Origin of the sequence: Krasilnikovia cinnamomea (assembly GCF_004217545.1) — a bacterium.
GTDB classification, from domain to species: Bacteria; Actinomycetota; Actinomycetes; order Mycobacteriales; family Micromonosporaceae; genus Actinoplanes; species Actinoplanes cinnamomeus.
Genome location: NZ_SHKY01000001.1, coordinates 3,733,561 through 3,790,414, shown reverse-complemented (window position 1 = coordinate 3,790,414; position 56,854 = coordinate 3,733,561). Strand labels below are relative to the sequence as shown.

Below are 56,854 nucleotides of genomic sequence, written 5' to 3'. Positions count from 1 at the left end.
GCCGGATACCCCGCCGCGTCGAACCGGGTCACCGGGCCGATGCCGCTGCGGCCGGCCACCGTGGCGGCCCAGTACTCGGCCGTACCGAGGCCGTTGGGCGCCGTCACGCCCATGCCCGTCACCACCACCGGCGTCGTCATGCGGTCTTCCTCTCGGGGGTCGTGAGAACCATCGCGGACTGGAACCCGCCGAATCCGCTGCCGACGGTCAGGACCGTGTCGGTGCGCCGCTCGCGTGCCACCAGGGGCACGTAGTCCAGGTCGCATTCGGGATCGGGGGTGGTCAGGTTCGCCGTCGGGGGGACGACGTCGTGCTCCATGGCCAGCGCGGACGCGGCGATCTCGAGCGACCCGATGGCGCCGAGCGAGTGCCCGATCATGGACTTGATCGAGCTGACCGGGGTGCGGTAGGCGTGCTCCCCGAGGCTCCGCTTGAAGGCGGCGGTCTCGTGCCGGTCGTTCTGCTTGGTGCCCGAGCCGTGCGCGTTGACGTAGTCGATCTGCTCGGGGTTCACCCGCGCCTCGGCGAGCGCGGAGCGGATCGCCTCGGCCATCTCGCGCCCGTCGGGACGCAGGCCGGTCATGTGGAACGCGTTGCTCCGGGTGGCGTACCCGGCGATCTCGGCGTAGATGTGCGCGCCGCGTCGCCGGGCCCGCTCGTACTCCTCCAGGACGAAGACCGCCGCGCCCTCCGCGAGGACGAAGCCGCTGCGCGTGCCGTCGAAGGGCCGCGATGCGTGCGCCGGGTCGTCGTTGGCCGGGGTGGTCGCCTTGATGGCGTCGAAGCAGGCCACGGTGATCGGCGAGATCGGGGCGTCGGTGGCTCCCGTGATCATGACGTCGGCGGATCCCTCGCGGATCAGCTCGGCGGCGTGCCCGACCGAGTCCAGCCCGGACGTGCACCCGGTGGAGACCAGCGCCACCGGCCCCTCCGCGCCCACCGCCCAGGCCACCTCTGCCGCGAACGAGCTGGGTACGAAGTAGTCGTAGAGGTGGCGCACCGCGTACTCGTGGTCGACCAGCCAGCGGCGGCCGCCGTCGCTCACGACCCGGTACTCCTCGTCGAGCTTCATGGTCGCGCCGACCGCGCTGCCGATGGTCACGCCCAGCCGGCCCGGGTCCAGATCGTCGGGCTCCACGCCGCTGTCCGCCACCGCCTCGCGCGCGGCTACCACCGCGAACTGTGCGGCACGGTCCATCCGCCGGACCTCCTGAGGGCCGAGGCCGTGGCTCTGCGGATCGAAGTCGATCTCGGCGGCGACCTGCGAGCGGAACGGTGCGGGGTCGAAGAAGCTGAGCCGCCTGGTCGCTGTCCGGCCCTCGCTGATCAGGTTCCAGAAGGCCTTCGTGCCGATGCCCTCCGGCGCCAGCACCCCCATCCCCGTGATGACCACACGACGACGCAATGTCTGCCTCCGATTCGAGAACATGTCCGGTACCGCCGCCATCTGCCGCCGGCGGTGACGGCCGGCCGGTGGCCCGCCTCCGGTACCGCCACCGAGGCTGGCAGCACGGCCTTGAGCCGGAGCGGGACGACATCTGGAGGACCGCTCTACGTTCGGTGGAGTTCGTGGCCCGGGGCGGCGGCGTTGCTCGCCGCTCCAGCGCCGCTCGACGGGACGTGGTGGCGCCCGGGGCACGATCGGGCCCGGTGTCAGGGGCCTGCGGCCGACGTCCCGGGCCGGGGAAGAGGGGAGCCGGCGGATGACGGCAGTGGACCGGACGGTGGGGTCGGCCGAGCTGATCGAGGTGGCGCCGGGGATCCACGCCTACGTCCAGCCGGACGGCGGCTGGTGCCTGAGCAACGCCGGTCTGATCACCGACGGCGGCGAGGCGGTCCTCATCGACACCGCGGCGACGGAACGCCGGGCCCGGCATCTGTACGCCGCGGTCACGGCCGCCGCCGGCACCGCGCCGCGGACGGTGGTGAACACCCACTTCCACGGCGATCACACGTTCGGCAACTTCCTGTTCCGGCCCGAGGCGACGGTCATCGCCCACGAGGCGGGCCGGACCGAGGCGGCCACCGCCGCGCTCGGCCTGTGCGGGCTCTGGCCGGAGGTCGACTGGGGATCGATCCGGCTGTCTCTGCCCACGCTCACCTACCGCCGGAGCCTCACCCTGCACGTCGGCCGGCTCCGGATCGAGTTGTTCCATCCCGGGCCGGCGCACACGACGGGGGACACGGTGGTCTGGGTCCCGGAGCACCGGGTCCTGTTCACCGGCGACATCGCGATGCACGGCGCGACGCCGTTCTGCCTCATGGGGTCGGTGGCGGGGTCGCTGCGCACGATCGAGCGCCTCCGCCGGCTCGACCCGCGGACGGTGGTGACCGGCCACGGCCGGGTGTCCGGCCCCGAGGTCCTGGACGAGACGGCGGCCTATCTGCGGTGGGTCCGGCGGCTGGCCGTCGACGGCGTCCGCCGGGGCCGAGCGCCGCTGGCCGTGGCGCGGGAGGCGGACCTCGGTGGCTTCGCCGCCCTGCTCGACCCGGAGCGGCTGGTCGGCAACCTGCACCGCGCGTACGCGGAGGTGCGCGGCGAGCCCCTCGGCGCGGCGCTGGACGTACTGTCGATCTTCCAGGAGATGGTGAGTCTGCACGGCGGCCCGTTGCCCTGTCACGCCTGAGCCGTCGCCGCCGGCAGCCCTGCCCGTCGCTCAGGAGCGGCTCGCCGCACCGCGGATGGCCATCCACCACGCCCGGTTCTCCCGGTACCACCGCACGGTCTGCGCCAGCCCCTCCTCGAGGGATACCTTCGGCGCGTAACCCAGCTCGGTGGCGATGCGGGTGATGTCGACGGCGTACCGCAGGTCGTGGCCCTTGCGGTCGGGCACGTGCTCGACCATCGACCAGTCCGCCCCGACGGCCGCCAGCAGGCGCTCGGTCAGTTCCCGGTTGGTGAGCTCCGCGCCGCCACCGATGTTGTAGACCGCACCCGGGCGCCCGTGCTCGGCGACGAGCTGCACGCCCGCGCAGTGGTCGTCGACGTGCAGCCAGTCCCGCCGGTTCAGCCCGTCGCCGTACAGCGGCACCTTGCGGCCCTCGAGCAGGTTCGTGACGAACAGCGGAATGATCTTCTCGGGGTACTGGTAGGGGCCGTAGTTGTTGGAGCACCGCGTGACGCACACCGGAAGGCCGTGGGTGCGGTGGTAGGCGCGGGCCAGCAGGTCCGACGAGGCCTTGGAGGCGGCGTACGGGGAGTTCGGCTCCAGCGGGTGGGTCTCCGGCCAGGAGCCCTCGTCGATGCTGCCGTAGACCTCGTCCGTGGAGACGTGCACCACCTTGCGCACCTGCGCGTGAAGCGCCGCGCTCAGCAGCGCCCCGGTGCCCATCACATTGGTACGGACGAACTCGGCCGAGCCGTCGATCGACCGGTCGACGTGGGACTCCGCCGCGAAGTGCACGACGATGTCGTCCGCCCGCAACAGGCGCCGGAGCGCGTCGTCGTCGCAGACGTCGCCCACCACCAGGCGGAAGGCCGGGTGTTCCGCCACCGGGTCCAGGTTCTGCCGGTTGCCGGCGTAGGTGAACTTGTCGAACACCACGACCTCGGCCGCCGCGAACGCCGGATACGCCCCGCTCAGCAGCCGGCGGACGTAGTTGGACCCGATGAAACCCGCACCGCCGGTCACCACCACACGCATGTAAACCCCTCAGGTCACCAGTTCGGAAAGGCCGGCCATGCTGGCGACGTCCAGCACGTACCGCCCGTAGGCCGATTGCTCCAGTTCACGACCGAGCCGATAGCACTGCTCGGCGTCGATGAAACCCATGCGCAGCGCGACCTCCTCGATGCAGGCGATGCGGATGCCCTGCCGCTTCTGGAGGATCTCGATGTACTTGCCGGCTTCCATCAGCGACTCGTAGGTGCCGGTGTCCAGCCAGGCGACGCCCCGGTCGAGGTCCACCAGCGAGGCCCTGCCGCGCTCCAGGTACGCCCGGTTGATGTCGGTGATCTCCAGCTCGCCCCGCGGCGACGGGCGCAGCGTCCGGGCGATGGAGACGACCTCTCTGTCGTAGAAGTACAGCCCGGTCACCGCCCGGTTCGAGCGCGGAAGCTGCGGCTTCTCCTCCAGACCGATCAGCCGGCCCGCCTCATCGACCTCCGCGATGCCGTAGCGTTCCGGGTCCTGCACCACGTACCCGAACAGCACGCATCCGTCGAGCCGTGCCACGGCGTCCTGCAGGACCCGGGAGAAGCCGGCTCCGTGGAAGATGTTGTCGCCGAGGACGAGCGCGACGTCGTCGTCGCCGACGTGGTCGGCGCCGATGATGAAGGCGTCGGCGAGCCCCCGGGGCTCCGGCTGCTCCGCGTACGAGAGGGTGAGGCCCAGCCGCGAGCCGTCGCCCAGCAGGCGCCGGAACAACGGCACGTCGTCGGGCTGCGAGATGATGAGGATCTCGCGGATACCGGCGAGCATGAGGATGGAGAGCGGGTAGTAGATCATCGGCTTGTCGTAGACCGGCAACAGCTGCTTCGACACGCTCCGGGTGATCGGGCGCAGCCGCGTCCCCCTACCTCCGGCCAGGATGATTCCCTTCACGCCGATATCCCTTCTGGCGCCGTCCCGGCAACGGACGGAACCCGTTCGGATCGGATGAGTGCAGTCTCGGCAGCGCCGGTCGTAGCCGCCTCAAGACGCGATACAGGTTCCCTGCAGCCGCCCCGGCTCGAGCACGCGTCGACCTGCCGTCGAGAGTGTCGCGCCACGATTCCGTCGTCACGATCACCGCCGTACGGATGCATCCCGAGGGAGCCGTCGTTGATCAACCTCTTCGAGCCACAGCTGGGTGACGCGGAACTGGCGGCCATGCAGGAGGTGGTGCACAGCCGGTGGATCGGCCACGGGCCGCGCACCGCGGCCTTCGAGGCCGAGTTCGCCGCGCACCTGGGCGTCGACCCGGCCGGGGTGCTGTTCCTCGCGTCCGGCACCGCCAGCCTGTTCCTCGCCGTCGAGCTGCTGGACCTGCAGCCGGGCGACGAGGTCGTCATGCCGTCGGTGAGCTTCATCGCCGCGGCCAACGCCGTGCTCGCCGAGGGCGCCCGGCCGGTCTTCTGCGACGTAGACCCCCGGACGCTCAACCCGAGCCTCGAGGACGTCGCCGCCGTCGTCGGCGAGCGTACGAAGGCCGTGGTGATCCTGCACTACGGCGGCTACCCGGGCGACGTGCGGCGGATCGCGGACTTCTGCCGGGAGCGCGGCATCACCCTCATCGAGGACGCGGCGTGCTCGGCCGCCTCCAGCGTCGACGGCCGGGCCTGCGGCACCTTCGGCGACCTGGCGATCTGGAGCTTCGACGCGATGAAGGTCCTCACCACCGGCGACGGCGGCATGCTTTACGTGCGCGACCCCGAGTTGGCCCGCCGCGCCCGGCGGCTCTCCTATCACGGGCTGGCCCGGCTCAGCGGGTTCTCCGGGGCGAAGGTCGCCGGCCGCTGGTGGAAGATCGACGCCCAGGAGCCCGGCCGGCGGGTGATCGGCAACGACCTCACGGCCGCCATCGGCTCCGTGCAGCTGCGCCGCCTCGGCGAGCTGGTGGGCCGGCGCAAGGAGATCGTCGACCGGTACGGCCGGGAGCTGGCCGGCGTCGACGGCGTGCGGCGGCCGCCGGAGCTGCCCGCCGGGCACCGCACCTCCTACTACTTCTACTGGATCCAGGTGCCGGGCGCCGCCCGCGACGACATCGCCTCGGACCTACTCGCGGCCGGCATCTACACGACGTTCCGCTACGAGCCACTGCACCGGGTGCCGCTCTACGGCTTCACGGGCTCCCTGCCCCACGCCGAGCAGCTCGCCGCCGAGACGTTGTGCCTGCCGCTGCACCCGGGGCTGTCGGACGCCGACGTGCACACCGTCGTCACCGAACTGCGCAGCGCCGTCAAACGACGCGCGTGACATCCGCGCCACCTGAGGCCGAGGAGGACTTCCACTGTGACGCTCGAGGGAGCGACCGGAACGGATCTCTCGCCGCCGGACGCCGCGGGTCCCGACCGCGCGACGTTCCTCGACGTGATGGCGAGCGTCCCGACCGGCGTCACGATCCTGACGACGACGGACGAGCACGGCACGCCGTACGGGATGACGGCCAGTTCCTTCTGCTCGGTCTCGCTCGATCCGCCGCTGGTGCTCGTCTGCGTGGCGACCTCCGCGAGCTGCTTCCCCGCGTTCATCCGGTGCGGCCGCTTCGCCGTGAGCGTCCTGCGCCCCGAGCACGCGGCGTTGGCGCGGCGGTTCGCCAGCAGGTCGGCCGAGAAGTTCGCCGCCGGTGGCCTGCGGCCGGCGACGTCCGGGCTCCCGGTGGTCGACGGCGCCCTGGCGACCCTCGAGTGCCGCGTGTACGACCGGCACCTCGCCGGGGACCACGTGATCCTCGTGGGTGAGGTGCGCCGGGCGCGGTGGGCGGGCGGCACGCCCCTGGTCTACGCCGGCCGGGTCTTCACCGAGCTGGCGTCGTGACCGCCGCGCCCTCGCCGGGCGCACCCGAAGGACCGCCGGCCGCCGGCCGCGCGGTCCGCGAAGCCGAGTAGCAAATTCAGGGAAGGTGGCAGCATGGCCCGTCGCTTGTTCACGTCCGAGTCGGTCACGGAGGGCCATCCGGACAAGATCGCTGATCAGGTCAGCGATGGCATTCTCGATACGCTTCTGGCGCAGGACCCGCGTAGCCGGGTGGCGGTGGAAACGTTGATCACCACCGGTCAGGTGCACGTGGCCGGGGAGGTGACCACCACCGCGTACGCGGACATCCCGGAGATCGTGCGGCGCACGATCCTGGACATCGGGTACGACTCGTCGAGGAAGGGTTTCGACGGGGCGTCGTGCGGCGTGAGTGTGTCGATCGGCTCGCAGTCGCCGGACATCGCGCAGGGTGTGGACACGGCAATCGAGCAGCGGTCCGGGCAGGCCGGTGACGATCTGGACTCGCAGGGCGCCGGTGACCAGGGCATGATGTTCGGCTTCGCCTGCTCGGAGACCCCGGAGCTGATGCCGCTGCCGATCGCGCTGGCGCACCGCCTCGCCCGCCGGCTGTCCGCGGCCCGTAAGGACGGCACGATTCCGTACCTGCGGCCGGACGGCAAGACCCAGGTCACCATCGAGTACGACGGCCTGCGCCCGGTGCGCCTCGACACGGTGGTGGTGTCCAGCCAGCACGCCGCCGACATCTCGCTGGAGTCGCTGCTGACGCCGGACGTGCGCGAGCACGTGCTGGCGCCGGAGCTGGAGGGGCTGGGGCTGGAAGCCGAGGGTTACCGGCTGCTGGTGAACCCGACGGGCCGCTTCGAGATCGGTGGGCCGATGGGGGATGCTGGTCTGACCGGCCGCAAGATCATCGTGGACACCTACGGCGGGTATGCCCGTCACGGTGGTGGCGCGTTCTCGGGTAAGGATCCGTCCAAGGTGGACCGTTCCGCGGCGTACGCGATGCGGTGGGTGGCCAAGAACGTGGTCGCTGCGGGTCTGGCCGAGCGGTGTGAGACGCAGGTGGCGTACGCGATCGGCAAGGCGCATCCGGTGAGCCTGTTCGTGGAGACCTTCGGCACGGAGAACGTGCCGACCGAGCGGATCGAGAAGGCGATCAACGAGGTGTTCGACCTGCGTCCGGCCGCGATCATCCGTGATCTGGACCTGATGCGCCCGATCTATCAGCAGACCGCGGCCTACGGTCACTTCGGCCGGGAGCTGCCCGACCTGACCTGGGAATCCACCGAACGCGCCGTGGCTCTCAAGGCCGCCGCCGGCGTGTGAACCGACCCCGCCCGGCCGCCCGCCGCCCCCAAGGCGGCGGCCGGGCTTCCGCGCACCGGTTACGGACGGTGGTCGAGGGCCTCTGCGATGAACGTCACTTCACTTTGCAGTGCGGCCGGGCGACCGGTCGGCCCGGCCCCACTCGTCCCGGATCAGGCTCGGGGAAAACCCCCCTATCCCCACCGGATTCGGCCTCTTCGGCGCATTGTGGAGAGCCATGGGCGGCCGTAAGGTTGCCTGGCTACGTTGCGAAAGTTAACGACCTCGCAGGCCTGTGGCCTGCATCGATCTGCGACGTTACGAAAAGTTTGCAGCCCTCCGCCTTGTCCGGTCGATACCGTGGCGGGCGTTCGCCGGGCCAACGTCAAGTCCTATGTAAAGAGACCAATCCGCACTCAGCGTCACGGGGTTGACCGGTGGCATGCGCCGGAACTTTACTGAAGACAAGTAAGAAGCGTTTGACCAGGCACCACAACCTCGTCCGAAGCCCGGCATCAGCGCCGAGGCGGGGCGCTTTCCCGGGCCGCACAGCGCATCGGAGGCATGCCTTTACCGGATGACAGCACGAGCCGACGGAACTGTCCAGCAGCACAACAACACACGGGGGTTATTTTGTTGTACGCCGAGCCGGATTCCTTGAAGAGTCACTTTCCAGTGCACGACTTCGCATCCCGGCAGCACGGCCACCGCGCCGCAATGGAGAACCAGGACGTCACGTTCGTCACGCTCGGTTCGCTGCGGGTCTGGAACGGCGGACGGGATTGCACGCCGAAGACGCCCAAGGTCTTGCAGGTGCTGGCGCTGTTACTCATGAGGGCCAACCGCGCGGTGCAGACCGAGTCGCTGATCAACGAACTGTGGGGTGACGAGCCGCCTCGCAGCGCGCTCACCACGATCCAGACGTACGTCTACCAGCTGCGCCGGCTCATCGAACGGGAAGGCCTCGGCGACGGCGCCGACGGCAACATGCTGATCACGCAGTCGCCCGGGTACATCCTCCGGCTCCGGCCGGGCCAGGTGGACCTGGACAGCTTCGCGGAGCTGCGCCGTACCGGCCGGGCGCACTTCATGCAGGGGAACTTCGCCGAGGCGTCCGCGAACCTGCGCGCCGCCCTGGCCCTGTGGACGGAGAACGCGCTCGCCAACGTCAAGCTCGGTCCCCAGCTCACGGCCCACGTCGTCGACCTGCAGGAGCAGCGCCGTACCGCGCTGCAGATGGCGATCGAGGCGGAGCTCGAGCTGGGCATGCACCGGGAGCTGGTCGGTGAGCTGCGCTCCACCGTGGCGCAGTACCCCCTGGACGAGTGGTTCCACCAGCGGCTGATGCAGGTGCTGGACCGCTGCGGACGACGCAGTGACGCGCTCGGCGTCTACCACCATCTGCGCCGGACCCTCGGCGACGAGCTGGGCATCGACCCGTCACCGGAGATCCAGGAGCTGCACCGGCAGCTGCTGGAGTAGGTACGGACGGGCAAGCCCGCCGGCCCCGGGGCCGGCGGGCTTCTTCGTGCCGGGACGCCGGTCTAGCGCTTGAGCACGAAGTCCCGGATCGTCTCGCCGATGTAGTCCACCATCTCGACGGTGAGACTCGGGTACACGCCCACCCAGAAGGTGTGCTCGGTGACGACATCGCTGTTGTCCAACGGGCCGGCCACGCGGTACTGCACGTCGGCGTAGGCCGGGTGCCGGGTGAGGTTGCCGCCGAAGAACCGGCGCGTGCTGATCCGCCGCGACTCGAGATGATCCACCAGCGCCTGCCGGGTGTACGAGGCCTCCGGGTCGACGGTGAGCACGAAGCCGAACCAGCTGGGGTCGCTGCCCGGGGTCGGCTCGGGCAGGATGAGTCCCGGCAGCCCGTCGACGATCTCCCGCAGGCGCGCCCAGTTGCGGCGCCGTACCGTGCCGAAGTCCGTCACCCGCTGGAGCTGGCTGAGTCCCAGCGCCGCCTGCAGGTCGGTCGACTTCAGGTTGTATCCCACGTGGGAGAAGATGTACTTGTGGTCGTAGCCACGCGGCAACGTGCCCAGCTGGTGGTCGAAGCGCTTGAGGCACTTGTTGTCCTGCCCGGGCTCACACCAGCAGTCCCGTCCCCAGTCGCGGATGGACTCGACGATCCGGGCCAGCGCGAGGTTGTCCGTGAGCACGCAACCCCCCTCGCCCATGGTGATGTGGTGCGCGGGGTAGAAGCTCGTGGTCGCCAGGTCGCCGAAGGTGCCGGTCAGCCGGCCCCGGTAGGTCGTGCCGACCGCGTCGCAGTTGTCCTCGATGAGGAACAGGTTCCTGTCCTCGGCGAGCTGCGCCATCTCCTCGACGGCGTACGGGTTGCCCAGCGAGTGCGCGATCATGATGGCCCTGGTGCGGGGCCCGATCGCGGCGGCGACCCGCTCGGGCGTCGTGTTGTAGGTGCCCAGCTCGATGTCGACGAAGACCGGCACCAGGCCGTTGTTGATGATCGGATTGACGGTCGTGGGAAAGCCGGCCGCCACGGTGACGACCTCGTCGCCCGGCCGCAGCCGATGCTCCTCCAGCTGCGGTGAGGTCAACGCGCTGAGCGCGAGCAGGTTCGCCGACGAGCCCGAGTTGGTCAGGTGTGCCTTGCGCAGCCCGAAGTAGCGGGCGAACTCGCGCTCGAAGCGCTGCGAGCTGACGCCCGCCGCGATGCGCATTTCCAGGGCGGCCTCGACCAGGGCGACCCGGTCGTCGGCGTCGAGCGTCGCGCCGGAGGCCAGCAGCTGCGTCTCGCCGGGCGTGAACTCACCCCCGGCACGGCTCTCGTGGTAGTCGCGCACGAGCGAAAGGATCTCGCGCTTCTGGTTGTCCATTCTTCCCCTATCCGATCCGCGACGTTTCCCCGCTCACCGGAGCGCCTGTGCCCGGTCGTGCGCGGCTTGCCGGCCGGCCTCGACGAGCCCGGCCTGGGTGACGATGCTGTCGTCGACGAGTGGCCCCCGCCGTACGGCCCGCGCGAAGGCGGCCAGGGTGTTGCTGCACTGGTCGTCCGCCGGCAGGACCACTTCGCGCACCGTCCCCTGCCGCTCCACGTGCACCGTCGGCCGGTGGGTGGCGGCGGGGGTGAAGGCGTGGTCGAGCCGGATCCGGCCGAGGTCCCCGTCAACCTCGTACCGGGAGGTGTAGTCGTGTGCCATGCCGAAGGTGAGATGCGCGGACATGTCGTCCGGGCCCTGGACGAGCACGCGGCCGCCGAGGTCGACGCCGAGCCGCTCGTCGACGTCGAGTTCGGCGGTCCGCACGGTCAGCTCCGGCCCGAGGAGCAGCTGGGCGGCCCGCAGCGGATAGACCCCGACGTCGTTGAGCGCACCGCCGCCGAGGTGCCGCTGGAGGCGGATGTCACCCGGCGGTCGCGGCGGCACGGCGAACCTGGCCGTGACGGCACGTACCCGCCCGACGGCCCCGTCGGCGATCAGGGCGCGGACGTGCCGGTGCTGGCTGTGGTGGACGAACATGAAGTTCTCCCGCAGCACCAGCCCGGCGTCCCGGGCCAGCGCGACCGCCTCCTCGGTCTCCGCGAGGGTGGTGGTGAGCGGCTTCTCGGCCAGCACGTGCTTGCCCGCCCGGATCGCCCGGCACACCCACTCGTGGTGCAGCGCGGCGGGCAGCGGAACGTAGACAGCATCGACGTCGGAGCGTTCGAGGACGGCGTCGTACCCCTCGACCGCTTCGCCGCCGAATCGGCCGGTGACCGCCCGGCCCCGGTCCGGGTCGCGGCTGCCCACGGCCACCAGTGCCAGCGAAGGCGACGCAGCGACAGCGGGAAGCACCCGCCGCACGGCGATGTCGGCGCACCCGAGCACGCCAAGGCGGAGCGGGCGCCCGGTCACCGCCGCTCACCCACCAGGCCGGCGTCGCGCTCCTCGTGCCGGCCGGCGCCCGCCGCGAGGCAGCTCAGGATCGAACGGGCGGAGACGTTCACATGGTTGCCGTACTGGACGAACGCGGTGAGCTGGTCGATGGTCATCCAGACGAAGTCCTCCGGCACGTCGACCGGGAAGTCGTCGTCGGCGAGGACGACCAGGTAGCGGTTCTCCGCGTGGTAGAACCGCCCGCCCTCCTCCGAGTGGATCACGTCGACCATGCGGCGCTCCCGCGGCACGGACAGCACGTAGTCGAGGAACCTCGGTCGCCGGTCGCCGCCCAGCAGCCGGTAGTTCGCGGGCGCGCAGTTGACCGTGGGCGACATCTCGACCAGATCGCCGGTGCCCGCCTCGGTCTGCGCGTGCACGAGCAGGTGCAGTGCGCCGCGGATCCACCGGGCGACGAAGGCGCTGACGCCGCGGGAGGCCGGCGCGAGCATGGGCTGGGACCACCGCGCCACCTCCCGGAAGCCGGCCTGCACGTCGACCCCGATGATCCTGAAGAACTCGCCGGAGTCGTGGCGGATCTCCTCCGGCGACCGGGTCCAGTCGCGCACCCGGGCCAGCGGGATGACCCGGCGCTCCAGCCGGTAGCGGGTCTTGGCCTCGGTGAACCAGCTCAGCAGCTGGGCCCGGGTGTGCAGGGCGGCAGCGTCCTCCGCCGCCCCGGCCGGCCCCGGCGGTGCCAGGCCGGCGAGCACGCTACGGGAGTCCATGTTGACCACGTTGTCGCGGCGCAGGAGCTCGCGGAGCTGGTCGAGGCTCAGCCAGCAGAAGTTGTCCCGCAGCGGCGGCGCCTCGTCCACCTCGACGACCATGTTGCGGTTGCGCTTGCCCAGGAACCACGAGCCCTGTTCGGACTGCAGCGCGTCGAACACGACCCGCCCGCGCCGCGGGGCCAGGAAGTATTCCAGGTAGGGAACGGCGTGCCCGCGGTGCACCCGGCGGTAGTTGCTCCGCGTGGCCTGCACGGTGGGCGAGAGCTGCAGGCCGTTCACATTGCCGGGCTCCATCTTGGCCTGCAGCAGGCAGTGCAGGACACCGCCGACCCGCCGTACGGCCAGGCCAAGGATGCCGACCTCCCGCTGCACGATGATGGGCTGCGTCCAGGAGGCCACCTCCCGGTGGTCCGTCTCCACCTGGATGCCGGTCACCGTGAAGAAGCCGCCGGTGCGATGGACCAGGTCGCCGGTCTCCGGCTCGGTACGCCACCCGTCGAGTCCGTCGAGCCCCGCGACGGTGACGTCGTAGGCCGTCGCGGCGCGCCGGTCCGCGAGCCAGGCGTCGAACTCCGATAGATCGGAAAACACGGATCCCCCTCCCGGGACGTGGGCGGGCGGCGCCCGCACGAGGTCAGCTGGTCTCCGCGTCCCGCAGCGCTTCCAGCACGGTCCTCTGTAGCCGGTCCCGGCGGGCGACGAGCTCGTCGTACCGGTGCGCGCCGAAGGCGTCGTCCGCCTGGGCGAGCAACAGTTCGATGGTGTCCTCGTCGAGCACCGGGCGGCCCAGGCCCTCCCAGCCCTTCTGCAGGCCGGCGCCCAGCGTCGTCAGCCACTTGCGCAGCCCGCCCAGCCCGCCGCCGAGGTGGAACGACTGGAACGGTCCCATGGTGGCCCACCGCAGGCCGATGGAGTTGGTCACGACCGCGTCCAGCTCCTCGACGGTCACCACGCCCTCCCGGACGAGGTGGATGCTCTCCTGCAGCAACGCGGACTGCAGGCGGTTGGCGACGAACGCGGCGATGGGCTTGCGCAGCACGATCGGCACCTTGCCCGACCCGCGGTAGAAGTCGACGGTGCTCTGCAACGCCGCCGGGTCGGTGTGCGCGGCGGCGACCACCTCGACCAGGGGTACGACGTGGGGCGGGTTGAAGGGATGGCCGACGAGCACCCGGGACGGATCCGCCATCCGGGCGCCGAGCGCCTCGGGCAGCAGCGTCGACGTCGACGACAGCAGCAGCGTGTGCGGGGCGGCGGCCTTGCCGAGCCGGGCGAACAGCTCCTGCTTGAGCTCCAGGTTCTCCGGGGTGTTCTCCTGCACCACGTCGGCGCCGTCCACCGCCCGCTCGAGGTCGGGCACCACCTCCAGGCGCTCGAGCAGCTCCGCCGGGTCCGGGTGCGCTCCCGGCAGGCCGGGGGCGAGCAGGCGCACCGCCTCCCGCACCGACGGTTCGACGTCGGGCCGGGTGCTGTTCACCCGGACCCGGTGCCCGTGGGCCAGGAACAGCGTGACCCATCCGAGGCCGATCGTGCCGGCTCCGATGACCGTGACCACCCGGGGCGTGGTGGTGCTCATCGCCGCTCCTCCGCTGCGAACGGGTCGTTGTCGAGCTTGGGCAGCACCTGCTCGGCGAGCAACCGCAGGGTGGTGGCGGCGTCCTCGACGTCGAGGTGGCCCGAGTGGATGCCGAGGCTCAGCGTCAGGTCGTCGCCGTAGCGCTGCGCGATGTCCCCGAGCTGCCCGCGTACCTCGTCCGGCGAACCGACCAGGAGCTTGTTGTCGGCCAGCTTCTCCTCGAAGGTGGCCCGCTTGCCGATGTCCGCGAGCTTCTCGTAGCCGGGGTACGCCGTACTGCTCGTCGTGCGCCACGCGCTCACCGCGGCGCTGATCGCGGCGGTGTTGCGCTCCTCGTCGTACTTCGCCTTGCGGCGCGCCTCCGCGGGATCCGCCGCCACCACGCAGGGGTACGTCAGGTGGATCTGCCCGGTGCCGGGATGTCCGCTGGCCCGCCACGAGGATCGGAACAGCTCGACCCGCTCGGACAGCTCCTCGACCGTCATGGCGTTCGGCACGGTCTGCAGGTGGTGGCCCACCTCGGCCGCCTCGCGCACGGAGTCGAGGCTGCGCGCGGACGTCACGAAGATCGGCGGGTGGGGCTGCTGCACCGGCCTCGGCAGCAGGGTGACCGGGCCGAACTTGTGGAAGGTGCCCTCGAAGACCGCATCCTCGGTGGTCCAGAGCAGCTGCACCGCCCGGACGCTCTCGGTGAACCGGGCCCGGCTCTCGTCCATCGGGATCCCGAACGCCTTGAACTCGTCGGGCAGGAAGGCCCGGCCGAAGGCGGCGTCCACCCGGCCGTTCGAGATGTTGTCGAGCATGGCCAGCTTGCCGGCCAGCTTCACCGGGTGCACGAACGCCGGGATCGTGGCGCTGGTGCCCAGCCGTACCCGTCGGGTGCGGCCCGCCGCCGCGGCCAGGAAGGTGACCGGGTCCGGGCTGTACCCGCCGTACGGGAAGAAGTAGTGCTCGACCATCTTGACGTGATGGAAGCCGAGCTCCTCCGCCAGGTCGACGAGCTGGAGTGCCTCGGAGAAATACTGCTGCGCCGGCCTGTCCTGCGGTCCGACGGTGGGGAAGAAGACGATGCCCAGCCTCACGGCGTCAGTGCTCCTCTCGGTCCGGCGCTCGGCCGCGCCGGGACGGTTCCTGCGATCACTTGCCGGCGGAGTCGTGCGTCAGGTCGCGGTGCGCGACCAGCCAGCCGCCGTCGGCGGGTACGAGGTGGTCGCGGCACACCACGCTGACGAAGACGTCCAACTCGCCGCCGGTCGGCGTGCGCATCGCCAGCGCGTAGCAGCGGGTCCTCAGCGAGCCGTCGGGCTCCTGCCGCACCTGCAACATGCCCAGCCAGTGCCGCAGCTGGACGCCGCTGTGCAGGAAGCGATCGGCGTTGGCCCGCGCGGACGTCCGGATGGCTCCGCGGCCGTGCAGCGGGTCCATCCGGCTCGCCTCCTGGAAGACCGCGTCCTCCGTGAAGGTGTCCGCCCAGCGCTCGGCGTCGCGCTCGTCGATGAGGTTCATCTGAAAGGCGTAGAACTGCTGTACCTGGGCGTACAGCTCGGCGGACACGAAGGTCCCGTCCTGCTCGGTAGGCAATGTCATCTTTCCCTCTCCTGCACTGTTCCGGGCGGCACGGCGACACCGAGCAGGTGGTCGCCGTAGGCGGCCCCCGCGGTCTCGGCCTGCAGCGCGACGTGGGTGGACAGGCAATGGATGTCGCGCCACAACCGCTGCAGCGGTCCGGCCGTGGACTGGCCCCTCGACCCGGCGGCGCGGAAGACCCGCTCCACCGCGCCGACGAGGAGATCCACCGCGAGGGCACAGTCGTAGGGCATGCGGACGGCCTCAGCCGGGGACAGCCCGCCGCGGTCGCAGGCGCGGGCGACGCGGCGCAGCAGCAGTTCGGCGGCGTCGATCTCGCCGGCCGACCGGGCGGCGACCTGCTGCGCCTGGGAGCGCAGGGCCGGCGCAGCGCCGGGCGCGACCAACCGGTCGGTCATCGAGGCCGACCACGCCGCGAAGGCTCCTCGGGCGGCGCCGAGCGCCGGCGCGGCGAACAGCACGCCGCTCACCGCCCGCAGCGGCACCCGGTGGCACGGCGCGGTGCTGTCCACCGCCTGCCCGCGGAGCATGGCCTCCCGGTCGAACACCCGGTGGGCGGGCACGAACACCTCGTGCATGGTCAGCGTGTTGCTGCCGGTGCCCCGCATCCCCACCGTGAACCAGCTGTCCGTGACGCCGTAGTCCTTGCGCGGGACGGCGAAGAAGAAGATCCGGGCCTGGGCATCGGTCCGTACCGGCACCGCCACCAGCGCCCAGTCCGAGTGGTCCACCGCGCTCGTGGAGGGCCACGTGCCGCTCAGCACCCACCCACCCGGCACGGGACGGCACTCTCCTGAGGGCACGAGCGCGCCCACCACCACACTGTCCGGGCCCTGCGCCCACAGCTCGGCCTGCCCGTCGCGAGGCAGGAACACGCCCATCCGCGCCGCGCCCGCGGCCACCGCGGCGCACCACGCCGCGGACGGGCAGGCGCGTCCCACCGTCGCCGCCGCCTCGAGCAGGTCGGCGACGGCGCCGTCCGAGCCGCCCCACCGGCCGGGCACGAAGTGGCGCGCGAATCCGGCGGCGGCGAGCGCCTCGGCCACCTCCGCCGGAAGCACCCGCGCCGCGTCCGCCGCCTCGGCGTACTGCCCGGCGATCAGGGCGGCCTTCTCCGCGGAGGCGCCGAGGCCCACGGTGCTCTCTGCGACCATCCAGCCACCTCCTCGTCCGGCGGGCGTCCCGCTCGCACCACTGTGGTCACGGCGGCTCGGCGGGCGCTTGAGCCGGGCTCGACGATCGAGGGCGGCTCGAGTCCAGCTCGACGCGGTACTCGAGCCCCGGCGCGTACCCGCACAGGTGGCGCCGGTCGTCGAGTCCGGCTTGAGCGGGGAGCAAGGCGCCCGGTGGCAGTATCACGTCGATCGCGAAGGACGCCATCGATCGGCGTCGAGCACTACGGAAGGCGTGGTGACATGACCCGCAACGCTCTCGACACGCCCGCACCAGACCAGCTGTACGCCCAGATCCAGCAGTTCTACGCGCTGCATATGGGGCTGCTCGATGACGGCGCGGTGGATGCGTGGGCCTCCTTCTTCACCCCCGACGCCGTGTTCGAGGACAACACCACGCCGGAGCCGCTGCGCGGGCGCGAGGCCATCCGGGCCACGGTCCGGACGCGGGTGGAGCACCTGCGGGCGGAACGCCGGCAGTTCCGCCACTGGTTCGGCATGGTCGACGTGGCGGTGCAGCCCGACGGCGAACTGCACACCCGGATGTACGCACTCGCGATGTCCACCGTGGTCGACGGTCCGCTACGCATCCACGGTCACGTGGTGTGCCGCGACCGCCTGATCCCGCGAGGCGGCTCCTGGACGGTGCACAACCGGCGGGTCGAGGTCGACGGCGTCTGAGTCAGAACCGGCCGGCCGCCGGGCACCGCGTGCCGAAGCCCCGGCCGGACCATCCGCATCCATCGAGCCGAAGGACTTACCGTGCGTGTTCTGTTTGCCGTGTCACCGGGACTCGACCACCTGTTCCCGACCGTCGGACTGGCGTGGGCCTTCCGGACGGCCGGCCATGAGGTCGCCATCGCCACTTCCGGAACGTCCGTCGACGCGGCGGTCCGCACCGGGCTGCCCGTGTGGGACGTGTCGCCCGGCGCCGACTTCGACGCCATCTTCCCCCTGGTGGGCACAGTGGAGGAGCGCGCGAAGCGCATGCGGGAGCGCGGCCGGACGGTCGCCCAGGCCGGCGTCACCCCCGACATCATCCTGGAGAAGTTCGGCCGGGTCAGCGACCTCATGGCGGACGGCACGCTCGCGTTCGCCCGGGCCTGGCAGCCCGAGCTGATCGTCTACTCCCGGCTGCAGGGTGCCGCGCTGCTGGTCGCGCGCGCCCTCGGAGTGCCCGCCGTCGAGCACGGCTTCAGCTTCCTGCGGGAAGGGTCCATGCCGCAACGGTTCCTGCCGCACCTGGCGCCGGTGTACGAGCGCCTGGGTGTGCCGGTCGAGCTGCCGGACGTCACCAGCCTGTACTTCGCGCCCGAGCACCTGATGTACGGCGAGGGCACCGGCTGGACCATGCGGTCGGTGCCGTACCACGGCGGTGGTGCGATCCCCGGCTGGCTGGTGGAGCCGAGGCAGCGGCCGCGGATCTGCGTCACCCTGGGCACCACCGTGCCGCACGTCGCCGGGGTGGGGAGCCTGGGCCGGGTGCTGCAGGCCGCCGGAGACCTCGACGCGGAGTTCGTGCTGGCCCTGGGCGACGATCCCCACCTGGCTCCCCTCGGCCGGCTCCCCGACAACTGCCGCGTGGTCGACTGGACACCGCTGAGCCTGCTGCTGGCGAACTGCGACGCGATCGTGCACCACGGCGGCGCCGGCACGACGCTGGCCTCGGCCCACGCGGGGGTGCCGCAGCTCGCCATGCCGCACGGCGCGGACAACTGGATCAACGCGGACATCGTGACGCGATGCGGCGTCGGCCTGAACCGCGAACCCGAGGAGATGACCGTCGACGACCTGCACGCCCTTCTCGGAGACCCGACCATTCGCAAGGCGGCCGGCGCGCTCGCCGCCGAACTGGCCGCGGAGCCGGGTCCGGACCAGCTGGTGCCCCGCCTCGTCGGGTTGGCCGAGACGGCGACGCGGGTCCGCGGTTGACCCGTCGCGGGGTCGGGTCGCTCGGCGGCCGCCCGCCGGGAAGCCTCGGCCGGATTGTCCCGCGTACCGGCCGGGCCCGGCCCGGGAACCCAGCGCGGCTGCGGCACTAGGGTGACGCCATGCGTATCGAGCGGATCACGGATGCCGCCGTGGTGCGCCGGGCCGCCGACCTCTTCGACGGCCCGCCACTCCCCGAGGCCACCGAGAAGTTCCTCGCCGCCCCGGCCATCACCTCCTGCTGGCCCTACGCCTGCGACCGGGCGGTCGGCATGATCTCCGGGGTCGAGATGACCCATCCCGACAAGGGTACGGAGATGTTCGTCTACGAACTCGGCGTCGCCCCGCACGCCCGGCTGCGGGGCGTCGGAACGGCCCTCGTGCGGGCGCTCGCGGACATCGCCCGGGAGCGCGGCTGCTACGGCATGTGGGTGGGGACCGAGCACGACAACGAGGCGGTGCAGCGGACGTACCGCAGGGCGGGCGCGAACGGTTACTAGGGTCACGATATGCGTGGTGAGCCAGCGATCCTTGTGCCGGTGCGGTGCCCACTGGCCGGTCCACCCGGGTCGGTCCTCGCTCCGGTCAACGATCACCCCAGCAGGCACCCCGCACGAGCGAGGGCCCCGCGTCCACGAGAGCACCGTCGCCCAGAGAGTGCTGCCATCGTCGACAGCCCCACCGTCCGGCCGCGCCGTCACCCCAAGCGTCGCCCCACACAGACCCCCGACCCCGCGCGATGCGGACATGTCCAACCCGGTCGCGCGCCGGCGTTTCTGGGGGAGGTTTGGGGGGGCGATTCAAATTCGCAGGGCAGAAAGTGAGGCCCTGACCAGGGTCTCCGCTGGTCAGGGCCTCACCCTGGAGCTGTCCTGTGCCAGCGGATCGTCCTCGGTGAGGCGTCTCTGAGCTGCGGTGAGAAATGTTGAGTGGCGGACTCTCCGTGGTCAGGTTTGCGAGGCATCCTCGTATCTGCCTGTTTCTGCCATTGGATCTTGCTGTGTGGGTCGCGTCCTGCTGGGGAGTATGTAGTGGCGTAGCCTAACGGGCCTGCCGTCCGGGCTGGCCCACTCGGCGTCTGTCGTGTGGGTGTGCCGCCAGCCGGTGGCTTCGTAGAAGGCGACGGCTGGCGAGCGGTGTTCGTCCGTGACGTTCAGCGTGAGGCCATATTCCTGTTCGGCGGCCCAGATTCGGATGTGGTCGACGAGTGCGCTGGCGAGAGCGCGGCGGCGGGCAGCGGGAGCGATGAAGAGCCGGGAAAGTTCGACGTGACGGCCAGCCTTTTCGCTGGTTATGCGTTGGACCGCGACGTGGCCGTCGACGGCGCCCCCGACCTCTTCGGCGATCCATGCCTGCAACAACCGCGGTGGGTTGAGCCACCTGCGCGGGTCCGCCGGCCAGTTCAGTGGGTATGCGTCGGTTTCGTGCACCGCGCGCAGAGTCTGAACGCACTGGTCCAAGTCGGTGAGTCGGCGGGCTCGGATGGTTGGACGTGACATCAGGACGTTATTTGCCGACCCGGGCAGAGCGCCCATTGCTGCTGGTCGAGACGGTCGCGACTCGCAAGGTAGCCGAACGGCGCAGGTTGGATCCGAAAGTCGCAACCGTCATGTGAAGGCGGCAGCAACACCAGGGCGGTGGGGATTGAGGATCATCGCAGCGAGGCTGACGGCGTCGGGATAGATCGCTGCATGGGGTAGGAGTCGTGGTCATCTAGTATTCCGCGGTGATGGTTGGTGGTCTGCAGGATGAGCAGGCGATGCCTCCAGTGGAACGGGATGGCGGCGGGTGAGGCCGGCCAGGCGGGGATGGCGCTGCTCACTGTCAACGGACAGGAGCCGCCGGTCGGAATCGGACCGACGACCTACGCATTACGAGATCAAATTGGCCACCCTGTATCACCCGACCGCACACAGGTTCACCAGCAGAGACGGCTTTCGTCGTTTCGCATCCCTCCGCCACTGTTCGCCAGCCTCATGCGGACCAGATGCGGACCTCGACGCCCGCTGTGGCCAACCCCGGCCTTGCAAGGACCACGCGGGCTGTTGACCGACGTCAGCGATGGTCGCTGCGTTAGACCCGGGTCGCCTGCGCGATCCGCGTGAACGCGGCTCAGATCGGCGGTGACGCTGGATATCGTGATCTTGTGTCCGAGAGCATGCCGACCTTCGCAAGACCTCGTGGCTGGTGGCTAGCCACCCTCGCCGGGATGGGACCCCACCTGCTCTTACTGGCGTACGTGTGGCGGCCGCGAGAACTGGACTTCGGCTGGGTCGAGGGGGCAGAAGACGCGATCCCTTTCGCTCTCTACGGCAAATCGGAGCTGATCATCGTCCCCGCCACGCTGCTTCTGACCATCGCCGCCGCAGTCACCCCACGAAGTCGGCCGTTCGCGATGTGGTTGCTGCTGGGCACGCTGGCCGGCGCCACACTCGTTCTGCTCACACTGTCGGGCGCCGCTGTCTCGTGGGAAGTGGTGACGGCGCCGCCTTGGCGCTAGAAACCAGCAGCGTCAGTTTGGAAGATCGCCCGGCGCGTCCCGGCGTGCCCGAATCGCCCTGCTCAAGCAACGTGTCGGCAGCGCCGTTCGTGCCCGTTCGCGCCCCTTCGTTGATCCGGCTAGTGGCCCGTGAATGGCCCGGCCAGCGCCCTGCGCGTTCCGTCTCTCAAGCCCATCTCCGCCGTGAGTCCGCACACCGTGGGACGGGCCAGCTCCCCGCCGGAGGCACGAGGCAATCAAACAGGTGGTGGACCGGCGTGTAGGTCGGTAGCGTCCTGGCCCGCAACGGCGACGGAGGAAGTAGGCGGAAGTGAGCACCACCGAGACCGACAAGACCCAGCTCTGGCGGCCTACCGGACCGCAGGAGTTGGAGCTGGTGCGACAGTCGGGATGGCGTGCCTGGCCGCCGCGTCTGCCGGACCAACCGATCTTCTATCCGGTGCTGAATGAGGACTACGCGATCAAGATTGCCCGCGACTGGAACGTCCCCAGCTCGGGCGTCGGCTACGTCACCCGCTTCCATGTTGAGACGCAGTTCCTGGCTCGGTATCCGGTACGGCAGGTCGGCGGCCAGACGATCCTGGAGCTGTGGGTTCCGGCCGAGGAACTGGACGAGTTCAACGCCCACATCGTCGGTCTAATCGAAGTCGTCCACGAGTTCCGGTAGCCGGCGCGGCGGGCGCGGTGCGCCGCGCTCGCGCGGCGCCTTGATCCAAGTACAGGGAAATTCGGCAATACTCGAAGGCACAAGGCGAAGGGGAGGATCCGAGCGAGACAACAACCGAGCCGCAACGCGCACCGTCAGCGGCATTTCGTTGCCAGCACCACCTGCTGACCGCCGCAGGGTACGAGCCGGTTCGCGTCCGGTAGCCTGCGCGCTAGCTTCGTAGCCAGATAATTGAGCCCGGCACGAGCAGGATTAAGGCTGGATCACGAAACGCGCAGTGCGTTGTCCTGCTTCTGCTGTTGCCGTGGATACCAGCAAGCCAGCTATACATCGGTTGACGATATATCCCGCTTGACGTACGGTCTGCGGCCATGCAGGAACCCACGCTCTTGATCCTCACCGCCTTGGCGAAGGAGCCCCTGCACGGGTACGGGGTGATCCGTACCGTCCAGGAACTGTCGCAGGGTGAGGTCGTGTTGCGGCCCGGCACTCTCTACGGCGCCCTGGACCGGCTAGCCGAGCAGGGGCTCGCCACGGTCGACCGAGAGGAAGCGGTGGACGGCCGCCTGCGGCGCTACTACAAACTCACCGACAGCGGCGCCGCCGCGCTTGCCACTCTGATCGGGCGCCTTCGCCGGAACGCCGACTCGGCCGAGGCGCGGCTGCGCAGCCGTCCGACCGTGGGCGTCCGGCGGCTGGGGGTGGCCTAATGACCGCGATCGGTGGACGGGACGAGCGCCGTTACCGTCGGCTGCTATGGGCATACCCCAGTGGTTATCGTCGCCGGCACGGCGCTGAGATCGTCACGACCCTGCTTGACATGGCCGAGGCCGGCCACGGCCGCCCGGCCGTCGGCCAGACCTTGCACCTGGTCGCCTGCGGCATCCGGCAGCGGTTCCGCGTGCCGCGCCGCGTGCTCGCGGTGATCGCGGCCGTGCTGTCCGCAGCCACCCTCGGCGGGCTCGGCGCGGTCACCGGCAACTGGCTCGCCTGGCAGGCAGCCGCGCCGGTGCCGACATCGGCGGAGATGACCGCGCTGACCTCAGCCATGGCGGGTCTACCTTGGCCGAGCTTGTCTCCTTGGCACACGGCGATGAACGGCCCAGGCTTCACCAGCACCATCTCCGGTACGGGCACCTACGACCCCGGACGGGTTCGGACCGCTCTGACCGCGACCGGATGGCAGATCACTACATTCGAGGAAAGTACCCGGGTAATCCCCGTGGGCATCGGCAGCCCCGATGAGGCGATCTCGAGGCGCGTTCTGGAGTTCGCCGCGACCAAGGACGGGCTCAGCCTCCACGGTGACACCGACACCGTGGTCAGCAGCAAGGCCTACGGACTCACGACGCTGCTGGTGGATGTCACTACAGACGTGACCGGCGCGATCCGGCCATCGACAGTAGCTGGCCTGCTGCTCGGCGCGCTCGGGGGATGGTTGCTGGCTGCGGCCCTCGCCTACCGGATCCGGATGGCCGGTGACCGCAACCGATGGACCGCCAGCGGCCTTACCGCGCTGGCGCTCACCGGCGCAGCCGTTCCGGCGTTCGTCGCCTACTGCGAGGCCTACCAGATCATGGGGTACGACGAACACGCCTCGAACCAATACTTCGAGTACAGCATCAGCGAAACCATCCCGATGCCCGTCGTGCTGATCAGCACCGGCGTCGCGGCGCTGGCCCTGGTCGCGGCGACACTCATCGCTAACCGTCGTGACGAACCGGAGCTCACCCCGGTCAGTTCCTAGCCCGGGCGGGCCACTCAGCGAGGTCGGCCGACCACATGCCACGACGGTGACAACGCCCCGCGCAGAGCGCACGAAGCGGAATGGCACGAAACGCGGGCCCCTAATGACATCAGAGAAGAGGTACGACCCGGCCGACGTGCGGGCCTGGCTGGCCGCGAGAGCGGAGCGGTCGTGAGCGTGAAGAAGCGACCGGATGGCAAGTGGCGCGCCCGAGTCCGCAACGCTTCCGGCAAGGAAGTCGCCCGCCATTTCAGCCGCGAGGTCGACGCCGAGCGATGGGAGGCGTCTGCCAAGGCGGCAATGGCCCGCGGCGACTGGATCGATCCGGCCCGAGCCCGGATCACGGTAGGTGTGTGGGCTGCGCCGTGGATGGCGGCGCAGGTGCAGCTCAAGCCCACCACCCGTGCCCGCTACGAGCTGGCCTTGCGCAGGCAGGTCCTGCCGACGTGGGAAACCACACCGCTTTCGGCAGTCTCCTAAGCCGAGGTGGCGGCGTGGGTGCAGCGTCTGACCGCCTCGGGCCCCGCTCCTGCCGCGGTGCGCTACGCCCACCGGGTGCTGTCGCTGGTGCTGGCCCAGGCGGTGCGGGATGGCCGGATGCCGCGCAACCCGGCCGACGGTGTCCGGCGGCCCCGCTTGGTGCGTGAGGAACCGGTGTTCCTCGACCACGACCAGGTCGCCGCGCTGGCCGAGGCTTGTGGCCGCTATGCCGTCCTGGTGCGGTTCCTCGCCTACACCGGGCTGCGCTGGGGGGGAAAGCCACCGCACTGCGGGTGTCCCGGCTGGATCTGCTGCGTCGGCGGGTGAGGGTCGCGGTGGCGTTCACCGAGGTGCGCGGCGAGCTGGTCGAGGGGACACCGAAGAAACCGTCAGCGGCGCTCGGTGCCGATCCCGCGCTTCCTCGTCGACGAGCTGGCCGCCCACGTGTCCGGCATGCACCGGGAGGATCTCGTGTTCACCGCCCCGACCGGCGGCCCTCTGCGCAACACGAACTTCCGGTCGCGGGTCTTCCAGCCTGCGGCCGAGTCGGCGGGTCTTCCCGGGGTCACGCCGCATGATCTACGGCATACCGCGGCGAGCCTCGCCGTGGCGGCCGGGGCGAACGTCAAGGCGGTGCAGCGGATGCTGGGGGACGCGTCGGCGTCGATGACCTTGGACGTGTACGCGGGCCTGTTCGGTGACGACCTGGACGCCGTGGCCCACCGGCTGGACGAGGCGGTCGCGGCCCGCAGTGCGGACTATTTGCGGACCGGGACGGAGAACGCCACGGTCACGGACCTGTGGAAACGGAAGAGCCCATGCCGGTAACCTGGGCCTTCTCGTGGAGCCGCCTGACGGAATCGAACCGTCGACCTACGCATTACGAGTCGCTACCGGTTCCACGGTCCGGCAACCGTTGGCCCGCTCTGCCCTGGTGCGGACGTACGTTGCCATCCGTGCCCGTTCGCCGCCTTGGCTGCTTCCTACCGGCGTCACCTTCACTCGGCCCCAACGTCGTGCTGGTCGTGGCCTCTCAGCAACGAGCTGTGCCACCGGGCGGCGTTCACCTTGCTGGATTAGGCCAATCAGCCGCTGGCTGAAGCCGATCGTAGATCATCCTGGGCGCGATCCAGGACACTTCGGCCGGTCACCCGGTGTCAACACCTGACCGCAGCGGGCACGCTTCCCTGGTCACTCTGATCCCAGTGGCACCGGCCGCCCAGCGCGGCCACTGTCATGTTCACCTCGAGTTCCTGGAGAACCCGTGCGCAGAATCGCCGCCGGCCTCGCGGCCGCCGCCGTAGCCCTGACCGCCGCCGTGACTGGAGCCAGCCCCGCATCGGCTGCGCCCACCCTGCGCTTCCACGGCGCCCAGTACGACTCCCCCGGCACCGACAATCGCAGCAACGCCAGCCTCAACGCCGAATGGATCTCTCTCGTCAACACCGGCAGACGCGCCGTCAACCTGCGCGGCTACACCATCCGCGATCGGACCGGCCACACCTACAGGTTCGGCGCTGTCAGCATTGCCGCCAACGGTGGCCGCCTGTGGGTCCGCACCGGATCCGGCACCAACGCGGGCCGCACCTTGTACTGGGGTAGCCGCGCCTACATCTGGAACAACACGGGTGACACCGCCTATCTGCGCACCGCCGCGGGCACCAACGTGGACAGCTGCAGCTGGGGATACCGCAGCGGCCGCACCTGGGTGGCCTGCTGACAGACTCCGTCAGTACCCACACCGGCGCGCGGATGCTCATTCCGGACCGGGGTAGCCGGTCCGCCTCACGGACGCGGTTGCCACGGGTCAGGCGACCGCGTCCGCGTCCGCGTCAATGTATGATCTTGAATGGTTGACCAGGGCTCAACCCATCGCTGACCTGCGTAAAAGTCCGCCGGAGTCCGTGGTCGTCCGGCGTTGTGCGCCTCGATTGTCACCCAGTTTGTCACCCACCATGGGGCTCACCTCAATGGACACGTCTGGCAGGTTGCCGTTACTCATTGGGCTCCGAGAGCGGCGTCCGGTGGGCGCTGATCCACAGCTCCACGTCTTCGGCACGCAAGACCTTGCCCTGGCCCAGCTCGGCGGCGGGCAGCGGGAAGTCGCCTCGACTGGTGATCTGTACGTCCGCTGTCGACTGACACCACCGAGGCGGAACCCGGATCTCATGTGCACCCAGGAGGTGCAACCGTTCACTCGCCATACGCGCGACAATGGGCGCCAGACTACCCCTCTGGGAAGCGGCGCCCCCGAAGCCTCTTCGTCCCGAACGTATGATCATGGCGCCATGGCCAGCAGGGGAACCGTCACTGAGCTGCGAAAATGTTCCACAGAAGTCCACGGACGTCCGGAGCCGTTGTTCTGCGTTGTCACTCAGTTGGTCACCCAACCGGCTTACCCCCTCGCATGCAAGTTATTGGCGGGCTGTCCGGCGCAGTGTGTCCGTGCCGCACCCTCGGGAAGCCGTCCGATGCGCGTCGGCCTGGTGGGTCCCGTCCGGGCCGGTTGCTGTCACCGTTGCTGTCAGATCAGTCATTGAGCCAGTCGCTGACCGAAAGGCCGGCGGGGGTGTAGGACACCACTATGACCAACACCATGAGGGCTGAGCTACCGATCAGGGCGAAGGTTAGTTTCCGGCTTCCGGAGGCGCCTCTGATCAGGAATACCGCCAACGACACAAACAGTGACACCCAGGCGATCAGCGGCGCCATTACGATCGTGATTGTGACCGGGCCTTTCCAGGCCCAGTCCGCAGAGGCGTCGGCGTCGGTGGTGTAGGGGTCGTGGAATGACGGTATGTACCAGTGCCCGGCGAGTTGTGCGGCGTATGCCAGCGCGAGATAGCCGCAGACGGCATACCAGGCCGCAAAGACGTACTGCGCCGCCATCAGCAGCTTCACGCCTGGGCGGCTGTCAACATGAGCCGTGTTCCGAGCAGCCATCGTCATCGCCGCATCGTAGCGGGGTTGATCATCTCCTAGGACACCGTGGCGGACGGTTCCCTATCGGCTACTGAATGCACGACTGATTGCCTTTCGCCAAAAAATGAACCTGTCGCCGCCCGGGTTGCCACACGGAGCGCTCTACATGTTGCCGTCGAGCCGCGCCATCACGACCTGGCGAGGGTGACGCTCGACGAGTCGGAGATGGGTGCGGCGGCGCGCGACCTGATGAGGGCAGGCCACCGGCCTGCCCTCTGACCACCTGCCCGTGGGTCGCAGAGGCTCCGAGGCCAAGGGCGGCCGAAGGCCGTCGCTTGCGACGCGAAGCGCCCTTGAGCTCGGAGGGGCAGCCCGGACACAATGCGCGCCGCCGCGCACGGCACCGACGAGCGCAACCCGCCGCCCGACGGCCAGGCGCAGCAGCTCGGCCGCGGCCCGAACCTGCTTCCCACGCCAGTCGACGGGCGCCTGCGTGGACGGCCCGACCGACCAAGGGAGGGCGGCCACGCGCCCTGGCGACGGCGTTGGCGGCCCGTTTCGGGCCGCATTTAGGACGTACAGAAAGTCTGCGCAAGGTCTCTATGTAGGCGCTGTCCCGTCACGGGACATGCTTGACACTCGCGTCCCACCTGATGCTTGACATGATCACCATTCGGCTTCTTGATCCCAGTTGTTTGCGGGCAGCACGGGATCTGGGGGCCGGGATTGGCACTGGTGGGAATGTCGATCGTGGAACAGCGGTATCAGGCCGTCCTCGCGGTCCTGGCCGGGGATCCGGTTACGGAGGTAGCCGCCAAGGTGGGGGTGTCGCGGCAGAGTCTGCATACCTGGCTGCGCCGCTATGCCGACGAGGGGCTGGCTGGTTTGCAGGACCGGTCCCGGCGCCCGGACGGGTGTGCCCATCAGGCAGCGCCGGAGGTGGAAGCGCTGGTGTGTGAGCTGCGCCGGCATCACCCGAAGTGGGGATCCCGGCGGATCGCGTTCGAGTTGGGCCGCCACGGCTGTCCGGGCGATGTGGTGCCGTCGCGGATGACGGTGTATCGGATCCTGATCCGGCACGGCCTCATGACCCCGGCGAAGCGCCGTCGGGGCCGCAAGGATTTACATCCGGTGGGAACGGGACCGGCCGATGGAACTGTGGCAGATGGACATCGTCGGCGGGATCTTCCTATCGGACGGGTCGGAGGCGAAGGTCGTCACCGGCGTCGACGACCACTCCCGGTATTGCGTGATCGCGTCGGTGGTGCGGCGGGCCACCGGCCGGGCGGTCTGCCTGGCCTTTGCTGCGGCGTTGCGGGAGTTTGGGGTGCCCGAGGAGGTGCTCACGGACAACGGCAAGCAGTTCACCGCCCGGTTCGGCAACGGCGGAGAGGTGATGTTCGACCGGATCTGCCGGGAGAACGGCATCATCCACCGGCTCACCCAACCGGCCACCCCGACCACCACCGGGAAGGTGGAACGGTTCCACCAGACGCTGCGCCGGGAACTGCTCGACGACATCCCCGTGTGGCCCGACCTGGCCACTGCCCAAGCGGCGATCGACGGGTTCCGGCACGACTACAACACCGACCGCCCGCACCAGTCCCTGGACATGGGCTTCCCCACCGACCGGTTCACCCCGGCCCCGCCGTCGGTGGTGCCGGTCAAGCTGCCTGCCTCGCTGACGGTGACAGCTGAGCCGCCACCGGTCGCGGCCACGGCGGTGCTGGCCTCATATCCGGTGACCGAGTCGTCCGGGTCGGCGGTGGAGTTCGACCGGGTGGTGCCGCCATCGGGGATCGTGCAGGTCGCAGGCAAGCAGTTCTGGGCTGGCACCAACCGGGCCGGGGTGACGGTGACGTTCTGGGCCGACCCCGACGTGATCCACCTGCTGAGCGCCGGTTCCCGCGTCAAGACGGTCCGATCGCACCTGTCGGTCGCTGATCTGGCAAGCCTGCTGCGCAAGGGCGGCCGCCCGGCCGGGCCGCCACCGCTGCCCGCCCCACAGCCCGGAGACGCGGTGGAGGTGGACCGGACCGTGAACCGCTTCGGCAGCGTCTCACTGGGGCAGCGCATGGTCGTGGCCGCGGACATCCTCGGCGGCCGCCGGGTCAGCATCCGCATCGACGCCACCACGCTCACCTTCTTCGACCCGGAAACCCGGCAGCTGCTGCGCACCCGACCCAACCCATTCACCCGGGACGAAGTCGCCCGGCTGCGCGGACTCCGCCCGGCCGGACCACCCCCGCAAGCGTCGTCGGAGCCGGTGCGGGTGCAGCGCCGGGTGTCAGCCACCGGCACGGTCATGGTCGCCCGCCAGGTCCTCGCGCTGGGCAGGGTCCACGCCGGCAAGACCATCACCATCGACGTCACCGACTCCGACCTGCACGTCGCCTGCGACGACGGCCCCCGCACCTTCCGACGCACCAGCCAACTGCCAATCCGGAACCTCAAAGCTAACCGGCCTCACGATGACCGCCCTGAGGGGTGAATCAGCCGCCTGGGGAACCTCAGTCATCTCCAGGCCGAGCAACCGAATCGTCTTGCGGGTCGTAAACCGTCAGCTCGTATTGCTGCGCGAGATCGAAGATGAGATAGATGACATCGTCACTGGAACTGAAGCTCATACTCATGCATACGTGATCGACTCCCACGTCCAGCGGCATCGACATCCACGGCGAGTCATCAGGATAGGGCGGGAAGTCGGGATAGCGCCTTCGCAGGCTCTCATAGAAGTCCACGATGCGCTGGTCCAGCTCGCCCTCCGCATGCGCGTCGCCTTGGCACCGGTCCACCATCGCCCGGACCGCGTCGTCAGAGGCATCCGGATCGATCGCCAGCACGTGAAGATCAAAGCTCACGGTCATAGGCTGCCGCAGCTGCCGTCAGCGGTGTGGCAGAACCTCTACATGGTCCCCCGCAAGACCACGCAACCTAACCAAACCGTCAAGCATCAGCTGGGACGGATTCGTCAAGCATCAGGTGGGACTAGACACTCTATGTAGGCGCTATAAAGGCGCGTCATGGAGACATGTCACTACCGTCCGCCGCTGGTCGACGAATCGGACCCGAATACCCCCAGCGGCTGCGCGCTGCTGAGTTCGGATCGTCGGTCGGGGTTCCGGAAATAGTGGTCGAGGGCCTGGTAGGCGCGGACGGTGTTGCCGCGAAGCCAGTAGGCGCGCACGACCAGGAACGGTAGGTATTCGGCCTCGACCGCGCCGCCGAGACGACCGGCGGGGCGATGCAGCCGGGTGCCGTCGGAAGGGTGCGCCTTTACCACGATCATCGGATGGTCGGTATCGGCGGCGACGACCTCGTACACCGCGAACCACGGCACGTAGTACTCGAACGTCAGCGCCCGGTGATACACGCCGTCCGGGGTCAGGACCAGCCGGCCCGGCATCAGCCGCAGGGCCACGACGATGAACCAGCCGACGAAGACCGCACCCGCGGCCAGGAGCCCGCCCACGATCCACCCGGCCATGCCGCCACCAACGGCGAGAACGACGGCGATGCCCAGCGCGGCGACCGCGCCCACCGTCAGCATGCCCAAGAACCAGTAGCAGGGCGCGCCGGCATAGCGGAAGGCCAGGCCGGGCACGCCCTGCTCGGTGACACCCAGATACGGGACCGGGCCACCACGCCGGGGATGGCGCGACACGCTCAGCCCGAAACCCGCGGCGTGGCCGAGCACCAGCGCGCCCGCCGCGAGCAGCCCCGCGGTCAGCAGGTCACCGGAGGCCACCGCCTGCCCGGCACCCAGCACCAGGCCGACCGTGACGACCGCCATGACGGCGGTCCCACTCACGATCAACAGGTTGCGCTTGACCCGCGGCCAGCCCTCGGGCACAACACTCTGATGGGGTTGCATTGGTCGCCTCGTTCAGAAGATGGAGTCCCAGACCTTCTTGGCGCCGTCGCCGATCGCGGCTCCGGCGTCCCCGATCGCCGCGAAGCCGTCCTCGATCGCCGCCTTCGTGCCCTCGGGTAGCTCGTCGTAGGCGTAGTCCAGGGCACCGCTGGTGACGATCCCGACACCGGCGCCGATGACCGCACCGGCAACCGTACCGACGGGTCCGCCGAACGCGGTACCGATCAAGGCTCCGGTGCCGGCTGCCGCCAGCGCCCCGCCCACGCCGCTGATCACCGCCTTGCCGACGGGCTTGCCCTGGTGGACGTCGTAGCCGATGCCAGCCGCGGTGATCCCGAGACCGACGATGGGGATCTTGCTGCCCACCCGGCGGGCCACCGAATCGGCGCGACGGGTGTACTTGTCCGCGTCCAGGTACCGCTGGTAGGCGTCCTGGTTGTAGCGCAACGCCTCAGGTGAGCCGCCCCGCGCGTTGAGATACCGCTGGGTGGCCGTCTTCGACTCTTCCATGAACGCGTCCGCCTGCTTCCGCAGAATGCTCACGTGTTTCTGGGCCAGCCCGCCGACCACCGCGCCGTTGACCACGTCGGCCGCGACCAGCAACGGCTTGGTGCGTACGTCATCGGCCATGTTCTTGTAGATGCCCTTGGCGGCGTCCCAGGCGGCGCTGGAACGCTTCGCCTCGTCCTGGGCCTGAGCGTAGGCGGCGACCTTGTCTTGGTGGGCGTTGTACGCCGTGACCGAACTGTTGTGCGCCTGCACCATCTCCGGCGTCGGAGCCCGATCGGTCGGCAGCGCCGTCAGCGCCGGCGCCGGTCCCGGGTCCATGATGACGTCCCCTGCCAGTTGCAGACCCGCGTCGCGGGCGATGCCGCGAGCCCGTTCCATGCCCGCCTGCGCGGTGGCCAGATCGTCGGCGTACCGGTTGAAGCCCTGCGCTACGCGCTCGACATCGCCGCGCAGCGCGTCGCTCTTGCGCCCCGCGCTGTCCATCCGGGCGGTGAACGCGGGACCGGCGTCGCCCCGCCACGCTCCGTCGCCCTGGTCGCGGGCGGCGAACAGGTCATCGACGGACTGGTCCAGGCTCGCCGCGAGTCTGCCGCGCAGCCAGGTAGCCGTGGCGCGGATGCTGGCCGGGTCGCCGTCGATGCGGGTGTCGATCGGCATCAGAAGTATCCCGCGAAAGTCTGGGCCACGCCTGCGTCCCGCTCGGCGTAGCCTCGCCGGCTCAGCTCGACCCGGTCGGCCGCCTCCTTCAACCCCACGACCAGGTTCCCCGCGCCCTCCGAGAGGTGCGCGATGAGTTCGCCCATCGCTCCGGACAGTTCCCCGGCGTCCGGGATGCCGGGGGCGCCGTTGCCGACCGTGTCCAGGTTGTCACCGGAGGTTCGCAGCCGGGCCGCCAGCGCGTCCAGTGCCGCGAGATCGACGTCTGTTCCGTCCGCCATCAGAGGTCACTCTCCGTCCGTCGGAACTCGTCCGGTACTTCCAGATCCAGCAACACCAGGTTGAAGCCGGAGGTCAGCCGGATGTCCTCCAGACTCGTCGAGGGCATTTCCGTCCACGGCTGATACGGCCCGCAGCAGTCCACCAACCGTTCGAGTGATGAGTAGACCAGCAGTGCTATGCGCCCATCCCGAGTCGGACGCACCTCCACCGTCAGGTCTTGGTCACCCTCACGCAGCGGTTCGCAGGGCACGTAGACGACCGGTGGGAACGGCGCGTGCGGCGAATGCGGGGCAGCCGTGCCGTTGGCTGGGGTGCTCGTGTCACCGGAGCCCACTGTCATGGGCCGCAGTCTACGGAGTCGGGTCACCCATGTCCGCCCTGCTTCTGGCGGACTTCAACCCTGCAGTGGCCGATCCATGGCGGTAGGCACGGTTCATGGCGTGAGAGATCCGGCTGCAGCTTTCCGCCGGGTTGCGGCCACTCCGAGCACGATCATGAAGCTGCCACCGATGGCGTGGGTGGTCAGCCGTTCGTGCAGGCCCACGACGCCCAGGACAACGGCGACCACGGGCAGCAGGTAGATGACGAAGGACGCAGATACCGGTCCATCGTCGGCAATGATCCGGTAGTTAAGGACGTAGGCCAGCCCTGTGCCCAGAACGCCCAGCACAACGACCGCGACGAGGGCATCCAGCCGCGGCCGCGGCGGTTGCAGGCCATCGAGCATCGGCAGAGTCGTTGATGCCAGCATGGTCGCCGCCAGCAGCTGGCCCGCCGACAGCCCACCGTGGAACGACTCCTGTACGACCCAAGAGAGGCCGCTCGCCTGCTCAGCATGAGCCGCACCAAGGTCTACGAGCTGATGGCGAGCGGGCAGCTGCTGTCCGTCCGCATTGGCCACAGTCGGCGTATCCCGGCCGATGCTCTGCGCCGCTTCATCGAACAGCACGAGGAGGTGACCCTGTGACTGGGAAGCGACGCGGGCACGGTGAGGGGTCCATCTACCAGTTGCCCGACGGACGATGGCGTGGCGCGGTCGACCTCGGCTGGCTCAACGGCAAGCGTCGACGCAAGTACGTCACCCGCAAGACCCGCGCCGACGTGGCCAAGGCTCTCCTCGAGCTGACGGCCCTGGCAGAGGCGGGGAAGCTGTCCACCGAGCGGGTGCCCACCTTGGCGCAGTGGATGGAGATCTACCTGGCCGAGGTGGCGTCGGCCAAGGTCCGGCCCTCGACGCTGCACCGCTACCGGGAGGAGGTCGAGCACCACATCGGTCCGCTGCTGGGCAGGATCCGGCTGGACAAGCCGACCCCGGCCCACATCACCGCCTTCTACCGGGACCGGCTGACGGTGCTGTCGGCCGGTAGCGTCCGGAGGCTGCACGCGAACCTGCGGCGGGCACTCAACATCGCGGTGCGCTGGCAGGTCATTCACACCAACCCCGTCTCCCTCGTGGACCCGCCACCGGTGCCGCACACTGAGGTCAAGCCGTACAGCTTGGCCGAGGCGCGTGCGTTCCTGAAGGCGGTCCAGGGACTGCGGTTGGAGGCGCGCTGGGTGCTGGCGATCGCGCTCGGCCTGCGCCAGGGCGAGGTGCTGGGCCTGCGCTGGGAGGACGTCAACCTCGACGCGGGCACACTGCGCGTGGTCGCCCAGCTGCGCCGCGACGCCGACACCGGGCACCTGGAACGCGTGGAAACCAAGACGGCCCGCTCCCGGCGAACCTTGCCCTTGCCGGAGTCCGTCCGCGCGGCACTGCTTCGGCACCGGGAACGGCAGGCGGCCGAGCGACTGGACGCCGACGCGTGGACCGACCCGGCGCTGGTGTTCACGACAAGGGCCGGGACCCCGATCCATCCCCGCAACGACTACCGGTCGTTCCGGGAGCTGATCCGTCAGGCCGGTCTGCGTCAGGTCCGCATTCACGATCTGCGGCACACCGCCGCCAGCGTGCTGATCGCGCAGGGGGTCCCGGCCCGGGTGGTCATGGAGATCCTGGGCCACTCCCAGATCAGCGTCACGCTCAACACCTACGGACACGTCGCTCCGGAGGTGTCCCGGGAGGCCGCCGACCGGGTCAATGCGGCGCTGTGGGGCGACGGGTAATGGCTGCTCGGTAGGCTGCTCGCCCCGTCCACGGGTACAGAAAAGCCCTGGTCATGATCCACTGGAATGGTCTTGACCAGGGCTTCGTCCGAGAGCCGCCTGACGGAATCGAACCGTCGACCTACGCATTACGAGTGCGTCGCTCTAGCCGACTGAGCTAAGGCGGCAACGGCCTATCAGTGTACGGCATCCAAGGTCGGCGCCGCGCGCAGGTGTCATGGACATGCGAGAAGCGGACAGCCACCGTCATACCTGCCGAGTAGGGTCCGATCCGTGACGGATCATCAGCGCGCCACGGCTGCCCAGCCGGACGTCCCGCGCCGCCCCACGAGCCTGGATCCGCAGCAGCTCGGCTTCAAGCCGCAGCCTCCGATCGGCTGGCTGGCGCCCCTGCTGCTGCTCAGCACCGGCCTGCGCACGCTGCTGGCCATTCTCTTCGGTGCGTACCTGGACAAGCGCGAGCTGCAGAACGCGCTCGACGCCGCGGTCTTCGCTCAGCCGGGCACGGACGGCGAGCTGTGGTTCGACTACGTGGCCGACCTGGGCGACGGGTTCCACGCGACCTACTCGGTGGCGTACCTGCTGGCCCAGCCCAGCCTCCAGATCGAGGGCCGCCCGCTGCCCCGGGGCCAGGTCCTGCTCATGGGCGGGGACCAGGTGTATCCGCTGGCCAACGGCGACAGCTACGAGAACCGCACCAAGGGCCCGTACCGGGCGGCGCTGCCGGAGGCGCCGGGCCACGGGCCGCCCCCCGCGCTGTTCGCGCTACCGGGCAACCACGACTGGTACGACGGTCTCACCGCGTTCCTGCGGCTGTTCGCGCGGCGCAAGGACGGCCACATCGGCGGGTGGCGCACCCTGCAACGCCGGTCGTACTTCGCGGTCCGGCTGCCCGCGCATTGGTGGCTGTTCGCCATCGACGAGCAGTTCGGCGCGTACCTCGACGATCCGCAGCTGGTCTATTTCGAGAAGGCGGCCGGTGGCGTCCAGCCCGGTGACCGGATCATCCTCATGACCCCGTCACCGACCTGGGTGAAATCAGCCCAGAAGCCGGACGCGTACGACGCGGTGGACTACTTCATCCGCACCATCCTGGCGCCGACCGGGGCGGAGGTCCGAGTGCTGCTCTCCGGTGACCTGCACCATTACGCCCGCTACACCCGTCCGGACCGGGAGATGTTCACCTGCGGCGGCGGCGGGGCGTACCTGCTGGGCACCCAGCAGCTGCCGGAGCGGCTGACCGTGCCGCCCGAGGAGACCCTCACCCGCAGCGCCAGCCCCAGCGTGGACTACGACCTCGCCTCGCGCTACCCGAGCCCGGCTCAGTCGCGGCGCTTCAGCTGGGGTGTCTTCCATCGAATCCCCCGGCGCAATCCGGGCTTCGTCACGATGCTCGGCATCGTCCACACCCTGACGATGCTGGCGCTGGCGGGCGCGTGGAGCCGGGGCGGCGACATCCAGCGCCTGTTCAGCATCCCGCTGGTGTTCATGCTGGTGGTCATCATGCTCGCCGCGGTGCTCTTCGCCCAGCCGCCGGGCGCCAGCGCGGAGCGGCGCCCGCGACATTGGATCCTCGGGCCGCTCCACGGCTTCGCTCAGATCGGGCTGGCGTGGGCGGGTACCTGGGTGTGGCTGGTGCTGCCGATCCGGGACTGGCCGTGGCCGTGGCCCCTGGTGGGCGCGGCGCTCGCCTATGGGCCGGTCATCGGGTTGGTGGCGACCCAGGTCGTGGGGGCGTACCTGCTGCTGGCGAGCGCGTTCGATGTGAACGTCAACGAGCTGTTCGCCGGGCAGGGCATCGAGGACGCCAAGAGCTTCCTGCGGCTGCATATCGCCCGCGACGGCACCTTGACCGTGTACCCGATCGGCGTTGACCGGATCAGCCGGGACTGGGTGCCCGATCCCGCCGGCGACCCGGACGCGCCGTGGCTGCGACCTCGGCAGCCCTTGCGCACCCACTTCATCGAGCCGCCGATCGTCATCGCCGGCCCGGCCACCGCTCAGGCGTAGCGCTCTTCGTGGGCCTGGCGGGGCCCGCACACCGATGCCCGGCTGCAGGAACAGCGGGTGCCGTCGGCGTCGAGCCGCACCACGACAGCGTCCCGGGGCACGCTGTGGCCCACCACCCGGCCGTCGCCCTCGGGGGTGCTGACCCGGGATCCGATGCCCGGCGCCGCCGCCTGGAACTTCTGGTACAGCGGGTGCTCGTACTTGAGACAGCACATCAGTCGCCCGCACGCCCCGGAGATCCGCAGCGGGTTGAGCGGCAGGTCCTGGTCCTTGGCCATGCGGATGGTCACCGGCTCGAAGTCGGTGAGGAAGGTGGCGCAGCACAGATCCCGGCCGCAGGAGCCGATGCCGCCCTGAACCCGGGCCGAGTCGCGCGCGGACAGCTGGCGCAGCTCCACCCGGCAATGCAGCGTCGCGCCGAGGTCGCGGACCAGGGCGCGGAAGTCGACCCGGTGCGGCGCGGTGAAGTAGATCGTGGTGCGGGAGCCGCCGGTCCCACCGTGATCCAGGACGTGGTCGACGGCGACGACCTTCATCGGCAGGTCATGCGCCTTGATCAGCTTCTTGGCGGCGACCTTCGCCTCGGCCTTGCGCTTGCGGAGCAGCTCGTCGCGGCGCAGGTCGCGCTCGTCCGCCAGCCCGACGATCCGGGGGAATCCGCCCGTCTCCTCCTCGACCCACTGGGCGGCCCAGACGCACTCCGCCACCTCGGGGCCGTCGTCGGTCGGCACCAGCACGCGCTCGCCGACGGTGGGCCGGAACTCGCCCGGGTCGAGGTAGTAGAGCCGCCCGTACCGGTTGAAGCTGACCGCGCACAGCATGCCCATGGCCCCACCCTACGGGGCCAGGCGGGGCGCACCAAATGCCTGTTTTGGGCCGCCCGAGCGCTCAGCGTCAGCTCCGGGACCGCGGCGGGGCCGGGCTCGCCTCGGCCAGCTGCGCGGAGCCGTGCAACAGGTCGGCGACCACGTCGTAGCGCTCCCTGATCGTCCGCAGCACCCGCTGCCCGATCTCGGCCGCCGCCAGCACCTGCGGGCAGGCAGCCGGGTCGATCGGCTCATCCGTACTCAGGGTCACCGCCGCCGTGGAACCGAGGACCTCGGCCAGCATGGCGGCGAGATCCGTGCGGGCCTGCTCCATCCACTCGGCCAGGGCGTCCGCCAGCTCCGCCGTGCCCGCCAGGCGCGCGTCCAGGCTGTCCGGGGCCCCGCTCAGATGGCCGGCGGCGCGGCGGCGGGCGTCGTCGTACGCACCGGCCGCGTCACCCGACCACGCGCCGGGCGGAGGCAGCGATTCGGCCACGTCCGCATACGTGTGGGCGTCGGCGTGCAGTTCCCGCGCGGCGTCGGCCAGGTCGGCGGGGCGGAGCGCGGCCACCGCCCGGACGGCGTCGCCGGGCAGGAGGCGGACGCGGCGCAGCTCCGGCCAGACCGAATGCCCGGGCGGGGCACCGGCCGCCGAGAGCACCTCGTCGACCCGGCGCAGCAGCGGGGCGCTCGCGTCCAGGAGCTGGCCGAGCCGGTCCATCAACAGCCCCTCTCGGCGGACCACAGCGGACCCCGTCGCTCCACCCGGCGACCCACCACCTCGTCGATCTCGGCGTAGCCCTGTTCGGTGACGCGCAGGTCCTGGGCCAGGGCGGTGAGCTCGGCCGCCGCCTCGGTGGCCTCCCGCGAACGGGCGGCCAGTACGGCGGACCAGTGCGCGTACAGCGCGCGGCCGAGGCGGCCCGGCAGTCCCGCCTCGTCGGCGGCGAACGCCCCGGCCGGGATGCCCAGGCTCGCGATCGAACGCTCCACTGTGGTCAGTCGGTCGGCAGCGGTGCCCAGCAGATCGGCAAGTGACTCCATCTCAGCACTCCCCCAGCGCCCGGAAGCCGCCGAAGACCTCGTCGTGCAGCTTCCCCCGGGCCCAGCGGGCGGCCTCGGCCGCGTTGGCGACCACGGCCTGCACCTCCCGGGCGAGATCGGCGGCGCTGCGGTGGTGCAGGCTGCCCCGGAAACGTACGTCCGTGATGTCGCCGGCCGCGGTGACCAGGACCTCGACGGTGTCGTCGGGCGAACGGACGGAAACCACGTGCGCCGCGACAGCCTTGTCGAACTCGGCTCGCAGCACGTCGATGCGGCGATATCGATCAATTGCCTCGTCGATCCACGCCTCGTCGATCTCGCGCGCCATCCACCGCTCCTCACCGGGCGTGCCGCGGGCGTTGCTGTCGGCACCGAACCGTACCGAATTGAGTGACCTCGCCGCGACCCTTGGATGGTCCCTTGTGGATACCGGTGGTGTCAGCCCCGCCAGAGGGCCAGCATCATGGCCTCCACCGCGATCCGCGGCTTGACGTTCTGCTCGATGGCGTCGCGGCAGGCCAGGACCGCTTCGAGCCGCCGGAGCGTGCTCTCCGGTGACCACCGGTCAGCGGCGGCCGTGGACACGGCGGCGGTGTCGGTGTGGACCGTGTCGACCGGCGCCCCGAAACGGGTGATGAGCACGTCGCGGTAGAAGCCCGCGAGGTCGACCAGCGCGCGGTCCAGCGCGTCGCGCTGGGCACGGGTGGCCCGCGACTTCTGCCGGCGTTCCAGGTCCTTGAGCTGGCCGGCCGCGCCCCGCATGGCCGCCGCGGCGCCCCGGCCCGTCCCCCCGGCGCCCAGGGCCTGCTCCAGGGCGGCCCGCTCGGTCGTGTCCGCCGCGCTGACCGAGGCGGCCGCCTCGGCTTCCGCGGCCTCGATCAACGCGGACGCGGCGTCGAAGCAGGCGCCCACGCCGGTCAGGCGACGCGGGACCGCCAGTACCGCGTCGCGCCGGTTGCGGGCCTCGGGATCGTTCGCGAGGCGCCGGGCGCGGCCGACGTGTCCCTGCGCGGCCGCGGCGGCCCAGGCCGCGACGTCGGCGGCGATGCCGTCCCGGCCCATGAGCACCGCGGCGACCGCGTCGGCCGGTGGCTGGCGCAGCGGCACGACCCGGCAGCGCGACCGGATGGTCACGGAGATGTCGTCGGGATGGGTCGACGGGGTGCAGAGCAGGAACACCGTCCGCGGTGGCGGCTCCTCGATCGCCTTGAGCAGCGCGTTTCCGGCGGCCTCGGTGAGCCGGTCGGCGTCCTCGATCACCACGGCCTGCCAGCGGCCGCCCGACGGGGCGGTGCTCGCCCGCAGCACCAGGGCACGCATCTCCCCGACCCCGATGGACAACCCTTCCGGTACGACGAAACGCACGTCCGCGTGGGTGCCGCCGAGCACGGTGTGGCACCCGTGGCACGTGCCGCAGCCGATCCCGCCGCGCTCGCACTGCAGGGCCGCCGCGAAGGCACGGGCGGCGACGGAGCGCCCCGAGCCGGGCGGGCCGGTGAAGATCCAGGCGTGGGTCATCGCGCCGTTGCCGGTCGCGGAGCCGTCGACGATCCGGGCCGCCGACCCCGCCGCCCGGCGCAGCGTCTCGACCGCCTCGTCCTGCCCGACCAGCTCGGCGAAGACACCCGAGCCGCCAGTGGGACAAGGGCCGGCGTTGCTGACGGCGTCGGCGGAAGCGTCGCTCATAGTGGCAGGCACCCGTCGATGGTAGGGCGCGGGACCGACAGAACGTCCCGCCGCGTCACCCACGGACGCGGCGTGGCCCGCGCGGTCACGACCGACGGCCACCCGGCGGGGGCTCCGGGGGGACGGCGGCGAAGTCGGGCTCGTGCCATTCGGCGTCCGGTGGTGCGGCGGGTGGTTGCCCGGGGCCCGCGTGGCCGAGCAGCGTCGCCACCCGCTTGCGCACGGCGTCCGCGATCTCGCCGGGCGGCCGGGCCGCGTCCAGCACCAGGTACCGCTTCGGGTCGGCGGCCGCGAGGTCGAGGAACGCGTACCGGACGCGGTCGTGGAAGGCCCGTGACTCGCTCTCCAACCGGTCCGCACCGAGGCCACGGGCGTCGACCCGGCCCAGGCCCACCCCGGGGTCGACATCGAGCAGGACGACCAGGTCGGGCTTGAGGCCGCCGGTCGCCCAGGCCGACAGCCAGGAGATCTCCTGGACCGGCAGGGTACGGCCGGCCCCCTGGTAGGCCAGGGACGAGTCCACGTACCGGTCGCTGATCACCACCGCGCCACGGGCCAGCGCCGGGCGGACCACCGTGGCGACGTGGTGGGCGCGGTCGGCGGCGTAGAGCAGGGCTTCGGCGCGGGCGGACGGGGCGGCGTCGCCGGAGTTCAGGACGAGACTGCGGATCCGGGTGCCGACGTCGGTGGCGCCCGGTTCGCGGGTCACCACGACCTCGCGGTCGGACTCCCGTAGCGCCTCGGCGAGCCGTTCGACCTGGGTGGACTTGCCCGCGCCCTCGCCGCCCTCGAAGACCACGAAGAACCCGTGCCGGGGGAACGGCTCGGCCGCCGACAGCGGCCGCCCGCGCAGCGAACCCCACAGGTCGGCCAGCACCGGCACGCCCCGCTTGTCGTCCATCTGCCGGAACGCGCTGATCCCCACCCAGACGCCGACCAGCCCGGCGCCGAGCAGCAGCACCCGCGTGAAGGAGACGTCGACCGCGACGCTGCCGATCTCGACCCGGCGGGAGCTGCCGACCCCGACCAGTAAGCCGGACAGCGTGATGGCCAGCAGCAGCACCATCCGGGTGCCGATCTGCACCACGGAGAAGACGCGGCCGCGTACCTCGTCGCCGACCTCGCCGTACAGCAGGGTGGTGCCGGCCAGGAACGCCATGCCGGCGCCGGCGCCGACCAGCAGCGCCCCGACCAGCGCCATGGACAGGTGGAACGCCAGGCCGAGGAACATCACCGAGGCGCTGGCCAGCACGATGTTCATGCCGAACCAGCGGCGCCGGGACAGGTCCTTGACGATCATCGGGCCCAGCCCGATGCCGACCGCGAGGCCGATGAAGATCGTGCCGAAGAGCAGCGAGAACGCGGCCTCACCGGCGCCCAGCGAGGTGGCGAACGTGCGGGCCGTGCCGATGACGATGCCGCCGGCCGCGAACGCGCCGAAGATGCCCAGCACCAGGCCACGGACCAGCGGGGTGCCGCCGATGTACTGCCAGCCGTCGGCGAACTGCCGCAGCATGGTCTGCTGCGCGTCCTGCTGCCGCTCGGGGCTCTTGCCACCGATCTCCCGGATGCCGAAGAACACCACCAGCGCGGTGGCCAGCCGGGAGAAGGCGTTGAAGTACAGCGCGAGCACCACGGGCTCCGCCCAGTTGGGCAGCGGAACCCCGGAGTGCTGGGTGATCGCGGTCAGGGCGGACAGGCCGAGGGCCGCCAGGACCGGGGTGATCCCGTACGTCGTGACGAGGGTGAGCTGGTTCGACACCTCGATCCGCGACTTCGGGATGAGGTTGGGTACCGCGGCCTCCTTGGCCGGGATCCAGATCAGGGTGATCGTCTCGCCGATGAACGTGGCGATGGCGGCCCAGGTGACCGTGACCGCCCCGGACGCGCCGAGCAGCGGGACGAGCGGGATCGACAGGTACACCACGAAACGGATGAGGTCGGTGATGACCATGGTGTAGCGGCGGTCGAAGCGGTCCGCCATGACCCCGGCGATCGGACCGAGCAACAGGGCGGGCAGCAGGCGTACCGCGATCGTGCCGCCGAATGCCGCGCCCTGCGCCGCACTGCCGCTGACCTGCGACGACGCGAACAGGGCCGTGGCCAGCAGGCCGAGCCAGTCGCCGAAGGAGGCCACGCCGAGCACGAGCCACAACCGCCGGAAGGGCCGGATGCGCAGCACGGAGCGAAGCGCGGCGAAACCGGAGAGGTCGACCGGTCCGGGTTCCGCGCGCTCCGAGTTCGCTTCGGTGTCGATGGCCCTACCTCCCGTGACTGCTGCTCGGAGCACTCTAACCGGCGGGTGCGGCGGGCTGGGGGTACGCACGTTCAGGTGGCGCAGAAATGAAGTCTTTTCACATCAGTCTCGCAGGCATTAGCGTGCTGACGTGATCGGTGAACGCACCGCCCTCCGGGAACGGCTGCAGCGCGCCACGGCCCACCTCGACACCCCCCTGGCCGTGGTGGACCTGGCCGCGTTCGACGCCAACGCCGCGGCGCTGACCGACCGGGCCGGCGGCAAGCCGATCCGGGTGGCCAGCAAATCCGTACGCTGCCGGGCCCTGCTCGACCGGGTGCTCGCCCGGGCCGGCTGGCGCGGCATCATGGCGTACACGCTGCCGGAGGCGATCTGGCTGGTCCGCGCCGGCGTCAGCGACGACGTGCTCGTCGCGTACCCGTCGGTGGACCGGGCCGCCCTCGGTGAGCTGACCGCGGACCCCAAGCTGGCAGCGGCCATCTCCCTGATGGTCGACAGCCCCGCCCACCTGGACGTGGTCGACCAGGTGACCAGCCCCGGCAAGCGGCCCACGGTCCGGCTCTGCCTCGACCTGGACGCCTCCTGGCGCCCGGCCGGTCCGCTGCACGTCGGGGTGCGCCGCTCGCCGGTGCACTCGGCGGCGCAGGCGGGCGTGCTGGCGCGGCGGCTCGTCGCCCGGCCCGGCTTCGCGCTCGTCGGGCTGATGTCCTACGAGGCACACATCGCGGGGCTCGGCGACGCCCCGCCGGGGCAGGCGCTGCGCGGCCGGGCGATCCGGCTCATGCAGCGTCGCTCGTACCCGGAACTGCTGCGGCGGCGCGCGGCCGCGGTCACCGCCGTCCGCGAGCACGCCGACCTGGAATTCGTCAACGGCGGCGGCACCGGCAGCGTGGCGGCCACCGCCGCCGACCCCGCGGTCACCGAGATCACCGCAGGGTCCGGCCTGTACGGGCCGACCCTGTTCGACACGTACACGGCATGGCGGCCACGGCCCGCGGCGCTGTTCGCGCTGTCCGTGGTCCGGCGCCCGGCGCCGCGCATCGCCACCGTGCTCGGTGGCGGCTGGATCGCCTCAGGACCGCCCGGGACGACGCGCCAGCCGACGCCGTGGCTGCCCGAGGGACTGCGGTTCCGCGGCGACGAGGGCGCCGGCGAGGTGCAGACCCCGCTGGTCGGTGCCGCCGCGGACCGGCTGCGACCCGGCGACCGGGTGTGGTTCCGCCACGCCAAGGCCGGCGAGCTGTGCGAACACGTCAACGAGCTGCAGCTCGTCGACGGCCACACCGCCACGCCGACCCCGACGTATCGCGGAGAAGGCCATGCCTTCCTCGGCTAGCGTTCGCTCACGCGGCGCTGACTGGGCGTGCGCTCATGGCCCTCGCTGCGCTCGGTGCATTCGCTCACGCGTCGACGTGGCGGTGCAGGTACTCGCGGATCAGGGCCTTCGCCTCGACCAGTACGGCCTCGTCGCCGACCGGGTCGCGCCGGAACGCGAGATTGATCAGCGCGTCCGCCGCCTCCACCGCGATCTGCAGCGCGAACCGCAGCCGTACCCGGTCCATCAGCTGGAACTGGTCGACCAGCAGCTCGGCCAGGCGCTCCGCGATCACCGCGTTGTTGTCCCGCTCGGCGTCGAGCAGGTGCACGTCCACCACGTCGCCGAAGTGCAGGGTCCGGAAGCCGGGCACGCTGCGGTGCATGGAGATGTACGCGTCGATGCCCGCGTCCACCCCGTCCCACCAGTGCGCGAACGTCTCCCGGCCGAAGCGGGTCGACAGGTCCTGCAGGTAGGCGTCCATGTTGCGCATCGCGAGGGCCTGGACGATGGCCCGTTTGTCCGGAAAGAACTGGTAGACCGAGCCGATGGCGACCTCGGCCCGTTCGGCCAGCAGTGTGGTGGTCAGGCCCTCGTACCCGACCTCGTCCACCAGCTCGGCGCAGGCGTCGAGCATGCGCTGGACCCGGGCAACGCTTCTGCCCTGCACCGGGACCCGGCGCAGCGGCCCGGTGGTGACGGTTGGTGTCGACACGCGTCGCCACTCCCTCTCAGCAGTGTTAATCGGAACGTTACTCGGATCAACGAGCGAGGAGCATCGACGGGACGCCAGGTCTCGCAGGCGCTCCCGGTTTTGTGCGACTGTCCGCCCGTCGTGAGGGAGAGGCCGTTATGACCAGTGACATCGCACCGCCCGTGGGATCCGTCCGCTGGCGGAACTGGGGAGGCAATCAGCAGTCCGTCGCCGTCGACGTCGCCGCTCCTGGCAGCGTCGATGAAGTCGTCGCAGTCGTCAAGGAGGCGGTTGCCACAGGCCGGCGGATCAAGGCGGTCGGCAGTGGGCACTCGTTCACGGACATCGCGGTCGCGGACGACCTGCGGCTGCACCTACACCGCCTCAGCGCGCCGATGTCCGTTGACGGGCATCTGGTCACGGTCCAGGCTGGAATGCCCCTGTCCGCCCTGAACATGCTGCTGGCCGGCCACGGCCTCGCCGTACCCAACCTCGGTGACATCGACGCGCAGACCGTGGCCGGGGCCGTCTCCACCGGCACCCACGGCACCGGGCTCGGGCACGCCACCCTCGCGTCCGTGGTCGAATCGGTCACCCTGGTCACCGGCTCCGGCACCGTCGAGCGGATCGACGCGTCGTCGCCGCTGTTCGGTGCGGCGCGGCTCGGACTGGGCGCCCTCGGCGTCATGGTCGAGGTGACGCTGCGCTGCGTTCCCGCGTTCACGCTGCTGGCCGACGAGCGGCCGATGTCACTGCCCGACGTCCTCGCCGGGCTCGACGAGCACCTCGCGACGAACGAGCACGTCGAGTTCTACTGGTACCCGTACACCGATCGGGCGCAGCTCAAGCGCAACAACCCGGTGGCCGCCGACGACCGTCCGCTGTCGAAGTTCCGGGAATGGCTGGACGACGAGTTCCTGTCCAACACGGTCTTCGGGGCGGTGTGCCGGCTCGGCCGGGCGGTCCCGGCCGCCGTCGCGCCGGTCAGCGCGGTCGCCGCGCGGGCGCTCACGGCCCGCAGCTACACGGCCCGCTCAGACCGGGTTTTCTGTACGCCCCGGCGGGTGCGCTTCACCGAGATGGAGTACGAGATCCCGCGCGCCGCCCTGCCGGAGGTGCTGGACGCACTGCCCCGGATCATTTCGCGCTTGCCGTTCAAGGTGCAGTTTCCGGTGGAGGTGCGGTTCACCGGGCCGGACGATGTGTGGCTCTCGCACGGGTACGGGCGGGAGTCGGCGTACGTGGCGGTGCACCAGTTCACCGGGAGCGCGTACGAGCCGTATTTCCGGGCGGTCGAGGCGGTGTGCGCGCCGTTGGGTGGGCGGCCGCACTGGGGCAAGCTGCACTACCGGGATGCGGAGTCGCTGCGGCCCGCGTACCCGCATTTTGCGGACTTCCTCGCCGCCCGCGACCAGCTCGACCCGCACCGGGTCTTCACCAACCCCTACCTCGACCGCGTCCTCGGCCCCTGACGCGGTTATCCGCAGGCAATCCACAGGGCCGGGTCGCCCCCGGGACGATGAGACCCGTGGATGTCCTGCTCGACCACCAGTCCGGCGTCATCACCATGGCCCAGGCCTTGGACTACCTTTCCGAGAAGGCGGTACGTCACCGGCTCGCCACGGGACGCTGGCAGCGACTGCACCGTTCGGTGTTCCTCACCCACAACGGCCCAGTGGGCGTGGCGCAGCGCCGCTGGGCGGCGGTGCTGTCGGTCGGTCAGTGCGCTGTGCTCGCCGGGCTCACCGCCGTCGACCTCCGCGGCTACTCCACCGCGGCGATCCATGTGCTGGTCCCCCCGGCCGTGCGGGGACGCAGTGTTCCCCGCGGAGTCGTGGTGCACCGCAGTGCGGCACTCGACGAGCGGGACGTCCTCACGATCGGGGGCCCGCCGCGTACCCGGGCTGCCCGGTCGCTGGTGGACGCTGCCCAGTGGGCGCCCACTGTCGCCGAGACGCAGGCGATCGTGGCGGCCGGGTTTCAGCAGCGGCTGGTCCGTGCGGCCGATGTTCGGGCGGTTCTGGAGCGGCTCCCCCGGGCGCGACGTCGGCGGATCATCGGCCGGGCGGTGGACGACGCGACGGGTGGTGCGCATTCGCTGGCCGAGCTCGACTTCGTCGCGCTGTGCCGGCGACACCGCCTGCCGGAGCCGAAGTTGCAGGTCGTACGTAGGGATGCGGCGGGACGGCGGCGATATCTGGACGCGCTGTTCGAGGAGTGGCAGGTGCATGTCGAGGTGGATGGCGGGCACCATCTCGAAGTACGGCAGGCATGGGCGGACATGAGCCGCCAGAACGCCCTGTGGATCGCGGGTGACCGCATACTCCGCTTCCCCGCGTGGGCGATCCGCCATGACTCCGCCACCGTGGTGGCCCAACTCCGCGCCGCCCTACACGCGGCAGGCTGGCGATAGGGCTGGCTGAGCACACCTGCGATCTTGGTCAGTTTCCGCCCTCATAGGGGCGAAAACCGACCAAGATCGTCAGTGGATAGGTGCGGGCGACGGGTTGGTGGGGGGTGCGGCGGTTGCTGGGGAGGCGTTGGTCGGCTTTGCGGCTGCCGCCTTGGCTGCGGTTGCCTTGGCAGCGGTTGCCTTGGCTGCCGTTGTCTTGGCGGGAGTCGCCTTCTTTGCGGCGACCTTCTTAGCCGGGGCTTTCTTGGCGGTTGCCTTCTTTGCGGCGGTCTTCTTTGCGGCGGTCTTCTTGGCGGGGGTGGCTTCGCCGTCGGCGGCCTTCTTGGCGGGGGCCTTCTTCGCCGCTGCCTTCTTGCGCGGGGCGGGGCCCTTGGCGCGCTTCTCGGCCAGCATCTCCGACGCCTGCTCGACCGTCAGCTCCTCGGGGGTCTGCCCACGCCGCAGGGACGCGTTGTACTCCCCGTCGGTCACGTACGGGCCGAATCGGCCCTCCTTGATCACCATCGGCTTCTCGGTGACCGGGTCCGGGCCCAGTTCGCGCAGCGGCGGCTTGGCGACGCCACGCTGGCGGGTCTTCGGGGCCGCCAGCAGCGCCAGCGCCTCGTCCAGGGTGACCGTGAACAGCTTCGCTTCGCTCTCCAGCGACCGGAAGTCGTCACCGCGCTTGATGTACGGGCCGTACCGGCCGTTCGCGGCGACGATCTCCGCGCCGTTCTCGTCGACGCCGACCGTGCGGGGCAGCTCCAACAGCCGCAGCGCGTCCGTCAGCGTCAGGGTCTCCGGGGACTGGGTACGCAGCAGCGACGACTTGCGCTCCCCCGCCTGCACGTACGGGCCGAAGCGGCCGGACTTGAGCTGCACGGACTCGCCCGTGGCCGGATCCTCGCCGAGGCTGCGCTCGCCCCCGCCACCCAGGTACAGCTCGTTGACCTTTTCCGGGGTCAGCTCGTCGGGGGCGACGCCCTCCGGGATGGACACCCGGTCCTCCGGGGCCTCCTCGGTGGCACCGGGCGCCTGACGCTGCAGGTACGGGCCGTACCGGCCGACGCGGACGACCACGTCGCGACCGGAGTCGTCGGTGAACAGCGGGATGGAGTTGACCGAGCGCGCGTCGATCTCGCTCAGGTTCTCCGTGACCATCTTCTTCAGGCCGCCGGCCTTGGCGATCGAGTCGTCACCGGATTTGTCGCTGCCGAAGTAGAAGGAGGTGAGGAAGTCCAGTGCCGCGAAGTCGCCACCGGCGATCTCGTCGAGCTGGTTCTCCATGGCGGCGGTGAAGTTGTAGTCGACCAGCCGCGGGTAGTGCCCCTCGAGCAGGCCGATCACGGCGAACGCGAGGAACTCCGGGATCAGCGCCTGGCCACGCTTGGTGACGTACCCCCGGTCCTGGATCGTCCGCATGATCGACTCGTACGTCGACGGGCGGCCGATGCCCAGCTCCTCCAGCGCCTTGACCAGCGACGCCTCGGTGTAGCGGGCGGGCGGGGAGGTGTGGTGGCCGACCGCGTTCAGCTCGTCGGCGGTCAGCGGCTGGTCCTTGACCAGGTTGGGCAGGCGGCGCTCGGCGTCCTCGGCCTCGGCGTTCTCGTCGTCGGAGGACTCCACGTACGCCCGCAGGAAGCCCGGGTCGGTGATCGTCTTGCCGGTGGCCGCGAAGTCGACCTCCTCCCCGGCCGTGGAGATCGCGCGGATCCGGACGGAGACGGAGTTACCGACCGCGTCGGTCATCTGGGAGGCGATCGTGCGGCGCCAGATCAGCTCGTACAGCTTGAACTCGTCGGCGGAGAGCTCGTTCGCGACCTCGCCGGGGGTGCGGAAGTTGTCACCGGCGGGGCGGATCGCCTCGTGCGCCTCCTGCGCGTTCTTCACCTTGCCGGTGTAGCGGCGCGGCTGCGGCGGGACGTTGGCCTCGCCGTACAGCTCGGCGATCTGGCGGCGGGCGGCGGCCAGCGCGGTCTCGGAGAGGTTCACCGAGTCCGTACGCATGTAAGTGATGTAGCCGTTCTCGTAGAGCCGCTGTGCGGTGCGCATCGTCACCGAGGCGGAGAAGCGCAGCTTGCGGGCCGCCTCCTGCTGCAGCGTGGAGGTGATGAACGGCGCGTACGGCCGGCGCCGGTACGGCTTCTCCTCGACCCGGGTGACCGTGAACGGGCGGTCCTCCAGCCGCGCGGCGAGGCCCCGGGCCCCGTCGCCGTCGAGGTGCACGACGGCCGCGCCGGGCTTGACCTTGCCGGTGGTGGGCTCGAAGTCCTTGCCCGTGGCGATCCGGTCGCCGTCCAGCGCGATCAGCGTGGCGGAGAAGGTACGCGGACCGTCGGCCTGCCCCTGGACCGCCAGCAGGGCGTTGATGTCCCAGTACTCCGCGGAGCGGAACGCCATCCGCTGGCGCTCCCGCTCGACCACGATGCGCGTCGCCACGGACTGCACACGGCCTGCGGACAGCCGGGGCATCACCTTCTTCCACAGCACCGGGCTGACCTCGTACCCGTAAAGGCGGTCGAGGATGCGCCGGGCCTCCTGCGCGTCGACCAGGTCGCGGTCGATGTCGCGGGGGTTCGCGACGGCGGCCTGGATCGCGGGCTTGGTGATCTCGTGGAAGACCATCCGGCGGACCGGGACCTTGGGCTTGATCGTCTCGACCAGGTGCCAGGCGATCGCCTCGCCCTCGCGGTCCTCATCCGTGGCGAGGAAGATCTCGTCCACTTCCTTGGCGAGTTTCTGCAGCTTGGCGATCTGCTGCTTGCGGTCCTGAGAGACCACGTAGAGCGCGTGGAAGCCGTTGTCGACGTCGACGCCGAGGCGCGCCCACGACTCGCCCTTGTACTTGGCCGGGACATCGGCCGCGTTGCGGGGCAGGTCACGGACATGACCGAAGGAGGCCTCGACGAAATAGTCGGGCCCCAGGTAACCGGCGATCGTCTTGGCCTTCGACGGGGACTCGACGATGACCAGACGGGTCGTCCTGGTGTTACTCGGCACGGCACTCCCACACTTCGTACTCGTTCGACGGATCCCCGTTTCGGGTGGCGATCCGCGGACGTTCAACGTAACGCGCCGGACGAGAAGCCATTCCCCGGGCAGCCCGGAGCCGGATGGTAACGGTCCGGCCACCGCACGCGTCCGACGGCGACACCGTACACCGCGAACGGGGCGTCTTGTCGCACACAATCCGAGAAGATCACGAAGTCGCCCCACCCGGCCACAGCGCCACGGGCGCCGCCGCAGGCCGGTCTCCGACCAGCTCAGCGAGCCGGGACAGCCGCTTGCGGCCGGAGATCACGAAGCCGAGTCCATCATCCGACAGCACCGGAGCGAGCCCGGCCCTGGACAGCGCGGCTTCGACCGTATCTCGATCTTGGCCCGCTGTGACGCCCAGCCCGAGAAGGTAACCCCCATGGCTTGGGGTACCCGCAGCCGCCACCCACAACCGCAACCGCGCGCCGTCCAGGAACAGACCGTCGGCGGGCGGCGGCCAAGAGCGGGCAAGACCGTTCAATCTACTCGAGTACGCCGTTCGCACCTCGAAACCGGCCACACCGCCCGGCCTGGCGGTGGGCGGTTCGTCCGGGAGGGGCTCGCGGTCAGGGAGGGGGAACCAGGTCACCGCGAGGCCGCGCGCGATCAGCTCGGCGGCCAGGACGTGCACCCGCCACGCGGCGTCGACCCGGACCGACACCCGTGCCGTGCCGCCCATGCGGCCGAGGTGGCCGGGGCCCGCCAGCAGCCCGGCCAGGTCGGCCGGGGACGGGTCGGTGGCCTCCACTCCGAAGATCGACAGCTGGCGCCCGGCGTCGTGGGGATCGACCGCGCGGGGACCACCGACGCGGTGCCGGGCGACGGCCGTGTCGGCCGCACCGGCGGCCGGAACCGGCGCGGGCAGGAGCTCGCGCGGGATCAACGGCCAGCCCGGCTCCGTCATGGTCAGCGGCACTCCGGCACATCGTCGAACGCCTGACTCAGCTCCTTCGAGTCGAGCTTGCTCGTGTCCAGCTCGCTGCGGCGATAGTCCGTGTTGAGCGTGTCGACCACCGCGCCGACCTGGGTGTAGAAGGTCTTGGCGGGGCTGGTGGCCAGGGCCTCGATGCCGCTGCGGGCGCGCCCGTACGCGTCGCGCATCGCGCCCAGCGAGGCGGTGAAGCTGTCGGCGACCTGTTTGCCGTGGTCGACGTCGGGGACCCCGGCGCGCGCCACCCCCGCCCGGGCCTGCTCGCTGGCCGCCTCGGCGCCGCCGAAGAGGCGTACCAGGTTCTCCTTCGCCTGCGCCGGGGTGGTCGCTGCGGTCATCTGCTGCTGGGTGCGGGTGGCCAGCGTGCCGATCTCGGTACGCCAGGGGGCGAGCACGGTGCAGACCGACTCCGCCCAGTCGCGCGGGCCGGGGGCACCGGAGCAGGCGGCCAGGAGGGTGGCGAGGGCAAGCAGCAGGGGTAGGGATCCCCGTCGAGCCGGACGCATGGGAAGCAGCGTACGGGCAACGGCCGACAGCAGCGACGCTCGATCGCCTGCACGGGTGCGCGGACGGTACGGGGGCACCCACCGGATGCCCCCGTACCGTTGATCTTTCGGGTCAGGCGTTGACCTTGGCCGGGGTGTCGGTCTCGGCGCCGTCGCCGGTCGACGGGCTGTCCCCCATCGAGATCGGCTTGCGCTTGCTGAACACGACCGCCGACACGATGATCAGCGCCGCGACGACCGCGATGATGATCCGGGCCGGGTCGTTCCTGTCCGTGCCTACGCTGAGCGTCACCACGGCGGGCGCGATGAGCAGCGACACCAGGTTCATCACCTTGAGCAGCGGGTTGATGGCCGGGCCCGCGGTGTCCTTGAACGGGTCACCGACCGTGTCGCCGATCACCGTGGCGGCGTGGGAGTCGGAGCCCTTGCCGCCGTAGGCGCCGTCCTCGACCAGCTTCTTCGCGTTGTCCCACGCACCGCCCGAGTTGGCCAGGAAGACCGCCATCAGGGTGCCCGCGCCGATGGCCCCGGCCAGGTACGACGCGAGCGCACCCGCCCCGAGCCCGAAGCCGACCGCGATCGGCGCCAGGATGGCCAGCAGGCCCGGCGTCATGAGTTCGCGCTGCGCGTCGCGGGTGCAGATGTCGACCACGCGGCCGTACTCGGGACGCTGGGTGCGGTCCATGATGCCGGGGAACTCGCGGAACTGGCGACGTACCTCCATCACGACCGCGCCCGCGGAGCGGGAGACCGCGTTGATGGCCAGTCCGGAGAAGAGGAACACCACCGCCGCGCCGACCAGCAGGCCGACCAGGTTGCGCGGGTTGCTGATGTTCAGCAGGCCGAGGATCTCGGTGGCCACCCGGCCTGGTTCGATCCCGGCTTCGGTCAACGACGAGGCGAGGGTGTTCGTGTACGAGCCGAACAGCGCGGTCGCCGCGAGCACGGCCGTGGCGATCGCGATGCCCTTGGTGATCGCCTTGGTGGTGTTCCCGACCGCGTCGAGCTCGGTGAGGATCCGGGCGCCCTGCTCGTCGATGTCGCCGGACATCTCCGCGATGCCCTGCGCGTTGTCGGAGATCGGGCCGAAGGTGTCCATGGCGACGATGACGCCGACCGTGGTGAGCAGGCCGGTGCCCGCGAGCGCCACCGCGAACAGCGACAGGGTGATCGAGGTGCCGCCGAGCAGGTACGCGCCGAACACCCCGGCGCCGATCAGCAGCGCCGAGTACACCGCCGACTCGAGGCCGACGCTGATGCCGGCCAGCACGACCGTGGCCGCGCCGGTCTGCGACGACTTGCCGATGTCCTGCACGGGACGGCGGTTGGTCTCGGTGAAGTAGCCGGTCAGCGCCTGGATGGCGGCGGCCAGCACAATGCCGATGACCACGGCGCCGATCGCCACGTACCGTGGGTTGCGGCCGCTCTCGGCGACGCCCGCCGCGATCCCGTCGAACCCGCTGAACGTGGCCGGCAGGTACGCGAAGCTGACCACCGCGACCAGGATCGCGGACAGCGCCGCGGAGATGTAGAACGCCCGGTTGATGGCGGTCAGGCCGTTGCGGTCGGAGGCGCGCAGGCGGGTGATGAAGACGCCGACGATCGCGATGACCACACCGATCGTGGAGACGATCAGCGGGAAGATCAGGCCGTCCTGACCGAACGCGGCCTGGCCCAGGATCAGCGCCGCGACCAGGGTCACCGCGTACGATTCGAACAGGTCCGCGGCCATGCCGGCGCAGTCGCCGACGTTGTCGCCCACGTTGTCCGCGATGGTGGCCGCGTTGCGCGGGTCGTCCTCGGGGATGTGCTGCTCCACCTTGCCGACCAGGTCGGCGCCGACGTCGGCCGCCTTGGTGAAGATGCCACCGCCGACCCGCATGAACATGGCCAGCAGGGCGGCGCCGAAGCCGAAGCCCTCCAGCACGGTCGGTGCGTCCTCGCGGTAGATCAGTACGACCAGCGCCGCGCCGAACAGGCCCAGGCCGACCGTGAGGAAGCCGACCACGCCGCCGGTGCGGAACGCGATGCCCATGGCCTTCTCGCGGCCGCCGGACTCGCCGGCCGCCGCGGCCACCCGCAGGTTCGCGCGGGTCGCCAGCGCCATCCCGGCGCCGCCGATGAAGGAGCTGAAGATGGCGCCGACGATGAAGAACAGCGATCGCCCGATCTTGACCGCGGTCTCGCTGTCGGTGTTGTGCACCGGCAGCAGGAACAGCAGCACGACCGCGAGGACGACGAAGATAGCCAGGGTCTTGAACTGGCGGAACAGGTACGCCGACGCGCCTTCCTGCACGGCGCCCGCGATCTCCTGCATGTTGGTAGTGCCGCGACCGGCGGCGAGCACCGACCTGACGAACGCCGCGGCGAAGCCCAGCGCCACCAACGCGAAGGCCACCGCGACGATGACGTAGGTGAGGTTGTCACCGCTGAGGGACAACCCGCCGCTCTCCGCGGCGAGGGATGTGGAGGTCCCGGACATCAATGTCCTCCTGTACACCGACCGCGCCCGGGCGGTGGACGAGACCGCCGGACGCATCCCCGCGCGGGGGAGACGACAACTGGGCCCCGCGGACGCGGGACCAGGAGCAGGTGCTGATAACTCGCGTACTTTATAGGCCGTGGGTGGTGACGGTCACACCCGGACCCGGCCGTGTCGTGGTGATGTTTACCGCTGTGTTAGCGAAGCCGTTCGTGGGTAGGCTGTCGGGTCCGCGCAATACGGCGGTTTCTTGTGCGTGTCCTTTTTAGGCGAAATGTACGGCCAACGGTCGGCGACTCGCCGCACCACGCAAGATCCGCGCCATCTCGTGTCCTTCCAGGCCAGGCCCGGCAACACGCGGATTCGCCCGCCAGAGACACCAAGATCACCCGTCGGGCAGGTGACGGTGCAGCGACGGTCAGCGGCGGTGGAGTGGCCAGACCATGCGGACCTCGGTGCCCGCGCCCTCTTCGACCGGGCGTACCTGGAGGTCGTCGACGAACCCGGCCAGCAGCGCGAAGCCGACACCGGTGGTGAGCGCCTCGTCGGTCAGCGACTCGTCGGCCAGCTCGTCGGGCGGCAGTTTCGCCAGGCCCACGCTGGCCTCGATCGGCGCGCGGTCGATCACACTGACGGTATAGAAGTCCGAATCGGACATCTCCACCATCACGAGATCGGGCAGGCCGTACTGGCGGTGCAACGCGACGGCGCGCGTACACGCCTCGCCGATCGCGAGGCGGACCTCGTCGAGCAGCTCCTCGGCGACCCCCGCACGCCGGGCCACCGCCACACCCACCAGCCGGGCCGTCCGGACGTGCACCGGTGCGGGCGAGAAGGACAGCCGAACCGTCGCCATCACGCCGTCGGACCGCTGCCGCGGTGCTCACCCGGGGTCGCCGAGGTCGCCGCCTCCACCGACGGATAGATGGGGAACACCTGGTCGAGGGCGGTGATCCGGAAGATCTTCAGCAGCGGCTCCTTGGCGCAGACCAGCGCGAACGTGCCGCTGGCCGCACGCAGCCGCTTGAGGGCCCCCACCAGGACGCCGAGCCCCGTGGAGTCGAGGAAGTCGACCCGGCCCAGATCCACCACGACGTTGCGGGCCCCGGCATCCACCAGCTCGACGAGGCGTTCACGCAGCCGCGGAGCCGTGTAGACGTCGACCTCGCCGCCCACCTCGAGCACGGTGTGCTCGGCGACGGTCCGGGTCGCCAGCGACAGCTCCATCGGTCCTCCTCCCGCCGGGGACTGTCCCCACCACCCAGCCGATCTCCCCAGCGAATCTAACCACCGTCGACCATTGAGCCACGCATTGGCACCCACCGGCGTACCCGTTTGAGGTTCGGGGCACACCGGTGACAGAGTGCATGCCGTGACCACCGCCGCCCGCGCCGTCTCCACCGGGCCACCGGCACTCGGGCCCGCTGAGCTGTTGCACCGGTTCCGCGGCCGGACCGCCCCGCGTCGCGGCACCCACGGCGTCGTTTCCGGCGGCTCCCCTCCCGCCGGGGCGGTCTTCGGCCAGTCCGTGTCCGGTGGGGCCCTTCCAGACGGGGCCCTTGCCGGTGGGGTCCTTTCCGGCGGGGCTCTTTCTGGTGAGCCAGGCGGGACCGACGGGCCGATCACCCACGTCGAGCGGGTGGCCGCCCGGGAGGGCCGCCCCGCGCCGTGGCCGGGCTGGACCCCGGCAGCGCTGCGCGACGCGCTGGCCGCGCGGGGCATCACCGCCCCGTGGGAGCATCAGGCCGCGGCGGCCGAGCTGGCCCACGGCGGCAACCACGTCGTGCTGGCCACCGGTACGGCCTCCGGCAAGAGCTTGGCGTACCAGTTGCCCGCGCTGAGCTCCCTGCTGGCCGACCAGCGCGCCACCGTGCTGTACCTGTCGCCCACCAAGGCCCTGGCAGCCGACCAGTTCCGCGCGATCACCCGGCTCGGACTCGACGGCATCCGCCCCGCCACGTTCGACGGCGACACCGCCCGCGAGGAGCGGGAGTGGGTCCGGCAGCACTCGCGGTTCGTGCTGACGAACCCGGACATGCTGCACCACTCCCTGCTGCCGGGCCACGCACGCTGGGGCGTCTTCCTGCGCCGGCTCACCTACGTGGTGATCGACGAATGTCACACCTACCGGGGCGTGTTCGGCTCCCACGTGGCACACGTGCTGCGCCGCCTGCGACGCGCCGCCACCCGGTACGGCGGCCGGCCGACGTTCGTGCTGGCGTCCGCCACGTCGGGGGATCCAGCGGACACCGCGTCGCGGCTCACCGGGCTGCCGGTGGTGGCGGTGACCGAGGACGCGTCCCCGCGTGGCGCGGTGACCTTCGCCCTGTGGGAGCCCCCGCTGCTGCCGCCCGATCCGGGACCGGAACCGATCCGGCCACGGACGGCACCCGACCCCCTCGTCGGGCAGGACGACGCGCAGTCCGGCGGGACCGGCCGCCGCAGCGGGACCGGCGCCGATCCTGCCCCGGCCGCAGCAGACGGCCAGCCCGCAGCAGACGGCCAGGCCGCGAGCGCCGGGATCGTCGAGGCCACCGGGTACGGGGCCGACGACCGCGTTGAAGCAGACGGGGACAGGGCCGACGACCGGGTCGAGGGTGACGGAGACGCGGGGTACGCCGTGGAGCTGCCGCCGGTGCGTCGTTCCGCGCTGCGCGAGACCGCCGACCTGCTCACCGAGGCGGTCGTCGCGGGCACCCGTACGCTGGCGTTCGTGCGCTCCCGGCGGGGCGCCGAGGTCGTGGCGAGCATGGCGCGGCGAGCCCTCGACGAGGCCGTGCCGGGGCTGGGCGACCGGGTGGCCGCGTACCGCGGGGGTTACCTGCGGGAGGACCGGCGCGCCATCGAGCGGGCACTGCTCACCGGCGAACTGCTCGCGCTGGCCTCCACCAACGCGTTGGAGCTCGGGGTTGACCTGGTCGGCCTGGACGCGGTGCTGATCTGTGGCTACCCGGGCACCCGGGCGTCGCTGTGGCAGCAGGCGGGGCGGGCCGGGCGCAGCGGCGGGGAGGCCCTCGCGGTGCTGGTGGCCCGCGACGATCCACTGGACACCTACCTCGTGCACCATCCGGAGGCGCTGTTCGGCCGCCCCGTCGAGGCGACCGTGCTGGACCCCACCAACCCGTACGTGCTGGGCCCGCAGCTGTGTTGTGCCGCGTCCGAGGCGCCGCTCACGCCGGATGACCTGGAGTTGTTCGGTGCTCTCCCGGCACGGGAGGCGGTCGCGGCGCTCACCGAGGCGGGCGCGCTGCGGCGCCGCCCGTCCGGCTGGTACTGGACCCATCGCGGCCGTCCCGAGGTCGACTTGCGCGGCACCGGGGGCGCCCCGGTGTCGGTCGTCGAGTCGGCGA

At 70.7% G+C, this 56,854-nt stretch carries 55 protein-coding genes, 1 tRNA gene and 2 pseudogenes (2 of these 58 running past the window's edge); 25 read left to right on the top strand and 33 right to left on the bottom strand.

Annotation, left to right across the window (positions count from 1 at the left end; genetic code table 11):
• Both EV385_RS17155 and EV385_RS17150 read right to left on the bottom strand, forming a co-directional pair.
• Nucleotides 1-140, bottom strand: partial view of a ketosynthase chain-length factor gene (locus EV385_RS17155; RefSeq protein WP_130510371.1) — the 5' portion only. It extends 1,072 nt beyond the left edge of the window; only the first 140 of its 1,212 coding nucleotides appear in the window; the start codon lies at nt 138-140; its stop codon lies off the left edge, out of view.
• Complete coding sequence (locus EV385_RS17150; RefSeq protein ID WP_130510370.1) at nt 137-1,429, bottom strand: beta-ketoacyl-[acyl-carrier-protein] synthase family protein; 1,293 nt, start codon at nt 1,427-1,429, stop codon at nt 137-139. Before EV385_RS17150 ends, EV385_RS17155 begins: the two co-directional genes overlap by 4 nt.
• Nucleotides 1,430-1,703: 274 nt before the next feature.
• Here EV385_RS17150 and EV385_RS17145 point away from each other — a divergent pair, with 274 nt between their 5' ends.
• On the top strand, nt 1,704-2,627 hold the full coding sequence (locus EV385_RS17145) for an MBL fold metallo-hydrolase (RefSeq protein WP_130510369.1): 924 nt from the start codon (nt 1,704-1,706) through the stop codon (nt 2,625-2,627).
• A gap of 30 nt (nt 2,628-2,657) precedes the next feature.
• Here EV385_RS17145 and rfbB read toward each other — a convergent pair whose 3' ends face one another.
• A complete protein-coding gene (gene rfbB, locus EV385_RS17140; protein ID WP_130510368.1) occupies nt 2,658-3,644 on the bottom strand; it encodes a dTDP-glucose 4,6-dehydratase in 987 nt (328 codons plus the stop codon).
• A gap of 9 nt (nt 3,645-3,653) precedes the next feature.
• The gene (rfbA, locus tag EV385_RS17135) at nt 3,654-4,544 is read right to left on the bottom strand and encodes a glucose-1-phosphate thymidylyltransferase RfbA (RefSeq protein WP_130510367.1); all 891 of its coding nucleotides are present in this window, start codon (nt 4,542-4,544) and stop codon (nt 3,654-3,656) included.
• 219 nt (nt 4,545-4,763) lie between these two features.
• Between rfbA and EV385_RS17130 the strand changes: the two genes are divergently transcribed.
• From EV385_RS17130 to EV385_RS17115, 4 genes are all read left to right on the top strand, one after another.
• The gene (locus EV385_RS17130; RefSeq protein WP_130510366.1) at nt 4,764-5,897 is read left to right on the top strand and encodes a DegT/DnrJ/EryC1/StrS family aminotransferase; all 1,134 of its coding nucleotides are present in this window, start codon (nt 4,764-4,766) and stop codon (nt 5,895-5,897) included.
• Nucleotides 5,898-5,933: 36 nt separating this feature from the next.
• Nucleotides 5,934-6,458 (top strand): flavin reductase family protein, encoded by a 525-nt coding sequence (locus EV385_RS17125; protein ID WP_242624926.1) that lies wholly within the window; start codon nt 5,934-5,936, stop codon nt 6,456-6,458.
• 93 nt (nt 6,459-6,551) lie between these two features.
• Entirely contained in the window at nt 6,552-7,745 is a 1,194-nt protein-coding gene (gene metK / locus EV385_RS17120) for a methionine adenosyltransferase (RefSeq protein ID WP_130510365.1), read from the top strand.
• Between the two features lie 696 nt (nt 7,746-8,441).
• Entirely contained in the window at nt 8,442-9,206 is a 765-nt protein-coding gene (locus EV385_RS17115; RefSeq protein ID WP_130510364.1) for an AfsR/SARP family transcriptional regulator, read from the top strand.
• 62 nt (nt 9,207-9,268) lie between these two features.
• Here EV385_RS17115 and rfbH read toward each other — a convergent pair whose 3' ends face one another.
• Genes rfbH through EV385_RS17080 form a run of 7 tightly spaced genes read right to left on the bottom strand, consistent with a single transcriptional unit; the run spans nt 9,269 to nt 16,653 of the window.
• The gene (gene rfbH, locus EV385_RS17110) at nt 9,269-10,567 is read right to left on the bottom strand and encodes a lipopolysaccharide biosynthesis protein RfbH (RefSeq protein ID WP_130510363.1); all 1,299 of its coding nucleotides are present in this window, start codon (nt 10,565-10,567) and stop codon (nt 9,269-9,271) included.
• Nucleotides 10,568-10,600: 33 nt separating this feature from the next.
• Nucleotides 10,601-11,557, bottom strand: coding sequence for a Gfo/Idh/MocA family protein (locus EV385_RS17105; RefSeq protein ID WP_278045026.1), 957 nt, complete (start codon nt 11,555-11,557; stop codon nt 10,601-10,603).
• Between the two features lie 23 nt (nt 11,558-11,580).
• Entirely contained in the window at nt 11,581-12,927 is a 1,347-nt protein-coding gene (locus EV385_RS17100; protein ID WP_130510361.1) for an NDP-hexose 2,3-dehydratase family protein, read from the bottom strand.
• A gap of 43 nt (nt 12,928-12,970) precedes the next feature.
• Complete coding sequence (locus EV385_RS17095) at nt 12,971-13,912, bottom strand: 3-hydroxyacyl-CoA dehydrogenase NAD-binding domain-containing protein (RefSeq protein ID WP_130510360.1); 942 nt, start codon at nt 13,910-13,912, stop codon at nt 12,971-12,973.
• A complete protein-coding gene (locus EV385_RS17090) occupies nt 13,909-14,994 on the bottom strand; it encodes an LLM class flavin-dependent oxidoreductase (RefSeq protein ID WP_130510359.1) in 1,086 nt (361 codons plus the stop codon). The genes EV385_RS17095 and EV385_RS17090 overlap by 4 nt, the downstream gene beginning before the upstream one ends.
• Before the next feature lie 55 nt (nt 14,995-15,049).
• Nucleotides 15,050-15,499 carry a nuclear transport factor 2 family protein gene (locus tag EV385_RS17085; RefSeq protein ID WP_242624925.1) on the bottom strand — a complete coding sequence of 150 codons (450 nt, stop codon included), beginning with the start codon at nt 15,497-15,499 and terminating at the stop codon, nt 15,050-15,052.
• Nucleotides 15,496-16,653, bottom strand: coding sequence for an acyl-CoA dehydrogenase family protein (locus tag EV385_RS17080; protein ID WP_130510358.1), 1,158 nt, complete (start codon nt 16,651-16,653; stop codon nt 15,496-15,498). The genes EV385_RS17085 and EV385_RS17080 overlap by 4 nt, the downstream gene beginning before the upstream one ends.
• A gap of 261 nt (nt 16,654-16,914) precedes the next feature.
• Here EV385_RS17080 and EV385_RS17075 point away from each other — a divergent pair, with 261 nt between their 5' ends.
• From EV385_RS17075 to EV385_RS17065, 3 genes are all read left to right on the top strand, one after another.
• Nucleotides 16,915-17,352, top strand: coding sequence for a nuclear transport factor 2 family protein (locus EV385_RS17075; RefSeq protein ID WP_130510357.1), 438 nt, complete (start codon nt 16,915-16,917; stop codon nt 17,350-17,352).
• An 81-nt stretch (nt 17,353-17,433) separates the two neighbouring features.
• Nucleotides 17,434-18,603 carry a nucleotide disphospho-sugar-binding domain-containing protein gene (locus EV385_RS17070; protein WP_130510356.1) on the top strand — a complete coding sequence of 390 codons (1,170 nt, stop codon included), beginning with the start codon at nt 17,434-17,436 and terminating at the stop codon, nt 18,601-18,603.
• Nucleotides 18,604-18,722: 119 nt separating this feature from the next.
• Complete coding sequence (locus EV385_RS17065; protein ID WP_130510355.1) at nt 18,723-19,100, top strand: GNAT family N-acetyltransferase; 378 nt, start codon at nt 18,723-18,725, stop codon at nt 19,098-19,100.
• 447 nt (nt 19,101-19,547) lie between these two features.
• Here EV385_RS17065 and EV385_RS17060 read toward each other — a convergent pair whose 3' ends face one another.
• A complete protein-coding gene (locus EV385_RS17060; RefSeq protein WP_341273954.1) occupies nt 19,548-20,030 on the bottom strand; it encodes a GNAT family N-acetyltransferase in 483 nt (160 codons plus the stop codon).
• Between the two features lie 779 nt (nt 20,031-20,809).
• Here EV385_RS17060 and EV385_RS17055 point away from each other — a divergent pair.
• From EV385_RS17055 to EV385_RS17030, 8 genes and pseudogenes are all read left to right on the top strand, one after another.
• Complete coding sequence (locus tag EV385_RS17055; protein ID WP_130510354.1) at nt 20,810-21,100, top strand: hypothetical protein; 291 nt, start codon at nt 20,810-20,812, stop codon at nt 21,098-21,100.
• Between the two features lie 310 nt (nt 21,101-21,410).
• Complete coding sequence (locus tag EV385_RS17050) at nt 21,411-21,767, top strand: hypothetical protein (protein ID WP_130510353.1); 357 nt, start codon at nt 21,411-21,413, stop codon at nt 21,765-21,767.
• Nucleotides 21,768-22,138: 371 nt separating this feature from the next.
• Entirely contained in the window at nt 22,139-22,477 is a 339-nt protein-coding gene (locus EV385_RS17045) for a PadR family transcriptional regulator (protein ID WP_130510352.1), read from the top strand.
• A 110-nt stretch (nt 22,478-22,587) separates the two neighbouring features.
• Complete coding sequence (locus EV385_RS17040; protein WP_130510351.1) at nt 22,588-23,514, top strand: hypothetical protein; 927 nt, start codon at nt 22,588-22,590, stop codon at nt 23,512-23,514.
• A gap of 171 nt (nt 23,515-23,685) precedes the next feature.
• Nucleotides 23,686-23,994 carry a hypothetical protein gene (locus tag EV385_RS34355; protein ID WP_207229855.1) on the top strand — a complete coding sequence of 103 codons (309 nt, stop codon included), beginning with the start codon at nt 23,686-23,688 and terminating at the stop codon, nt 23,992-23,994.
• Between the two features lie 18 nt (nt 23,995-24,012).
• On the top strand, nt 24,013-24,321 hold the full coding sequence (locus EV385_RS34350; RefSeq protein WP_207229854.1) for a site-specific integrase: 309 nt from the start codon (nt 24,013-24,015) through the stop codon (nt 24,319-24,321).
• 69 nt (nt 24,322-24,390) lie between these two features.
• Nucleotides 24,391-24,822: pseudogene (locus EV385_RS34345) on the top strand (tyrosine-type recombinase/integrase); the annotation flags it as partial.
• Nucleotides 24,823-25,258: 436 nt separating this feature from the next.
• Nucleotides 25,259-25,714, top strand: coding sequence for a lamin tail domain-containing protein (locus EV385_RS17030; RefSeq protein ID WP_130510350.1), 456 nt, complete (start codon nt 25,259-25,261; stop codon nt 25,712-25,714).
• A gap of 809 nt (nt 25,715-26,523) precedes the next feature.
• On the opposite strand, the gene EV385_RS17020 is transcribed toward EV385_RS17030, so the two are convergent.
• The gene (locus EV385_RS17020) at nt 26,524-26,943 is read right to left on the bottom strand and encodes a hypothetical protein (RefSeq protein ID WP_130510349.1); all 420 of its coding nucleotides are present in this window, start codon (nt 26,941-26,943) and stop codon (nt 26,524-26,526) included.
• A gap of 714 nt (nt 26,944-27,657) precedes the next feature.
• Here EV385_RS17020 and EV385_RS36130 point away from each other — a divergent pair.
• Together EV385_RS36130 and EV385_RS17015 are read left to right on the top strand one after the other, a co-directional pair.
• Nucleotides 27,658-27,927: pseudogene (locus EV385_RS36130) on the top strand (helix-turn-helix domain-containing protein); the annotation flags it as partial.
• Nucleotides 27,928-28,066: 139 nt separating this feature from the next.
• Nucleotides 28,067-29,407 (top strand): integrase core domain-containing protein, encoded by a 1,341-nt coding sequence (locus tag EV385_RS17015; protein ID WP_207229852.1) that lies wholly within the window; start codon nt 28,067-28,069, stop codon nt 29,405-29,407.
• 19 nt (nt 29,408-29,426) lie between these two features.
• Here EV385_RS17015 and EV385_RS17010 read toward each other — a convergent pair whose 3' ends face one another.
• The 6 genes from EV385_RS17010 to EV385_RS35130 all read right to left on the bottom strand — a co-directional run bounded on the left by EV385_RS17010 (nt 29,427) and on the right by EV385_RS35130 (nt 33,116).
• Nucleotides 29,427-29,777: a hypothetical protein gene (locus EV385_RS17010; protein WP_242624924.1), complete on the bottom strand. Its 351-nt coding sequence runs from the start codon at nt 29,775-29,777 to the stop codon at nt 29,427-29,429.
• Between the two features lie 176 nt (nt 29,778-29,953).
• Nucleotides 29,954-30,727, bottom strand: a complete 774-nt coding sequence (locus EV385_RS17005) for a hypothetical protein (protein ID WP_130510348.1) — start codon at nt 30,725-30,727, stop codon at nt 29,954-29,956.
• 75 nt (nt 30,728-30,802) lie between these two features.
• Nucleotides 30,803-31,957: a WXG100 family type VII secretion target gene (locus tag EV385_RS17000; protein ID WP_130510347.1), complete on the bottom strand. Its 1,155-nt coding sequence runs from the start codon at nt 31,955-31,957 to the stop codon at nt 30,803-30,805.
• On the bottom strand, nt 31,957-32,238 hold the full coding sequence (locus EV385_RS16995) for a hypothetical protein (protein ID WP_130510346.1): 282 nt from the start codon (nt 32,236-32,238) through the stop codon (nt 31,957-31,959). Before EV385_RS16995 ends, EV385_RS17000 begins: the two co-directional genes overlap by 1 nt.
• Entirely contained in the window at nt 32,238-32,579 is a 342-nt protein-coding gene (locus EV385_RS16990; protein WP_242624923.1) for an SAV_915 family protein, read from the bottom strand. Before EV385_RS16990 ends, EV385_RS16995 begins: the two co-directional genes overlap by 1 nt.
• 93 nt (nt 32,580-32,672) lie before the next feature.
• Entirely contained in the window at nt 32,673-33,116 is a 444-nt protein-coding gene (locus EV385_RS35130) for an EamA family transporter (RefSeq protein WP_479723877.1), read from the bottom strand.
• On the opposite strand from EV385_RS35130, the gene EV385_RS35950 reads away from it, so the two are divergent.
• On the top strand, nt 33,075-33,206 hold the full coding sequence (locus EV385_RS35950; protein ID WP_341273953.1) for a helix-turn-helix domain-containing protein: 132 nt from the start codon (nt 33,075-33,077) through the stop codon (nt 33,204-33,206). The two genes, EV385_RS35130 and EV385_RS35950, sit on opposite strands and share 42 nt — an antisense overlap.
• Nucleotides 33,203-34,345: a tyrosine-type recombinase/integrase gene (locus EV385_RS16975; RefSeq protein WP_130510343.1), complete on the top strand. Its 1,143-nt coding sequence runs from the start codon at nt 33,203-33,205 to the stop codon at nt 34,343-34,345. Before EV385_RS35950 ends, EV385_RS16975 begins: the two co-directional genes overlap by 4 nt.
• A gap of 93 nt (nt 34,346-34,438) precedes the next feature.
• Here EV385_RS16975 and EV385_RS16970 read toward each other — a convergent pair.
• Nucleotides 34,439-34,512: transfer RNA gene (locus tag EV385_RS16970), tRNA-Thr, on the bottom strand.
• 106 nt (nt 34,513-34,618) lie between these two features.
• On the opposite strand from EV385_RS16970, the gene EV385_RS16965 reads away from it, so the two are divergent.
• Nucleotides 34,619-36,355, top strand: a complete 1,737-nt coding sequence (locus EV385_RS16965) for a metallophosphoesterase (protein ID WP_130510342.1) — start codon at nt 34,619-34,621, stop codon at nt 36,353-36,355.
• Here EV385_RS16965 and EV385_RS16960 read toward each other — a convergent pair.
• The 6 genes from EV385_RS16960 to tmk form a co-directional block, all read right to left on the bottom strand.
• Entirely contained in the window at nt 36,346-37,182 is an 837-nt protein-coding gene (locus tag EV385_RS16960; RefSeq protein ID WP_130510341.1) for a PSP1 domain-containing protein, read from the bottom strand. The genes EV385_RS16965 and EV385_RS16960 overlap by 10 nt on opposite strands.
• 67 nt (nt 37,183-37,249) lie before the next feature.
• Entirely contained in the window at nt 37,250-37,882 is a 633-nt protein-coding gene (locus tag EV385_RS16955) for a hypothetical protein (RefSeq protein WP_130510340.1), read from the bottom strand.
• Nucleotides 37,882-38,205, bottom strand: a complete 324-nt coding sequence (locus tag EV385_RS16950) for a hypothetical protein (RefSeq protein WP_130510339.1) — start codon at nt 38,203-38,205, stop codon at nt 37,882-37,884. The genes EV385_RS16955 and EV385_RS16950 overlap by 1 nt, the downstream gene beginning before the upstream one ends.
• 1 nt (nt 38,206) lies before the next feature.
• A complete protein-coding gene (locus tag EV385_RS16945; protein ID WP_130510338.1) occupies nt 38,207-38,533 on the bottom strand; it encodes a Rossmann-fold NAD(P)-binding domain-containing protein in 327 nt (108 codons plus the stop codon).
• A 110-nt stretch (nt 38,534-38,643) separates the two neighbouring features.
• On the bottom strand, nt 38,644-39,891 hold the full coding sequence (locus EV385_RS16940; RefSeq protein ID WP_130510337.1) for a DNA polymerase III subunit delta': 1,248 nt from the start codon (nt 39,889-39,891) through the stop codon (nt 38,644-38,646).
• Between the two features lie 85 nt (nt 39,892-39,976).
• Nucleotides 39,977-42,037: a dTMP kinase gene (gene tmk / locus EV385_RS16935; RefSeq protein WP_130513365.1), complete on the bottom strand. Its 2,061-nt coding sequence runs from the start codon at nt 42,035-42,037 to the stop codon at nt 39,977-39,979.
• Nucleotides 42,038-42,278: 241 nt separating this feature from the next.
• Here tmk and EV385_RS16930 point away from each other — a divergent pair, with 241 nt between their 5' ends.
• Nucleotides 42,279-43,484: an amino acid deaminase/aldolase gene (locus tag EV385_RS16930; protein WP_130510336.1), complete on the top strand. Its 1,206-nt coding sequence runs from the start codon at nt 42,279-42,281 to the stop codon at nt 43,482-43,484.
• 64 nt (nt 43,485-43,548) lie between these two features.
• Here the strand turns inward: EV385_RS16930 and EV385_RS16925 are convergent, their stop codons facing one another.
• Entirely contained in the window at nt 43,549-44,178 is a 630-nt protein-coding gene (locus EV385_RS16925; protein WP_130510335.1) for a TetR/AcrR family transcriptional regulator, read from the bottom strand.
• A 149-nt stretch (nt 44,179-44,327) separates the two neighbouring features.
• Between EV385_RS16925 and EV385_RS16920 the strand changes: the two genes are divergently transcribed.
• Nucleotides 44,328-45,629 carry a D-arabinono-1,4-lactone oxidase gene (locus EV385_RS16920; RefSeq protein ID WP_423203121.1) on the top strand — a complete coding sequence of 434 codons (1,302 nt, stop codon included), beginning with the start codon at nt 44,328-44,330 and terminating at the stop codon, nt 45,627-45,629.
• A gap of 56 nt (nt 45,630-45,685) precedes the next feature.
• Nucleotides 45,686-46,570 (top strand): DUF559 domain-containing protein, encoded by an 885-nt coding sequence (locus EV385_RS16915; protein WP_242624921.1) that lies wholly within the window; start codon nt 45,686-45,688, stop codon nt 46,568-46,570.
• 69 nt (nt 46,571-46,639) lie between these two features.
• On the opposite strand, the gene topA is transcribed toward EV385_RS16915, so the two are convergent.
• The 6 genes from topA to EV385_RS16885 form a co-directional block, all read right to left on the bottom strand.
• The gene (gene topA / locus EV385_RS16910; protein WP_130510332.1) at nt 46,640-49,549 is read right to left on the bottom strand and encodes a type I DNA topoisomerase; all 2,910 of its coding nucleotides are present in this window, start codon (nt 49,547-49,549) and stop codon (nt 46,640-46,642) included.
• Between the two features lie 199 nt (nt 49,550-49,748).
• Entirely contained in the window at nt 49,749-50,501 is a 753-nt protein-coding gene (locus tag EV385_RS16905; protein WP_242624920.1) for a hypothetical protein, read from the bottom strand.
• On the bottom strand, nt 50,492-51,022 hold the full coding sequence (locus EV385_RS16900; RefSeq protein ID WP_130510331.1) for a hypothetical protein: 531 nt from the start codon (nt 51,020-51,022) through the stop codon (nt 50,492-50,494). Before EV385_RS16900 ends, EV385_RS16905 begins: the two co-directional genes overlap by 10 nt.
• 112 nt (nt 51,023-51,134) lie before the next feature.
• Nucleotides 51,135-53,504, bottom strand: coding sequence for a sodium-translocating pyrophosphatase (locus EV385_RS16895; protein ID WP_130510330.1), 2,370 nt, complete (start codon nt 53,502-53,504; stop codon nt 51,135-51,137).
• Nucleotides 53,505-53,922: 418 nt separating this feature from the next.
• Nucleotides 53,923-54,363, bottom strand: coding sequence for an ATP-binding protein (locus EV385_RS16890; protein WP_130510329.1), 441 nt, complete (start codon nt 54,361-54,363; stop codon nt 53,923-53,925).
• Nucleotides 54,360-54,731, bottom strand: a complete 372-nt coding sequence (locus EV385_RS16885; RefSeq protein WP_130510328.1) for an STAS domain-containing protein — start codon at nt 54,729-54,731, stop codon at nt 54,360-54,362. The genes EV385_RS16890 and EV385_RS16885 overlap by 4 nt, the downstream gene beginning before the upstream one ends.
• Nucleotides 54,732-55,125: 394 nt before the next feature.
• On the opposite strand from EV385_RS16885, the gene EV385_RS33955 reads away from it, so the two are divergent.
• A protein-coding gene (locus tag EV385_RS33955) for a DEAD/DEAH box helicase (RefSeq protein WP_242625303.1) crosses the window boundary here: on the top strand, nt 55,126-56,854 show its 5' portion. The gene runs 815 nt beyond the window's last position; the window shows 1,729 of its 2,544 coding nt (coding positions 1-1,729); the start codon lies at nt 55,126-55,128; the stop codon falls past the right edge of the window.

What these genes read in the sequence shown, in the direction of transcription:
- EV385_RS17150 (WP_130510370.1), bottom strand. Translation starts at nt 1,429, where the DNA reads ATGTTCTCGAATCGGAGGCAGACATTGCGTCGTCGTGTGGTCATCACG.
- EV385_RS17145 (WP_130510369.1), top strand. Translation starts at nt 1,704, where the DNA reads ATGACGGCAGTGGACCGGACGGTGGGGTCGGCCGAGCTGATCGAGGTG.
- rfbB (WP_130510368.1), bottom strand. Translation starts at nt 3,644, where the DNA reads ATGCGTGTGGTGGTGACCGGCGGTGCGGGTTTCATCGGGTCCAACTAC.
- metK (WP_130510365.1), top strand. Translation starts at nt 6,552, where the DNA reads ATGGCCCGTCGCTTGTTCACGTCCGAGTCGGTCACGGAGGGCCATCCG.
- EV385_RS17115 (WP_130510364.1), top strand. Translation starts at nt 8,442, where the DNA reads ATGGAGAACCAGGACGTCACGTTCGTCACGCTCGGTTCGCTGCGGGTC.
- rfbH (WP_130510363.1), bottom strand. Translation starts at nt 10,567, where the DNA reads ATGGACAACCAGAAGCGCGAGATCCTTTCGCTCGTGCGCGACTACCAC.
- EV385_RS17095 (WP_130510360.1), bottom strand. Translation starts at nt 13,912, where the DNA reads ATGAGCACCACCACGCCCCGGGTGGTCACGGTCATCGGAGCCGGCACG.
- EV385_RS17085 (WP_242624925.1), bottom strand. Translation starts at nt 15,499, where the DNA reads ATGACATTGCCTACCGAGCAGGACGGGACCTTCGTGTCCGCCGAGCTG.
- EV385_RS17080 (WP_130510358.1), bottom strand. Translation starts at nt 16,653, where the DNA reads ATGGTCGCAGAGAGCACCGTGGGCCTCGGCGCCTCCGCGGAGAAGGCC.
- EV385_RS17075 (WP_130510357.1), top strand. Translation starts at nt 16,915, where the DNA reads ATGACCCGCAACGCTCTCGACACGCCCGCACCAGACCAGCTGTACGCC.
- EV385_RS17065 (WP_130510355.1), top strand. Translation starts at nt 18,723, where the DNA reads ATGCGTATCGAGCGGATCACGGATGCCGCCGTGGTGCGCCGGGCCGCC.
- EV385_RS17055 (WP_130510354.1), top strand. Translation starts at nt 20,810, where the DNA reads ATGGGACCCCACCTGCTCTTACTGGCGTACGTGTGGCGGCCGCGAGAA.
- EV385_RS17045 (WP_130510352.1), top strand. Translation starts at nt 22,139, where the DNA reads ATGCAGGAACCCACGCTCTTGATCCTCACCGCCTTGGCGAAGGAGCCC.
- EV385_RS17040 (WP_130510351.1), top strand. Translation starts at nt 22,588, where the DNA reads ATGGCCGAGGCCGGCCACGGCCGCCCGGCCGTCGGCCAGACCTTGCAC.
- EV385_RS17020 (WP_130510349.1), bottom strand. Translation starts at nt 26,943, where the DNA reads ATGACGATGGCTGCTCGGAACACGGCTCATGTTGACAGCCGCCCAGGC.
- EV385_RS17015 (WP_207229852.1), top strand. Translation starts at nt 28,067, where the DNA reads ATGGAACTGTGGCAGATGGACATCGTCGGCGGGATCTTCCTATCGGAC.
- EV385_RS17000 (WP_130510347.1), bottom strand. Translation starts at nt 31,957, where the DNA reads ATGCCGATCGACACCCGCATCGACGGCGACCCGGCCAGCATCCGCGCC.
- EV385_RS16995 (WP_130510346.1), bottom strand. Translation starts at nt 32,238, where the DNA reads ATGGCGGACGGAACAGACGTCGATCTCGCGGCACTGGACGCGCTGGCG.
- EV385_RS16990 (WP_242624923.1), bottom strand. Translation starts at nt 32,579, where the DNA reads ATGACAGTGGGCTCCGGTGACACGAGCACCCCAGCCAACGGCACGGCT.
- EV385_RS35950 (WP_341273953.1), top strand. Translation starts at nt 33,075, where the DNA reads ATGAGCCGCACCAAGGTCTACGAGCTGATGGCGAGCGGGCAGCTGCTG.
- EV385_RS16960 (WP_130510341.1), bottom strand. Translation starts at nt 37,182, where the DNA reads ATGGGCATGCTGTGCGCGGTCAGCTTCAACCGGTACGGGCGGCTCTAC.
- EV385_RS16955 (WP_130510340.1), bottom strand. Translation starts at nt 37,882, where the DNA reads ATGGACCGGCTCGGCCAGCTCCTGGACGCGAGCGCCCCGCTGCTGCGC.
- EV385_RS16950 (WP_130510339.1), bottom strand. Translation starts at nt 38,205, where the DNA reads ATGGAGTCACTTGCCGATCTGCTGGGCACCGCTGCCGACCGACTGACC.
- EV385_RS16945 (WP_130510338.1), bottom strand. Translation starts at nt 38,533, where the DNA reads ATGGCGCGCGAGATCGACGAGGCGTGGATCGACGAGGCAATTGATCGA.
- EV385_RS16940 (WP_130510337.1), bottom strand. Translation starts at nt 39,891, where the DNA reads ATGAGCGACGCTTCCGCCGACGCCGTCAGCAACGCCGGCCCTTGTCCC.
- EV385_RS16900 (WP_130510331.1), bottom strand. Translation starts at nt 51,022, where the DNA reads ATGCGTCCGGCTCGACGGGGATCCCTACCCCTGCTGCTTGCCCTCGCC.
- EV385_RS16895 (WP_130510330.1), bottom strand. Translation starts at nt 53,504, where the DNA reads ATGTCCGGGACCTCCACATCCCTCGCCGCGGAGAGCGGCGGGTTGTCC.
- EV385_RS16885 (WP_130510328.1), bottom strand. Translation starts at nt 54,731, where the DNA reads ATGGAGCTGTCGCTGGCGACCCGGACCGTCGCCGAGCACACCGTGCTC.